43 protein-coding genes, 17 tRNA genes and 2 pseudogenes are annotated in these 46,841 nt (G+C 46.3%); 7 read left to right on the top strand and 55 right to left on the bottom strand.

What is annotated here, in order from left to right; translation table 11 throughout:
* Positions 1 to 88: 88 nt before the first annotated feature.
* From hisJ to FD47_RS05565, 25 genes and pseudogenes are all read right to left on the bottom strand, one after another.
* Positions 89 to 922 (bottom strand): histidinol-phosphatase HisJ, encoded by an 834-nt coding sequence (gene hisJ / locus FD47_RS05445; protein WP_054733788.1) that lies wholly within the window; start codon positions 920 to 922, stop codon positions 89 to 91.
* A 76-nt stretch (positions 923 to 998) separates the two neighbouring features.
* Positions 999 to 2,039 carry a branched-chain amino acid aminotransferase gene (locus FD47_RS05450; RefSeq protein WP_054733783.1) on the bottom strand — a complete coding sequence of 347 codons (1,041 nt, stop codon included), beginning with the start codon at positions 2,037 to 2,039 and terminating at the stop codon, positions 999 to 1,001.
* A gap of 197 nt (positions 2,040 to 2,236) precedes the next feature.
* Positions 2,237 to 3,265: a branched-chain amino acid aminotransferase gene (locus FD47_RS05455; protein ID WP_008210778.1), complete on the bottom strand. Its 1,029-nt coding sequence runs from the start codon at positions 3,263 to 3,265 to the stop codon at positions 2,237 to 2,239.
* A gap of 251 nt (positions 3,266 to 3,516) precedes the next feature.
* Positions 3,517 to 3,861: a DUF1831 domain-containing protein gene (locus FD47_RS05460; RefSeq protein WP_054733781.1), complete on the bottom strand. Its 345-nt coding sequence runs from the start codon at positions 3,859 to 3,861 to the stop codon at positions 3,517 to 3,519.
* Positions 3,861 to 5,024 (bottom strand): cysteine desulfurase family protein, encoded by a 1,164-nt coding sequence (locus FD47_RS05465; RefSeq protein ID WP_054733777.1) that lies wholly within the window; start codon positions 5,022 to 5,024, stop codon positions 3,861 to 3,863. The genes FD47_RS05460 and FD47_RS05465 overlap by 1 nt, the downstream gene beginning before the upstream one ends.
* Positions 5,025 to 5,030: 6 nt before the next feature.
* Positions 5,031 to 5,732, bottom strand: coding sequence for a 5'-methylthioadenosine/adenosylhomocysteine nucleosidase (locus FD47_RS05470; protein ID WP_054733774.1), 702 nt, complete (start codon positions 5,730 to 5,732; stop codon positions 5,031 to 5,033).
* Between the two features lie 11 nt (positions 5,733 to 5,743).
* Complete coding sequence (locus tag FD47_RS05475; protein WP_008210782.1) at positions 5,744 to 6,037, bottom strand: hypothetical protein; 294 nt, start codon at positions 6,035 to 6,037, stop codon at positions 5,744 to 5,746.
* A gap of 11 nt (positions 6,038 to 6,048) precedes the next feature.
* Positions 6,049 to 6,591: an NUDIX domain-containing protein gene (locus FD47_RS05480; protein ID WP_054733772.1), complete on the bottom strand. Its 543-nt coding sequence runs from the start codon at positions 6,589 to 6,591 to the stop codon at positions 6,049 to 6,051.
* 64 nt (positions 6,592 to 6,655) lie between these two features.
* Positions 6,656 to 6,862 (bottom strand): cold-shock protein, encoded by a 207-nt coding sequence (locus FD47_RS05485; RefSeq protein ID WP_008210785.1) that lies wholly within the window; start codon positions 6,860 to 6,862, stop codon positions 6,656 to 6,658.
* 125 nt (positions 6,863 to 6,987) lie between these two features.
* Entirely contained in the window at positions 6,988 to 9,795 is a 2,808-nt protein-coding gene (ileS, locus tag FD47_RS05490; RefSeq protein ID WP_056980172.1) for an isoleucine--tRNA ligase, read from the bottom strand.
* Between the two features lie 270 nt (positions 9,796 to 10,065).
* The gene (locus tag FD47_RS05495) at positions 10,066 to 10,743 is read right to left on the bottom strand and encodes a DivIVA domain-containing protein (RefSeq protein WP_056980174.1); all 678 of its coding nucleotides are present in this window, start codon (positions 10,741 to 10,743) and stop codon (positions 10,066 to 10,068) included.
* 15 nt (positions 10,744 to 10,758) lie between these two features.
* A complete protein-coding gene (locus tag FD47_RS05500) occupies positions 10,759 to 11,550 on the bottom strand; it encodes a YlmH family RNA-binding protein (protein ID WP_225352787.1) in 792 nt (263 codons plus the stop codon).
* A 31-nt stretch (positions 11,551 to 11,581) separates the two neighbouring features.
* Entirely contained in the window at positions 11,582 to 11,845 is a 264-nt protein-coding gene (locus tag FD47_RS05505; RefSeq protein ID WP_008210790.1) for a YggT family protein, read from the bottom strand.
* A 49-nt stretch (positions 11,846 to 11,894) separates the two neighbouring features.
* Complete coding sequence (locus FD47_RS05510; protein WP_008210791.1) at positions 11,895 to 12,245, bottom strand: cell division protein SepF; 351 nt, start codon at positions 12,243 to 12,245, stop codon at positions 11,895 to 11,897.
* A 54-nt stretch (positions 12,246 to 12,299) separates the two neighbouring features.
* A complete protein-coding gene (gene ftsZ / locus FD47_RS05515; protein ID WP_056980176.1) occupies positions 12,300 to 13,628 on the bottom strand; it encodes a cell division protein FtsZ in 1,329 nt (442 codons plus the stop codon).
* Between the two features lie 25 nt (positions 13,629 to 13,653).
* A complete protein-coding gene (gene ftsA, locus FD47_RS05520; protein WP_172634321.1) occupies positions 13,654 to 14,958 on the bottom strand; it encodes a cell division protein FtsA in 1,305 nt (434 codons plus the stop codon).
* An 88-nt stretch (positions 14,959 to 15,046) separates the two neighbouring features.
* Complete coding sequence (locus FD47_RS05525) at positions 15,047 to 15,892, bottom strand: cell division protein FtsQ/DivIB (protein WP_054733766.1); 846 nt, start codon at positions 15,890 to 15,892, stop codon at positions 15,047 to 15,049.
* 31 nt (positions 15,893 to 15,923) lie between these two features.
* Positions 15,924 to 17,039 carry an undecaprenyldiphospho-muramoylpentapeptide beta-N-acetylglucosaminyltransferase gene (murG, locus tag FD47_RS05530; RefSeq protein WP_054733763.1) on the bottom strand — a complete coding sequence of 372 codons (1,116 nt, stop codon included), beginning with the start codon at positions 17,037 to 17,039 and terminating at the stop codon, positions 15,924 to 15,926.
* Positions 17,036 to 18,439, bottom strand: a pseudogene (gene murD / locus FD47_RS05535) (UDP-N-acetylmuramoyl-L-alanine--D-glutamate ligase); the annotation flags it as partial. The gene murG and the pseudogene murD, both read right to left, overlap by 4 nt.
* Positions 18,440 to 18,572: 133 nt before the next feature.
* Entirely contained in the window at positions 18,573 to 19,532 is a 960-nt protein-coding gene (gene mraY, locus FD47_RS05540; RefSeq protein WP_056980178.1) for a phospho-N-acetylmuramoyl-pentapeptide-transferase, read from the bottom strand.
* 67 nt (positions 19,533 to 19,599) lie between these two features.
* Positions 19,600 to 21,759, bottom strand: a complete 2,160-nt coding sequence (locus tag FD47_RS05545; protein WP_054733755.1) for a penicillin-binding protein — start codon at positions 21,757 to 21,759, stop codon at positions 19,600 to 19,602.
* The gene (ftsL, locus tag FD47_RS05550) at positions 21,756 to 22,136 is read right to left on the bottom strand and encodes a cell division protein FtsL (RefSeq protein ID WP_054733753.1); all 381 of its coding nucleotides are present in this window, start codon (positions 22,134 to 22,136) and stop codon (positions 21,756 to 21,758) included. The genes FD47_RS05545 and ftsL overlap by 4 nt, the downstream gene beginning before the upstream one ends.
* Positions 22,137 to 22,157: 21 nt before the next feature.
* Positions 22,158 to 23,105, bottom strand: a complete 948-nt coding sequence (gene rsmH, locus FD47_RS05555; RefSeq protein WP_008210806.1) for a 16S rRNA (cytosine(1402)-N(4))-methyltransferase RsmH — start codon at positions 23,103 to 23,105, stop codon at positions 22,158 to 22,160.
* Between the two features lie 47 nt (positions 23,106 to 23,152).
* On the bottom strand, positions 23,153 to 23,578 hold the full coding sequence (mraZ, locus tag FD47_RS05560; RefSeq protein WP_008210808.1) for a division/cell wall cluster transcriptional repressor MraZ: 426 nt from the start codon (positions 23,576 to 23,578) through the stop codon (positions 23,153 to 23,155).
* Positions 23,579 to 23,946: 368 nt separating this feature from the next.
* Positions 23,947 to 24,330, bottom strand: coding sequence for a DUF3397 family protein (locus FD47_RS05565; RefSeq protein WP_054733750.1), 384 nt, complete (start codon positions 24,328 to 24,330; stop codon positions 23,947 to 23,949).
* Positions 24,331 to 24,376: 46 nt separating this feature from the next.
* Here FD47_RS05565 and FD47_RS15020 point away from each other — a divergent pair, with 46 nt between their 5' ends.
* Positions 24,377 to 24,547, top strand: a complete 171-nt coding sequence (locus FD47_RS15020) for a DUF4044 domain-containing protein (RefSeq protein WP_318531411.1) — start codon at positions 24,377 to 24,379, stop codon at positions 24,545 to 24,547.
* 69 nt (positions 24,548 to 24,616) lie between these two features.
* On the opposite strand, the gene FD47_RS05570 is transcribed toward FD47_RS15020, so the two are convergent.
* From FD47_RS05570 to yjbM, 6 genes are read right to left on the bottom strand one after another with little or no spacing between them, the layout of a single operon-like run.
* Positions 24,617 to 26,944 carry a DNA translocase FtsK gene (locus FD47_RS05570; RefSeq protein WP_054733748.1) on the bottom strand — a complete coding sequence of 776 codons (2,328 nt, stop codon included), beginning with the start codon at positions 26,942 to 26,944 and terminating at the stop codon, positions 24,617 to 24,619.
* A 32-nt stretch (positions 26,945 to 26,976) separates the two neighbouring features.
* Positions 26,977 to 27,489 carry a tRNA (cytidine(34)-2'-O)-methyltransferase gene (locus FD47_RS05575; protein WP_040537507.1) on the bottom strand — a complete coding sequence of 171 codons (513 nt, stop codon included), beginning with the start codon at positions 27,487 to 27,489 and terminating at the stop codon, positions 26,977 to 26,979.
* A 17-nt stretch (positions 27,490 to 27,506) separates the two neighbouring features.
* Entirely contained in the window at positions 27,507 to 28,355 is an 849-nt protein-coding gene (locus FD47_RS05580; RefSeq protein ID WP_056980186.1) for a methyltransferase domain-containing protein, read from the bottom strand.
* 13 nt (positions 28,356 to 28,368) lie between these two features.
* The gene (locus FD47_RS05585) at positions 28,369 to 29,262 is read right to left on the bottom strand and encodes an RluA family pseudouridine synthase (protein WP_054733746.1); all 894 of its coding nucleotides are present in this window, start codon (positions 29,260 to 29,262) and stop codon (positions 28,369 to 28,371) included.
* A complete protein-coding gene (locus tag FD47_RS05590) occupies positions 29,255 to 30,067 on the bottom strand; it encodes an NAD kinase (RefSeq protein WP_008210818.1) in 813 nt (270 codons plus the stop codon). Before FD47_RS05590 ends, FD47_RS05585 begins: the two co-directional genes overlap by 8 nt.
* Positions 30,045 to 30,698 (bottom strand): GTP diphosphokinase, encoded by a 654-nt coding sequence (yjbM, locus tag FD47_RS05595; protein ID WP_008210819.1) that lies wholly within the window; start codon positions 30,696 to 30,698, stop codon positions 30,045 to 30,047. The genes FD47_RS05590 and yjbM overlap by 23 nt, the downstream gene beginning before the upstream one ends.
* 278 nt (positions 30,699 to 30,976) lie before the next feature.
* On the opposite strand from yjbM, the gene FD47_RS05600 reads away from it, so the two are divergent.
* Positions 30,977 to 31,603 (top strand): DsbA family protein, encoded by a 627-nt coding sequence (locus FD47_RS05600; protein ID WP_054733743.1) that lies wholly within the window; start codon positions 30,977 to 30,979, stop codon positions 31,601 to 31,603.
* A gap of 70 nt (positions 31,604 to 31,673) precedes the next feature.
* Here the strand turns inward: FD47_RS05600 and pepF are convergent, their stop codons facing one another.
* Together pepF and FD47_RS05610 are read right to left on the bottom strand one after the other, a co-directional pair.
* Positions 31,674 to 33,479 (bottom strand): oligoendopeptidase F, encoded by a 1,806-nt coding sequence (gene pepF, locus FD47_RS05605; RefSeq protein WP_056980179.1) that lies wholly within the window; start codon positions 33,477 to 33,479, stop codon positions 31,674 to 31,676.
* 40 nt (positions 33,480 to 33,519) lie between these two features.
* Positions 33,520 to 34,665 carry a competence protein CoiA gene (locus FD47_RS05610; protein ID WP_054733740.1) on the bottom strand — a complete coding sequence of 382 codons (1,146 nt, stop codon included), beginning with the start codon at positions 34,663 to 34,665 and terminating at the stop codon, positions 33,520 to 33,522.
* Between the two features lie 171 nt (positions 34,666 to 34,836).
* On the opposite strand from FD47_RS05610, the gene FD47_RS05615 reads away from it, so the two are divergent.
* Positions 34,837 to 36,366, top strand: a complete 1,530-nt coding sequence (locus tag FD47_RS05615; RefSeq protein WP_056980182.1) for a gamma-glutamylcysteine synthetase — start codon at positions 34,837 to 34,839, stop codon at positions 36,364 to 36,366.
* Positions 36,367 to 36,429: 63 nt separating this feature from the next.
* Here the strand turns inward: FD47_RS05615 and FD47_RS05620 are convergent, their stop codons facing one another.
* Both FD47_RS05620 and FD47_RS05625 read right to left on the bottom strand, forming a co-directional pair.
* A complete protein-coding gene (locus FD47_RS05620; RefSeq protein ID WP_054733738.1) occupies positions 36,430 to 37,749 on the bottom strand; it encodes a sensor histidine kinase in 1,320 nt (439 codons plus the stop codon).
* Positions 37,746 to 38,438 (bottom strand): response regulator transcription factor, encoded by a 693-nt coding sequence (locus FD47_RS05625; protein WP_008212116.1) that lies wholly within the window; start codon positions 38,436 to 38,438, stop codon positions 37,746 to 37,748. Before FD47_RS05625 ends, FD47_RS05620 begins: the two co-directional genes overlap by 4 nt.
* Before the next feature lie 186 nt (positions 38,439 to 38,624).
* On the opposite strand from FD47_RS05625, the gene FD47_RS16165 reads away from it, so the two are divergent.
* The 3 genes and pseudogenes from FD47_RS16165 (at position 38,625) to FD47_RS05640 (ending at position 42,342) form a co-directional block, all read left to right on the top strand.
* Positions 38,625 to 39,011 (top strand): GtrA family protein, encoded by a 387-nt coding sequence (locus tag FD47_RS16165; protein ID WP_082402599.1) that lies wholly within the window; start codon positions 38,625 to 38,627, stop codon positions 39,009 to 39,011.
* A pseudogene (locus FD47_RS05635) lies at positions 38,998 to 41,316 on the top strand (glycosyltransferase family 39 protein). The gene FD47_RS16165 and the pseudogene FD47_RS05635 overlap by 14 nt, the downstream one beginning before the upstream one ends.
* Before the next feature lie 12 nt (positions 41,317 to 41,328).
* Positions 41,329 to 42,342: a glycosyltransferase family 2 protein gene (locus FD47_RS05640; protein ID WP_054733735.1), complete on the top strand. Its 1,014-nt coding sequence runs from the start codon at positions 41,329 to 41,331 to the stop codon at positions 42,340 to 42,342.
* 77 nt (positions 42,343 to 42,419) lie between these two features.
* Here FD47_RS05640 and FD47_RS05645 read toward each other — a convergent pair whose 3' ends face one another.
* The 3 genes from FD47_RS05645 to FD47_RS05655 form a co-directional block, all read right to left on the bottom strand.
* The gene (locus tag FD47_RS05645; protein WP_054733732.1) at positions 42,420 to 43,088 is read right to left on the bottom strand and encodes an adaptor protein MecA; all 669 of its coding nucleotides are present in this window, start codon (positions 43,086 to 43,088) and stop codon (positions 42,420 to 42,422) included.
* 116 nt (positions 43,089 to 43,204) lie between these two features.
* On the bottom strand, positions 43,205 to 43,603 hold the full coding sequence (spx, locus tag FD47_RS05650; RefSeq protein ID WP_008215157.1) for a transcriptional regulator Spx: 399 nt from the start codon (positions 43,601 to 43,603) through the stop codon (positions 43,205 to 43,207).
* Between the two features lie 118 nt (positions 43,604 to 43,721).
* Positions 43,722 to 44,462, bottom strand: coding sequence for an MBL fold metallo-hydrolase (locus FD47_RS05655; RefSeq protein WP_056980184.1), 741 nt, complete (start codon positions 44,460 to 44,462; stop codon positions 43,722 to 43,724).
* A 132-nt stretch (positions 44,463 to 44,594) separates the two neighbouring features.
* Here FD47_RS05655 and FD47_RS05660 point away from each other — a divergent pair, with 132 nt between their 5' ends.
* Positions 44,595 to 45,074, top strand: coding sequence for a monooxygenase (locus FD47_RS05660; RefSeq protein ID WP_138467401.1), 480 nt, complete (start codon positions 44,595 to 44,597; stop codon positions 45,072 to 45,074).
* Positions 45,075 to 45,272: 198 nt separating this feature from the next.
* Here FD47_RS05660 and FD47_RS05665 read toward each other — a convergent pair.
* From FD47_RS05665 to FD47_RS05745, 17 genes are all read right to left on the bottom strand, one after another.
* Positions 45,273 to 45,346 (bottom strand) — tRNA-Asp (locus FD47_RS05665).
* Positions 45,347 to 45,351: 5 nt separating this feature from the next.
* Positions 45,352 to 45,425: transfer RNA gene (locus FD47_RS05670), tRNA-Met, on the bottom strand.
* 27 nt (positions 45,426 to 45,452) lie between these two features.
* Positions 45,453 to 45,524, bottom strand: a tRNA-Glu gene (locus FD47_RS05675).
* 6 nt (positions 45,525 to 45,530) lie between these two features.
* Positions 45,531 to 45,618, bottom strand: a tRNA-Ser gene (locus tag FD47_RS05680).
* 4 nt (positions 45,619 to 45,622) lie between these two features.
* Positions 45,623 to 45,696 (bottom strand) — tRNA-Ile (locus FD47_RS05685).
* Between the two features lie 15 nt (positions 45,697 to 45,711).
* Positions 45,712 to 45,782 (bottom strand) — tRNA-Gly (locus FD47_RS05690).
* A gap of 15 nt (positions 45,783 to 45,797) precedes the next feature.
* Positions 45,798 to 45,870, bottom strand: a tRNA-Phe gene (locus FD47_RS05695).
* Between the two features lie 11 nt (positions 45,871 to 45,881).
* A tRNA-Asp gene (locus tag FD47_RS05700) sits at positions 45,882 to 45,955 on the bottom strand.
* 6 nt (positions 45,956 to 45,961) lie between these two features.
* Positions 45,962 to 46,035 (bottom strand) — tRNA-Met (locus FD47_RS05705).
* A 9-nt stretch (positions 46,036 to 46,044) separates the two neighbouring features.
* A tRNA-Ser gene (locus tag FD47_RS05710) sits at positions 46,045 to 46,132 on the bottom strand.
* 39 nt (positions 46,133 to 46,171) lie between these two features.
* A tRNA-Ile gene (locus FD47_RS05715) sits at positions 46,172 to 46,245 on the bottom strand.
* A 21-nt stretch (positions 46,246 to 46,266) separates the two neighbouring features.
* Positions 46,267 to 46,340: transfer RNA gene (locus tag FD47_RS05720), tRNA-Met, on the bottom strand.
* Positions 46,341 to 46,369: 29 nt separating this feature from the next.
* Positions 46,370 to 46,443 (bottom strand) — tRNA-Pro (locus FD47_RS05725).
* 10 nt (positions 46,444 to 46,453) lie between these two features.
* Positions 46,454 to 46,527 (bottom strand) — tRNA-Arg (locus FD47_RS05730).
* Positions 46,528 to 46,532: 5 nt separating this feature from the next.
* A tRNA-Leu gene (locus FD47_RS05735) sits at positions 46,533 to 46,618 on the bottom strand.
* 6 nt (positions 46,619 to 46,624) lie between these two features.
* Positions 46,625 to 46,696 (bottom strand) — tRNA-Gly (locus tag FD47_RS05740).
* Between the two features lie 4 nt (positions 46,697 to 46,700).
* A tRNA-Thr gene (locus tag FD47_RS05745) sits at positions 46,701 to 46,773 on the bottom strand.
* Between the last annotated feature and the right edge of the window lie 68 nt (positions 46,774 to 46,841).

The following is a 46,841-nucleotide window of genomic DNA, read 5'->3' on the forward strand; positions in this document are numbered from 1 at the left end:
GCAGGTGTTGCACTTCAATTTTAAATCGAGGTTTATAAGAAATCATACCACGGCTTGTAAAAATGTCAAGCCGTTTGGATCAAATGATTTAAAGAAACGGTGCCAGGGCGTGGTAGCCATGACCAATCTCGGCGATGCTATGGGCATCACTTCCATAAATCAGCGGAATCCCCAGCTTTTTGGCGGTAGTGGCAATCGGAAAGTTTGGATACGGTTCGTTACAGTCCTGCTTGTACAAGCCCGCCGCGTTAAAGTCCAACTGCTTATGAGAATCGGCAACGGCCTTCAGAATTTCTTGAATCAGCTGCTGATTTTGTTGGGAATAATCCGGATCAAGTGAAAAATGATCCTGAAATTTTCGAACCAGCGTCATGTGACCAATTCGTTGGGGCCCATACTGGCCCAGATCGGTTGTCACCGACTGTTTTACTGCCTTAAAATACTGGGCAAAGATTGTTTGGGAATCCCCGGCCGGTTCCAACAGCCCAGTCGCAAAGTCTTCCGGCGTATCATCGACGCACCAATACTTGCCGTTTCGCCCCTTCATAAAGTGCACGGACAAAATCCCGTCATCGGTTTTAGGACCATACTCGTCAAGAAATGCCCGCGTCCAATCCGCAAAATCGGGGATGAAGTCGACTTCAAAGCCAATATGAATGTGAATTTGCTGAGCATATTTGGCCTTCATCCGGTTTGCCTTGGCAAAGTATGCCTCCAGATCCCCCATCGCCATCGACGCCTCGGTTAACCCGGTTGGCTGACCGGCATACATCGTTTTAAACGCCGGGGGTAACGGAGCATGTTCGGTAATACTGTATTCCTGAAATCCCAGCTTAATGGCTTTCTGAATCATCAATTCCACATCGTCACCACTGCCATGGGGGCAAAACTCCGTATGTGAATGGCCTTCTCGTTTGCGCATCAATCCACCACTCCTTTCAAATTATTTATTATCCGACCACAATAAAAAGCCGGTGAGTTCCGACTTTTTTGTTCGGTTATTTAACTGGCACCTTTTGAATCCAGCCTTCCGGTGCTTCGACATCCCCAAATTGAATCCCGGTGAGTTCATCGTATAACTTTCGGGTAAGCGGGGCAACTTCGGTCTCACTGTAAAAGACGTGAAGGTCCCCTTTGTACTCAATGCCGCCAATTGGTGAAATGACGGCGGCCGTTCCCATGGCTCCTGCTTCTTCAAATCGATCCAGGTCATTGATGAAAATGTCACCTTCAATGGCCTTCAGTCCCAAGCGATGTTCCGCAATCCAAAGGGCGGAATACTTCGTGATACTTGGTAAAATCGATGGCGATTTGGGAGTCACAAACTCGTGATCCTTCGTGATACCGAAGAAGTTAGCGGACCCAGCCTCTTCAATTTTAGTATGGGTTGCCGGATCTAAATAGATCACGTCGGAGAATCCGGCTTTATGGGCCTCATCACCGGGAAGCAAGCTGCCGCCATAGTTACCGCCAACCTTACTTTGACCGGTACCGTGTGGCGCTGCACGATCATAGTAAGAGGTGGTGAAATTCGTTGGCTTAAGGCCACCCTTATAGTAGGCTCCAACCGGCTGGGCAAAGATTGTAAAAATGTATTCGGACGCTGGATGAACCCCAATGTTACCACCAATCCCAATCATTAAGGGGCGCAGGTATAACGTTGCGCCAGTGCCGTATGGCGGGACATAGTCCGCATTGGCGGCAACAACTTGTTTAACGGCCGCAATGAACTGGTCTTCTGGAAATGCGGGCATCAACAGCCGTTCACAGCTGTTATGCATTCGTTTGGCGTTCATGTCCGGACGGAACAGGTTGATACTGCCATCCTTGGTGCGGTAAGCCTTAAGCCCCTCAAAATCGGCTTGACCATAGTGAAGTGACGTGGACCCCTCTGAAATATGTAGTGTGCTGTCCTCACTCAGTTCGCCAGCATCCCACTGACCATTGGTATAGTGGGCAATAAAACGATACGGCAGGTCCATATAGTCGAACCCTAAGTTGTTAAAATCAATTTCTGAAGCTGGTTGTGCTTTAGCCATAAGTATCATCCTCCTGAAAAACTGTCAATTAATGAAAAAACGGTTGCTCGTGGTCTAACCAATTTCTCATAGTTTAATAGTTTCAAGAAGCGATGTCAATTAATCTTTTCGACCTGAAAGCGGCTAAATGGTGTACAAAGAAAGAATCGCCCCACTAAATAGGTGGAAGCGATTCTTTCAAACGTATTCATGAATCATTAAAGTTCAACCGGGACAACCCAGCCATACTTATCTTCAACGTCACCCTCTTGAATGCCGAATAACGTATCATAAAGTTTCTGTGTAACGGGACCCGGCTTGGTTTCACTGAAGAAGACGTGCTTGTTACCCTTATAGGTTAATGAACCAACGGGTGAAACAACGGCGGCGGTTCCCATGGCACCAGCCTCGGTAAATTGATCAAGATCGTTAATATCAATGTGGGTCTCAGTTGGATCTAATCCAAGATCCTTAGCGATGGTTAACATCGACTTCTTTGTGATGGAAGGTAAGATTGATTCTGACTTTGGGGTGTAAAATTTACCATCCTTACCAATCCCGAAGAAGTTAGCCCCGCTGAATTCATCAATGTACTTGTGCTCACGGGGATCCAAGTAAAGTTCACCAGCATAGCCGGCGTCATGCGCTTTCTTACCAGCTAAGAGGCTGGCAGCATAATTACCGGCAGTCTTTGCCTGACCGGTTCCAGCATGAGCAGCCCGGTCATATTCACTGACAACGTAAGGCATTGGCTTTAAGCCTTTAATGTAAGCCCCAACTGGGGTGGCGTAAATGTGGAAGGTGTATGTACTTGATGCCGTCACACCAACAACTGGTTCGGTTCCAACCATGAATGGCCGAATATACAGTGAACCGCCGGAACCATATGGGGGAACGAATTCTTGGTTAGCCTTGACAACCGCTTTAACGGCTTCGACAAATTTATCCTCAGGATAGGTCTGCATCACCAATCGTTCAGCAGAATTATTTAACCGCTTGGCATTCATGTCAGGCCGGAACAAATTGATGCCGCCGTCCTTACGCCGATAAGCCTTCATCCCTTCGAAAACTTCCTGACCATAATGTAATTCTTCGGCAGCTTCGGAGAATGTGAGCGTTGACTTAGTCGTCAACCCACCATTTTGCCACTTGCCATCCTTGAATTCTTCGTTGTAGGAATATGGTAAATCCCGATATGTAAATCCTAAATTAGACCAATCCAGGTCCTTAACGTCTTGTTTTGCCATTTTATAAGCAACCTCCTCATATTAAATATTAAGGTACATAGGTAAACGAGCCGTCTAAGTATGGTGACGCTTGATAAAACGAACAAATCCTTCTTGCTCGTTTATCATGATATCTTAATTAATATCTAATTTAGCCCTTTTAAAAACCGCTGTCAACAAGTAAATTACAATCGGCGCCCAGATGAGATTGCCCAAAACAAAAAGGCCGGCGCCACATCTAGTCGCGCCGACCCTCATTCTCTTAGTAAAAACTAATCCACTCGCTTTAAAACTTCGCGATTAATCAGGTTATTAATTAAAAATTGATACTGTTCAACACTTTCTTGGGTGTCGGGTGACTTGAAAATATCCATTTTCTTCAACCCGTTTCCGGTCGTCACCGACATTCGAAAGCCATCCAGGTCCTTTGAAACCATCATTTTGAATTTGTAACCAGCCCCATAGGGAGAATTGGGATCCAACGACCGCTCCAGAGAATAATTCCCGGCCTTGGTTTCTGTAAAGCCCAAGTCCTTTAAAGTGTACTTCTTAATCTCTGGATGAATCTGGTAACTATGCGGATCACCAAGAATCGTCGCCTTAGTTGAGAATGCCATTAGTGTTCCACCTCCCTATGCTTAAGTCGGGCAACCGTCTTAGTGATCGCCGCAACTAATTTATCCAAGTCGGCAGTAGTATTGTACCGACCAAAGCTAATTCGAATTGACTCGCTAATCCGCGGACTGTCAGCCCCATACATTGCTACCAGCACGTGGGAAGGCTCAATGCTGCCAGCCGTACATGCCGAACCGCCGGAAACGGCAATTCCTGCCAAATCCAAATTTGTCTGCATCACATAGGTCGAAATGCCCTTCAACCAGATGTTAAACACGTGATTGAGATTATCCGGGGATATTTGACCGTTGACCGCAAAATCGATCCCGTTTTCGGTTAACTTATCGGCAATGTAGTGCTTAAACTTCAGATACTTTTGCTGGCGGCGGGCCTTCTCTTCGGAAGTGATGGTTTCAACTGCCTTTGCAAAGCCCGCAATCGCCGGAACGTTCTCCGTTCCAGCCCGGCGTTTAGTTTCCTGATCGCCGCCCTTAATCAAACTAGGAAAATTAATTCCCGTTCGCCGATAGAGAAAACCGATCATTTTCGGACCGTTAATTTTATGGGCCGACGTTGACAGCATGTCAATATGATCACGCTGAACATCGATATCCAATAAACCGTAAGCCTGAACAGCATCCGTGTGGAACCAAGCCTGATGATCCTTCAAGATTTCACCAATTTCATGGATCGGCATCACGGAACCAACCTCATTGTTACCGGTCATGATCGATACCAAGATCGTTTGGTCGTCCAAAGCGGCTTTAAAGTCATCTAAGGAGATATTGCCGTTTTGGTCAACCGGGAGGTAAGTCACCTTAAAGCCAAGTTTCTCCAGGGCGTGCATCGGCTTTAAAATGGCTTCATGTTCAATGGCAGTGGTAATAATGTGTTTGCCGAGTGATTGACGGGCAAATGCCGTCTGCATAACCGCAGTATTGTCACTTTCCGAACCGCCGCTGGTGAAGACAATTTCTTCGGGATCAGCGTTAATGGACTTGGCGATTACGTCACGGGCACCTTCCATTACTTGCTTGGCCTGCCGTCCCAATCCATATAAGGTTGAGGCGTTGCCGTAAACGTTCTTATACTTGTCCATCAACTCGGCGTAAACCTCGTCTGAAACGCGGGTTGTCGCCGCGTTATCTAAATATATCTCTTCCAAGTAAGATCACTTCCTTGATGCGTTGTTCTTAAATAGGTCAATCAACATTTGGCCGGACTTTTTGCCCGCCGTAATAATAAACTGATCAAAACTAACTTCAGCGTTTTCATCGCCAACGTCCGACATCGCCCGGATGACCACGTAAGGGATGTGGTTCTGGTAAGCGACTTGACCAACCGCCGCGCCTTCCATTTCAGAGCAGAGCGCGTCTGGAAAATGTTGTTTAATTTCAGCAATCTTTGCCGAGTCGGCAATGAATTGATCGCCCGAGACAATCAGACCAAAGTGAACGGGAACCCCGCTGTCCTTGGCAGCAGTCGCAATGGCGTCTTCCAATTCAGTTGCCGCAGGAAAGCGGGCTGGAAATCCTGGTAATTGGCCAATTTGATAATTTGAGGCGGTCACGTCGACATCGTGATAGGCCGTCTCGGTTGAAATCACAAGATCGCCAACCGCCAATCCTTCACCAATTCCACCGGCGGATCCAGAATTAATCACCGCGTCCACGTGAAATTCATTAATCAGCGTTGCCGTTGTGATGCCAGCCTGAACCTTACCGATGCCTGATTGAACAAGCACGACTGACTGACCATGAATTTGACCACTGAAAAATGTCATCTGGCCAAAAACTCTGGTAGTTTCATCACTCAACGCCTGCTTTAAAATCGCTAATTCTTCGGCCATCGCACAAATTACGCCATAAGTCATATCATTTCTCCTTAATTGATGAAGAACAAAACTAAATAGGTGATCAACATGAGGCCAATCAAGACACCAATTGTCCAGTTTAATCGCCGATTTGTTCGCCGCCACCGTTCCGTTTTAAAATTATTGGGATCGACCATCGTTTCGTTATCGTCCGGTTGTTGATGCGTTCTGGCGTACTGCCGTTCAACCTCGACACGCCGTTTATCCCGTTGCTTAAAATCTAATTCTTGTTGCTGCTGCTGTTTGCGATACTGTTCCCTTGTAAGTGGTTTTGAATCTTGATGGTCATTGTGATCAGTTGCCAAGGGCTTCTCACCTACTTTTGCATTAATTGCCAGTGTTGAATGGCCATAATCGTCTTAGCATCCTTAATCTCGCCGCTGGCAATCATCGCCACCGCTTGCGGTAAAGTTTTTTCAATAATCTGAAGAAATTCGCCCTTATCACGGGGAAGTTCGCTAGTGACCGGCTCAAGATCAGTGGCCAGATACAATTTCATATACTCGTCTGAAAAGCCAACTGATGAATAAAATCCAAACAGTTCCTCAACGTGGGCCGGTTGATAGCGAATTTCCTCATTCAATTCGCGAATGACCGCATGCTCGAAGTTGGAATCCCGACTGTCCAACTTTCCGGCAGGTATCTCAATCGTTGTGGCCTTTGCCGGTGCCCGCCACTGTTTTTCTAAAATGATTTTATTATCCCGGGTGAGCGCCAAGACGCCAATTGCCCCGGAATGATGAACGATTTCTCGAAATGACGTTTGGCCATCCGGCAATCTGACGGTTTGCTTTTCAACATTAATAATGGCGCCATCATAAATCGTTTCTGATCCAATCACGTGTTCCTCAAAATCCACGGAATCACCCTTCTTTGCGTTAATATTATTTTACAAATAAACGCGATCAATTGCAATTAATCGCCTAGTCGTCAACAATCTGCCCCTTGGCAGCCTGGGGACCTTTTTGCCCCTCAACGACGACGAAAGAAACCTTGGCGCCTGGTTGAATGCGGCGATAATCTTCTTCATGAAACGCATTTTTAAAGAAGAATAACGTGTCACCCTCATCTTGGTCGATGAAGCCAAACCCGTTTTTAGCATTGTACGTTTTAATTGTTCCGTATAGCATTCTGTTTCCTCCTAATTAATCCAAACAAAAAGAGGCTGACCGGCCATGTGCCGGGGTCAACCTCTTTATTGTAACGGTTTATGAGCCATTTTGAAATGCTTTTAGTGAATGTTAACAGATTCTCATTACTTGGCGTCGAAACCGGCAGTCGCAGTTTCTGGAAATTCACTGCGGACAATTTCGGCACATGACTGACAAAATGTTGGGTAATCAGAATCGGCCCCAACGTCAGTTTTAACTAACCGGCATCGTTCACAGGTCTTCCCTTCAGCGGGTTGGACCAGCAAGGCGAGACCGTGACTGTCAAACTTGGTACTGCTATCCGGAGCATCGTTAAACGTCTTGAAGTCCAATTGTGATACCAACAGGACCGTCTTCAAATCAACGTTAAGTGAGTCCAGAAGATCCTTAACTTCAGAAGTGGCATAGGTGGTTAACGCTGCTTCAGAAGACTTCCCAATTTGTTTGGCATCCCGAGCCTCTTCCAAAACTTTAAGAACGTCGTCCCGGTAGGTCATAAATTTGGCCCACTTGCTCAGAATGGCAGCATCGTTGTCAAAATGCTTAGGTTCTGGAATGTCACTCAACTGAACGTAATCTTCGGGTTCCTTGAGAAATTCCCAAATTTCTTCGGCCGTATGCGGCAAAACAGGCGTCATCAGCTTGGTTAGCGTCGTCACGACATTATACATGACCGTCTGCATGGAACGGCGGGCATGGCCATCGGCACGGTCAATGTAGACAATGTCCTTAGCCATATCCAAATAGAATGCGGAAAGATCACTGGTAACAAATCCCAGCAACTTCTTGTAAAGGGTTAGGAAGTCATAGTTTTCGTAGGCATCCCGAGCCTCTTTGAGGAATTTGTTCAGAAGAACCGTCATATATTGATCCTGACTGTCCATTTCATCAAATGAAACTGAATTGGTTTGGGGATCAAAATCAGTTGTGTTTGCAAGTAGGAACCGCATTGTGTTGCGAATCTTCTTATAAGAATCAGAAATTTTGGCGAAGTTATCCATACTTACCCGCACATCCGCAGATGTATCAACTGAAGTGACCCAGAGGCGCACAATTTCAGCCCCCATCTTTTTAATCACTTCAATCGGGGCAATCGTATTCCCCAAAGACTTGCTCATCTTATGGCCATTACCATCCAGGGTAAATCCTTGAGAAAGAATTGACTTGTATGGTGCCTTATTCGAAACCGCCACGCTGGTAATCAAGCTGGAGTTAAACCAGCCACGATACTGGTCGGATCCTTCAAGATACATGTCCGCCGGGTAGGTGAGTTCTGGTCGATCAGCAAGGACGCCCTGGTGAGACGAACCGGAGTCAAACCAGACATCCATGATATCGTCTTCCTTGGTAAACTTGCCGTTTGGTGAATGCTCACTCTTGAATCCATCAGGCAACAAATCGTTTGCTTCACGCTCAAACCAGACATCCGAGCCGTACTTATCAAACAGATCAGCCACGTGGTTAATGGTTTCCTGAGTAATAATTGCCTCGCCATCTTCGCCATAGAAGATTGGAAGCGGCACGCCCCAAACCCGTTGACGAGAAATGACCCAGTCGCCCCGGTTCTTAATCATGTTTGCGAGCCGCACTTTTCCCCATCCAGGGTAAAATTTAACGTCCTCAATCGCGTTTAAGATGTCATCTTTAATCTTATCAACCGAAGCAAACCACTGGGGGGTTGCTCGGAAAATAATCGGCTTTTTGGTTCGCCAGTCAAATGGATAGCTATGCTTCAATGGCATGTAATGCAGGAGCAATCCAGCCGCTTTTAGCTTATCCAAAGCAATCTTGTTGGCGTCATCATAGAAGACCCCGGCAAAATCAGGACCGGCTTCCTTGGTTAAATAACCTTTATTATCAACGGGAGCGAAAATATCGAGCCCGTATTTCCGACCAACATTGTAGTCGTCTTCCCCATATCCAGGAGCCGTATGGACAAGTCCGGTTCCTTCTTCGAGATCAACGAAATCTCCAAGCATCGTCAGAAGTTTACGATTATGATCAAATGGATGCTCAGCCAGAACGCCTTCCATGTCAGCACCCTTAACGGTCTTGACAACCTTGACGTTCTTCCAGCCAACCAGTTCGCTGACCTTGCTGACGAGCTCACTGGCAACGACAAACTGACGGTCGTCGTCTTCCGGCTGGATAACCGCATAGTCAAACCCGGCATCCACAGTGATTCCTTCAGAAGCTGGAATCGTCCACGGCGTCGTTGTCCAGACAACCATGTAAGTATTTTGATCATCAAAGACGCCCTTGCCATCGATAACCTTTTCACCGTAAAAGGCAGTTGGTGATGTCACGTCATGATACTCAACTTCGGCCTCAGCTAAGGCTGATTCGGAAGACCATGACCAGTAAACGGGCTTCTTACCTTTGTAAATCAGGCCGCGCTTTGCGAACGCCCCAAATACCCGAACTTCAGCGGCTTCAAATTGATGCTGCAGCGTCAGATAAGGATGATCCCAATCGCCAGCGACACCCAGTCGTTTAAACTCGGTCATTTGTCGCTGAACCTGCTTCATCGCATATTCTTGACAAAGCTTGCGAAAATCATTGGTTGACATCTTCTTACGGTCGTAACCGGCCTGAGTCAGCTTTTGTTCGATTGGCAATCCATGCGTATCCCATCCGGGAACGTAGGGTGCCCGATAGCCGGTCATCGATTTGTATCGCACAATGATGTCCTTAGAAATCTTGTTCAACGCGTGGCCCATATGAATGTCCCCATTGGCATATGGTGGCCCATCGTGAAGCACAAAGGTCGGTTTGCCCTCGTTTAATTTTTGCCGTTGTTCGTAAACGCGATTCTCTTCCCAAGCCTTTTGCCGTTCGACTTCTTTAACCGGAAGATTGCCACGCATTTTAAACTTTGTTTTGCCTAAGTTTAATGTGTCCTTAACCCGCATTATTTGACTCCCTTTCTCCTGATAATTTAATAGAATAGTGATTACCCAACGATCAAAAGACTGCCATGAATTCATGAAAACAAAAAAAGACTTCGCCCAAGGGACGAAATCTTCGCGGTACCACCCAATTTTAGAATTTAAAATTCTATCTTCATTTTCATAATCGATATGTACTAGAGGTGATCTGTCAATTGATTGGTGACTGCTAACCTTCCACTAACATTAGCTCGCTGATGTTTCAACCAACTGACTTTCTGGTCTCTAATCGATTTAGTTATTATTTTTTTGATCATCGGGATAAATGACAACCGTTTGAAGATCGTCATTATTGGACGATCCATTATCGGCTGACTCATCACTACCCTGTTTGTTTCCTGATTCTACATCGGAATTTATTGCCTTGTCAAGATCCCCCACGACCTTTTCAATATCTTCATAGGTGGTTGTGGGCCCATCTTCAACCAAATGATCCCAGTCAGACCCTTTGATTACTTCAAGCTGACTTTCAAGCATGACTTGAAGCCGCTGACGAAATACCCGGGTATTCTTCTTAAGATCATCCGTTTCAATGGCTAACTTTTTAGCCCGTTTGGAAGCCGCTTCCAAGATTTGTGTCGACTTATCACTGGCAGTCTTCACAATATCATCAGCCTTTTTCTGGGCCTCACGATTTGTGATTTCGGCTTCCTTCTTCGAGTTATTCTTAACCTTGTCAGCAGCTTCCTGAGCAACTAAGATCGATTGGTTCAACGAATCCTTTAAGTCATTGAAGTAAGAAAGCTTATCCTTTGATTCACTCAATTGAGAGCGTAAATCTTTATTTTCTTCCAAAATAATTTGATAATCTTTGATGATTTGGTCAAGAAAGTCATTGACCTCATCGATATTGTACCCTCTTAACTTCGTCGAAAATTCTTTGTTATGAATGTCCTGTGGACTTAATACCATGATGAACCAATCCTCCTATTTGTTCCGATTGTAGACACGGACTACAAGTCGAATCTTTCCTTTTTTTGTAATGCCGTCAATTTCACGGATCACAATTCTGCCATATCCCCTCACCGACACGATATCGTGCATTGATACTTCAAGGTCCGGACGCTGGGTTTCACCCCAATTAATCCGAACTTCACCGCCGTCAATCAACTCCTTGGCATGGTGACGGGAGATGTGAAATCCCTCACTAACCAACGCATCAACCCGTAATGATGAAATTGTCGTTGAAACCTCTTCACTCTCATCAACTGGCGTCACCAACTGATCGCTTTGAATGACTTCAAGTTTGACCTTGATCTTGCCAACCTTATCAACCTGCGCCTTAATGTAATCAGCCATCTCACTTTGACAAAGGAACTGCCAAGAAAGCCCATCGGTGATAATATCACCAATCACGTCTCTTTCAATCCCAGCGCCCATAATTGATCCCAATACTTGCCCGTGTGACAAGGTCGCAAATTTGCTTGGGTAATCAATCACAAATGACGTAATACGAAAATCCTCGTTCTTTGGCGTGAAATACTCGGGATAGACAATTGCCCGTTTGAGCTCGGCTCCCTCATACCCGCCGAAGGTCGAAAATCGAATGCCGTCATGGCGATTAATGATCGATTCCAAAATGAATAATTGACGCGGATTCAAAAAACCCGTTAGAATCGGTCGATATTCATTTTCGACCTGACCACTTAAATTATCAATAGACTCCAAAAATGGCACTTCGTCTGGACGAAAATGCTGAGAAATTGTTGAATCTACCAAAATGTTTACCCCACTTTAGACGTTCTGCTCATTAAAACCCATATAACAGCAACTGCCCTAAATATGAGATACCGCCCTGGACAAGTCCCAGTACAATCAATGCCACGACGGGAGCGAAACTAATCATCCCGACAGAGGCAAAGTTGAACAGGCTTTCGAACGGTTCAACAATCCGACCCAAAAAGCGGCCAAAGGCAGTCCCGTATGCGTTTGGGAACCAACTCATCAACGCGTAAATCACAATTGCGAGCATGTAGATACTAATGAGCTTGTTTAACAGCCAAACTATAAACACGATTACAGATGCCAAATAAAAACTCCTATCTGTGATTATTAAATCGAAACTACTTAGAAACTTTAAAATTCTTAGGTGAACAAATAAATATATTTTTATCGAGCCTGTTAATTGTACCATGAATCGCGAATAAAACACCGTTTAAGAAATCAACCATTCGTTCAGCCGATTTAATATCAAGCTTATCGAGCTTAATAATCACAGCACTGTCCTCAAGCAATTTCTGAGCAATGGTATCAACATCCGTATAGTTAATCGGTTCGAAGACGACAATATTATTATCACTGACTAAGTCTTTTCGCGTCAAAGGCACAATATTATCCAATGGTTTTCCATCCTCATTCGTTGGTTTGTCTGATTCCATTCCAAAAAAGTTGGCAAAATTGAACTTTTGAGACATATTTGCTTCCTTTCGAATTTCACCATTCTCGGGCAGATCCGCTAAAGTGAGTCATTACTTCTTGTTCCGCCGCCGATGCTTAAAGAATGGTGGAATATCATTCTGTGAGTCATCACTGCTGGACTTGCCAGCGTCATCATCCGCACTAACATCTGGTTGGAACGGATCAAAGTCTTTTTTTTCGACGTCGCTGAATTCATCATTTTGAGGGACTGCGGGCCGCGCTGACGATGCCGGCTTGCGAATATCCCAGTTTCCCAACGGATCGCCATTTTCGCCATTATTGGTTGCCGTCGTCCGTTGCTGATTATTATCTGAACGTTGATTACCGCGATCGACTGACCGGGGGTGCGCACTAGTAGTTGGGCGAGCTGAAGGTCTTGCGGTTCGGGTCCGCCGACTCGCCAATCGTCCCTGTTCTTCAGCTTTTTTGTCAATCCCGGTTGCGATAACCGTGACCCGAACTTCATCGCCAAGCGAATCGTCAATTGATGTTCCGAAAATGATGTTCACATCACTGGTTGCGGCTTGGGCAACGATGTCTGACGCAGCTTGGGCTTCAAACAAGGACAGGTCTGGGCCACCGGTAATGTTTAACAATACTTGTTCAGCACCGTCAATGGATACCTCGAGCAATGGTGACGAAATTGCCTTTTCTGTGGCTTTCTTCGTGCGATCTTCGCCGTTGGCAACCCCGACACCCATCAATGCGGAGCCTTGATCCTGCATGGTCGTCTTCACGTCGGCAAAGTCCAAGTTCACGTATCCAGGACTGGTAATCAAATCCGAAATTCCTTGAACCCCTTGACGAAGCACGTTATCAGCTTCCTTGAAGGCGTCCATCATCGGGGTCTTCTTGTCAATCATGTCTAACAAGCGGTTATTAGCGATGACAATCAATGTGTCAACGTTGTCCTTTAACTGGTTAACCCCTTCATCGGCGTATTTGCTGCGCTTAGGGCCTTCAAACGTAAATGGTCGGGTGACAACCCCAACAGTCAACGCTCCCTGGTCCTTGGCGATTTTAGCCACAATTGGCGCAGCCCCGTTACCGGTACCGCCACCCATTCCGGCGGTAACAAAAACCATGTCAGCGCCTTCAAGGGCCTCTGACAATTCCTGTTCGCTTTCTTCGGCGGCCTTAGCGCCAATTTCAGGGTTCGACCCAGCCCCTAAGCCGCGAGTTAATTTCGGGCCAAGCTGAATCTTAGTTTCTGCTTTTGAAGTTGAAAGTGCTTGGACATCGGTGTTGGCTACGATAAACTCAACACCCTTTACATCTGAACTAATCATCGTGTTGACAGCGTTACTACCACCGCCGCCGACGCCGATAACCTTAATCACTGCACCGTGGTTTTCGGTGGAATCAAGTGAATATTCCATAATTGTATTTACCTCCGTTTAAGTGCTAATCAAAGAAATCGCTAAAGAAGCTCTTAATTCCTTCGCCGCGTTTTTTCTTTTGAGTTTTTGGTTTTTGCTTTTCAGATTTACTCGACACAGGGACTTGATTATTTTGAGCATTTGTTAGCTTGGAGATCTTGGTTGATGTGGCACCAACAGCCGAGCGAACAATCATATCGACATCCGATAAATCGGAGAAGTAAGATACCAGTGACAGCCCAGCTGTAAACGATGGGTGTCGCAACCCCATTTGATCAGGAATATAGACACTGACGTTAACATTGAACTGATCAGCAGCTAATTCGGCAATTCCTGGAAGTGCGGCAACCCCACCGGTTAAAACAATTCCGCCCGGTAATTCCAAGGCGCGAATTTGGTCAAGGTGGTTCTTAATCCGGTCAAATATTTGACTCAACCGGGCCTCAATGATTTCCGCAAGATAACGTTCATCAATGTATTTAGGCTCCGCTTGACCAACGATATCGACTGGAAATTCGTTATCAGCAGATGCTTGAAGTGAATCAGCATAGCCATAATCCCGTTTGATTTTTTCAGCATTTTCCATTGATGTATTTAACACAATCGAAATGTCCTTGGTGATGTACTCGCCGCCCTCTGGATCAGTCGTCGCATACTTTAATTCGTGATCGTGAATGACCGATGCAGTTGTTTGGCCACCACCCAAATCGATAATAATTGTTCCAAAGTCTTGATGACCGTCATCTAACATTTCGTGACCCTCAGCAAGCGGTGTCAACACGGTTGAAATAATGGTTAACCCGGCCTTCTCAACGGCCTTCTTTAAATTATGCATAATGCTCTTGGAACCTGTGATGAGTTTGCCACGCATTTCTAGGCGAACACCCACCATCCCCCTTGGATCTTTGATATCGTCAAAGCCATCAACGATAAACTCTTCCGGCTGGATATCAATGACTTCACGCTCTTGAGGTAAACTCGTGCCCAAAGCGGATGCCGCAACATTTTGGACATCCTCATCAGTTATTTCTCGGGACTGATCATCCAAGGTAATTAAACCATTACAGTCTTCGATTCTTAACATGTTTGCCGGGACACTGACAACAACGTCTTTAATTTCAATACTTGCTTTTTCTTGAGCTTGATTTACTGCACTTTTAATGGCTTCGGCAGCCTGATCAATATCGACGATCACACCGCGACTCAAACCGTTTGAAGGCGCATTCCCCACACCAATAACATTTAGTTGCCCTTTAACTTTTTCTGCAACAATGACCTTTATTGAGGTAGTTCCTATATCAAGTCCCACATATAAACCCGAATTATCCATATATGTAAGGAACCTCCACATCTAGAATATTTTCTAAACATAACATAAGTTTAACACAATGATAACGCCGGAAAAAGATTAATTGACGCTAATAACTAGTCTTACTTTTAACCGTCGATTTTGATGGACTTTTAGTAATTGGATATGAATAAGCCCCGACTTCCAAATTAATCACACTTTTGGTTTTGAGCTTTGCGTTGATACTTGGATAGTAATCCATCTTGTCACCAAAACTGCTAATTGACGCATACACGCGATTGCCGTCATTCATCTGAATGAATACCCGATCTTGATTACTTTTAACCGGCGAGTAGCTAATAGTATTAATGGCTGCCCGAACTGGCGGATCAATCCGGCGGTACTGCCGAATCGTTCGCCGAAGCTTAGCCGGATTTTGAAACTTTCGCAAAATCGGAAACCCATCTCGTGGATTCAGCACCTTGTTTTTAATAATCACACCACTTTTAAGAATTGGCTGGTATCCCCGATCACGGTACAAATACCCAATTGTCGGATACTCCTCAACCTGAATGTGAACGGTATTGAAGCTGGGCAACGTCATCTTAACGGATGCCATTCGCTGGCTTCGTTTTTTCAACGAGGCGGCAAGCGATTTTCGCTTCCCCCACACCGACAGCAATGGGGTCCCCTTCTTAACCGGCGAGAAATGTTTAATCTCCTTAACACTGACAATCTCGTTGCCACTGATCGTCACCTTTTGAACTTTACTGATCGGAGAGACAAAGAAGATCATCACGCCAATGATAACGACCAACCCCACCAACAACGGCCACATTCGCTGTAAATTCTGAATCTGAAAGTCCGCTAACAAATGACGCTTAGGTTGCGAGGGCTCAGCCTCTTGCTTATGAGTCTGTTGTGCGGCCCGCTGCCACGGTGTGAGATGCCCCTTTTGATCACCTTTTTTGCCCAAAAGTCATTACCTCCCCAGTCAGTAATTGATCCTATTTCGAATTTCGGTTGGCCGATTTATGAATTAACGAGCGGGCAATATCCAAAATTTGATCAGCTGAATTGGTAACGCCAAGATCTTTTGAATTTTCAGACATTTTCTCACGTTCTGCCGGATCGTGCATTAATTGATCAACAGCCTTTAACAAACTTTTAGCATTTAAGGCCGGTTCTTTGATCATCAATGCCGCGCCGCGAGTAACCAAACTCATCGTATTCTTAGTCTGATGATCAGCCGTCACGTATGGACTTGGAATCAACACGGATGGAATTCCCAACGCGGTAATTTCAGCAATGCTGGTTGCGCCTGAACGGCCCACAATTAAGGAAACCTTTGGCAACACCTGCGGCATATTATCAATATATGGCAAAATCTTGATGTTATCGTTAACGTTTGTTTTTTCCAGCTGAGCCATAACGCCGGCGTAGCGCTTCTGGCCGGTCACGAAGACCACCTGGTATTGACGGCGGTTAAATTCACTAATCGCCGCAATAACGGCGTTGTTAATTGCCGGCGCCCCTTGACTGCCGCCAAAAATCAAAACAGTTGGCTGATCATCCTTAAGCCCAATTGATGACCATTGAAAATCACTGTGCATATGAGCAACCTGCTGAGCCCGCGGATTACCGGCAAAAATGACTTTTTCAGCCGGAAACTGGTCCTTGGCCTCATGAAAACCAATCGCAATTTTATCAACATAGTGACTCAAAAACTTGTTTGTGAGCCCGACCGCGCTATTTTGTTCATGAATAATCGTTGGAATGTGGGCCTTCGCCGCGGCATAGACCACCGCTCCGGAAACGTATCCCCCGGTCCCGATAACAACGTCGGGTTTAAATTGCTTCACAATCTTTTTGGATTCGTGAACACTCTTGAAGAAGAGTGCCAGCGTCTTAAAGTTTTCCAGGGACAACGATCGGCGAAAGCCCTGGATTCGAAGGGCGGTAAACTTAATGCCCTGTTTGGGGACGATGGTACTTTCCAACCCCCGGTGAGAGCCAACGTATAACACTTCGGAATTGGGCTCCTGTTTCATTAAATCCTCAATAATTGCCAGCGCTGGGTAAATGTGGCCGCCTGTGCCGCCGCCAGAAATAATCAGCCTCATTCGTGCGCCTCCTGTTTATGCGTCAACTTCTCAACATCCTTAATAAATTCATCACCGCGTTCTTCAAACGTCTTAAATTGATCCCAGCTGGCGTTTGCCGGTGATAACAAGATGACGTCGCCTTCAGCGCTGTCGTGATAAGCGACCGGAACGGCTTCGTCAATGTTCTTAACCTTGGTGATCTGCTCAACGCCGGCCTTTTGCAGCGAATCCTCTAAAAGATCGGCGGTTTCGCCAAACAAAACGGCGGCTTTCACGTGATCTTTAAACTGGGGAATCAGTTTGTCGAAAGTATAGCCGCGATCTAATCCACCGGCAAGCAGGACCACTGGTTGGTCAAAGCCTTCCAGCGCGGTTTGAGTTGCTTCAATATCGGTGGCCTTTGAGTCGTTGTAGAACCGCCGATCGTCACTTTCCAATACAAACTGCAGCCGGTGGCGGACTCCCGTGAAGGTTTCCAAGACATTGGTAATTGCCAGATTGGATTTTCCCAAAATCTTGGCAGCAGCAATCGCAGCCAGAGCATTTTCAACGTTCTGCTGCCCCGGCACCTTGATATCATTGGCGTTCATAATAAATTCGTCGTTATAGTAAAGCTTACCGTTCTTTTCATAGGCGCCGCGATTAATATCGGCGGTTCTGGCAAATGGCACCACGGTTGCTAATGACCGTTTGCTGAGCTGGCGCCACTCATCCGCATCAAAGTTAACCACAAAAAAGTCGTCAGCCGTTTGATTCATGGTAATCCGCATCTTGGCGTTGACGTAGTTCTCGCGCGTTTTATGGTAGTCCAAATGATTTGAAAAAATGTTGGTTAAAACCGCGACGTGGGGGTGAAGCTTCTTAATGCCCAACAGCATGAAACTCGAAAGCTCCATGACAATTGTGTCATCAGCCGTGGCTTTCATCGCCGTTTCAGTCGCTGAAATACCAATGTTTCCGGCGGCGTAAGCATGCCCCTTTTGGCGTTCCTGATTTAAAATTTTGGTAATCATGGTGACGGTCGTTGTTTTCCCGTTACTGCCTGTAACCCCCACAATTTGGGCATCCGTAATCTGAGCAGCCAATTCTACTTCTGTGATAATCGGCAAGTGATCATTGACGGCGCGGGCGACCACCGCATTATCGTAGGGAATTCCTGGATTTTTGACCATTAAATCAAATCCCTGATCCAAAATATCTGCGGTCTGTTTACCCGTAACCGTATGGATGCCGCGATCTTCCAGTTCAGCAACTTCTGGCAGCTGATCGCTGGGTTTAGAATCATTCAAAGTCACGGAAGCTCCCAGTGTCTGGAGCAATTCCGCGGCATGGGTGCCGCTTTTTCCAGCACCGAGAACCAGCACCCGCTTGCCTTTATAATCGTCAATCATTTTCATAATGGATAATATCCCCTTTTGCTTCCTTGAGACGGTTTTAAAATCAACCTACCATTCCAGACCGTCCAGATTTTCATTGTCCTTAATTTGCACTTGAACGTGACTATGTAGCCAAACAGGCCGGTGGTAGAAGCCATCGCCCTACCCCAGCCTTTTAAATAATCGTCATCAAACTGACGAGGGCCCCAACAAGCCCAATACTCCAAAATACCGTGTCAATCTTCCATTCCGACCAACCCGACATTTCAAAATGGTGGTGAATTGGGGTCATTTTAAAGACCCGTTTACCAGTCGTCTTAAACGAAGCCACCTGAATCATGACGCTCAGTGTTTCGCCGACATAGATGATCCCAATGATGAGCAATGAAAACTCGTGTTGGACCAAAATCGACACACAGGCAAGGGCGCCGCCAAGGGCCAACGACCCCATATCGCCCATAAAGATCTTAGCAGGCTTATGGTTGAAAATAAAGAATGCCAGTAAGCCGCCAACGACGGTAAAGCAGAACAGGGCGACGTCTGCTTGATGCTGAACAGCCGCAATAATGCCATATGCGGCAAACGAAATTGCTGCCAACCCAGCAACTAGACCATCCAAGCCATCCGTTAGATTGACCGCATTTGAAAATCCAACCAGCCAAAAAACGATGAACAAGATGTACCAATAACCGATGTGCCAATCTGTTGAAAATGGCATCTTGATCGCCATCGGTAACCCTTCATGAATGTAAACCGCCGAAAACACAACGGCAGCGACAATCTGCCCCAAAAACTTCTGCCATGCCTTGAGGCCTTCATTCTGGCGGCGAAACAGCTTAATGCTGTCATCCCACATCCCTAACAGTCCATAGGCAACCAAAACGAAGAGCAGGATCAACAGGGTGGCGGTAACGCCACCGCTAACCCCCGCTACCCCAAGATCAGCAATCACAATGGCAATAATAAACAGGATACCACCCATTGTGGGGGTCCCGGATTTTTTTTCGTGCCATGAAGGCCCCTCTTCGCGAATCATTTGGCCTTCATGCTTACTTCTGAAATACTTAATCAGGCTGGGCATCAGTAATGCTGTTATCGCAAACGCCACAACCGTTCCAACTAACCAGTTTACCATTATCTTTACTAACCATCCTTAACCATCTTAATTTAAACGATTCCTGAACTTAACGAAATCGTTGGAACTATTCAAAATTAACTTTGAGAACTTGGCCCTTCTTAATAGCCGTTGATGCACTGACGCTCTGGGTATCAGCGTATCCCGAACCAGTTGATTGCAGCTTCATTCCCGTCAGCGAACAAAATGCCTGGACATCTTTTTTCGACCAGCCAATTATTCGTGGCATCTTCCAACCATCACTGGTCAGAATGAAAACCCGGGAGTGCTCGGCAACCTTTTGGCCGGCCGTCACGGACTGCTTAAGCACCGTACTGCCGCTACCAATTGTCACAACATCTAAATCCTTTTCGTTTAGCGCCCGTTTTGCTTCGGTCGTTGTTTGGTACGCAACCGATGGCATTGAAACATGCACGGTGGCCTGCTTTGTATTGGAGTTCTGCAATGCCCTGACAATCACCGGTTTAAAGATTTCAGCCATCAGCTGAGTGGCAGTCTTCGTGCCGGTCAACTTCGGTTGCTTCATGGTGATATACATCACATAACGTGGATTATTGGCGGGTACCATCCCGGCAACGGAATATAGATAGCTGTCGTCGCCTGATGCATACCCCCCATAACCGTTACTAACTTGAGCCGTCCCGGTCTTAGCGGCAACCCGGTAACCTTTGATCTTATAATCCCCACCAATTCCATAGGACTTATAGACAACGTCCTGCATATGCTGACGGACTTTTTTTGCGGTTGCCGCACTGATTGGGTGACCGACCTGAGTTGGCTGATACTTCTTAACCGTTTTCCCAGTGTTGGGATCGGTAATCTTGGAAATGAAGTAGGGCTTCATCATCTTGCCATTGTTGGAAACCGCCGTCAATCCCTGCATCATCTGAATTGGGGTGATTTCAATCCCCTGACCAAAGGCGGTGTCAGCTTGCTCAATCGGATATTTAAACTGCAGCTGGCCAGTCAATTCATTCGGTAATCCCGAATGTGTCGACTTCAAAAAGCCAAATCGCTTAATGTATTTATGCCAGGTTTTAGGACCCATTTGCTGTTCAAGATGGGCCATCGCAACGTTACTGGAAAGTGCAAACCCCTTGTTATAGGTAATGTATCCCCACCCGGCGGTATCCCAATCAGGCACAATCTTGCCATCAATAGAATAACGACCAGACTCGTACGTATCAGTGCCGTGATAGTTACCTGAATCAATTGACGCTGACAACGTGAAAATTTTCATGGTGGAACCGGGTTCGAACATATCTGAGGTTAAGTTATTTGTCCAAGCCTTGCCAATTCCGCTTAAAGTCGAAGCGTTAAAACTCGGTCGCTGGGACTGGGCCACAATTTTGCCGGTCTTGGCATCCATCAAGATTGCGTTCATTGAAGCTGGGTGGACTTGGGACTGAACGGATGACATTTCACTCTCGAGTAAGGTTTGAATCCGCGAGTCGATGGTTGTGTAGATATTATCGCCGTTCTTGACCTTTCGCTCACGTTGCTTTTTGTCGGGAATCTTGTACCCATAGACGTCATAATCCGCATTTCGAAACCCGTTTCGTCCCGCTAATTCTTTATTAAAGGCCTTTTCGATCCCCATTTGACCGACCAGGTTGGCCAATCCGGTTTTCTTATTATTTTGAGAGGTGGCCACCCCAATCAGATTTGAAGAAAACATGCCGTTGGGGTATAGACGGGCCTGCTGCTGAATAAAGTTAATTCCTGGTAGGTGCTGTTTTTCAATTTTCTCCTTAGTAATTAGAGAAATATTCACGCCGGCACTGCCAAATTCAACCTGAAAAGGACTCCCGTGCTTCGGAGACAGCGTGTTTAAAGCCTTCTTTTCGGTGATTGGCAGATACTTCGCTAAGACGCGGGCCGTTCTTGCCTTATCCTTGACGTACATCGGTTTGTCATCCAGCCCCCGCTGGTTTTTGTCCAAAACCGCGTAAATCGAATATGTACTGGTATCCTCGGCAATCGGATTGCCGTGGGCGTCATAAATCGTTCCCCGTTTGGCTTTGAGGGTCCGCGTCTGGTTGTATAACTTTTCGGCCCGCTCATTGAGATTAACGTGTTTGACATTCTTGCCCACCGCAATCACCATTAGCCGCAACGATAAGACAAAAAAGACAACGAAAAAAATCAAAAGCAGTGAAATTCCAACGAGCTTTCGATTCTGTCGTGCCTTTAAGTTATTATCAGAACGATTGGATGGTTCTTTCATTTAGTAACATTCCTTATATTTCCATTGGAAAGTGACATTCCATTTTCCTTGGCAATCTTTTGCAGCCGACTGCTGCTTTGCAGTTCCCCGACCTGCTGCTGCAGGTTTGTATTGTTGCTGTTCACCCTCGTAATTTGGCTATCCAAATGCTGTAATTGGTGTTGAGAGTCAGACAACGCTATCTTGGAAGATACAACTAATAACATTAGCACAGTTAGCACTGCACTTCCACACACAATCAGTAATTTTTCAAAAGAGTTTAATTTCAGATGCGGCTTGGCAACCGTCCCCGGATTTATGGCGCGCTCAGGTGCCGAAACGTTAATCTGCGGTTCCTCTTGAGAAGTCAGGTTTCTCGCTAAATTATTTTGTGCCATCCTTATGTATGCTTCTTTCCTCTAGATTTTAATTCGTTGAATAATTCGTAGTTTGGCGCTGTGAGCTCGATGATTCTCCGTCAATTCATCGGTATTTGGCGTGATTGGCTTTCGCGTGACTAACTTGAATTTCGGTTTCATCCCTTCAGGAATTACCGGCAGATTTGGTGGCAGTTCGGGCAGTGATGCCCGCTCTTTAAACATTGTCTTGACCAGCCGATCTTCAAGCGATTGAAAGGTGATGACACTGATTCGGCCACCGACATCTAACAAATCAAGGGCCTGCTCCAATGAATCTTCCAAGGCCGTCAGTTCATCGTTAACCGCGATGCGAACTGCTTGGAAGACCTTCTTAGCCGGATGACCGCCGTGCCTTCTGGCGGCCGCGGGAATTCCCTCCTTGATGACTTCAACTAGATCAGTTGTCGTATCAATGGGGTGCTGCTCGCGGGTCTTTTCAATCCGCCGCGCAATTGGTTTGGCAAACTTTTCTTCCCCGTAGCGATAAAAGATCCGGACAAGCTGCTCGTAGGGCCACTTATTAATGACCTGCCAGGCATCAAGCGGGTTGCTCTGATCCATTCGCATATCCAAGCGGGCTTCCATTCGGTAGGAAAAGCCACGGTCGGCTTCGTCAAATTGAGGAGACGAAACGCCGAGGTCATAAACAACCCCATCTAGTTTGTTAACGCCCTGGTCATTCAATGCGGCCTTCAGGTGACGGAAGTTATCATGAATCAGCGTTAATTTCCCAGCACTGATCGGTGCCTTTAAGTGCTGCTGATTATAGTCAATTGCTTCTTCATCCTGATCGAAGGAATACAAATGCCCCTTATTCAATTGTTTCAAAATCTCTGCGGTGTGTCCCCCACCACCCAGCGTTGCATCAACATATGTACCGTCAGGATTAACGTCTAAACCATTCACCGCCTCATGCAGTAAAACGGTTACATGCCCAAAGCCAGACATCAAATCACCACTTTTCAGTTAGTATTAAAATAATTATAACTCAATAATTATAAATCGATGATGTTTTCTGCGATTTCATCAAAATGTTCTGCGGCATCGCTGGTAAAGGCGGTCCAAGCGGACTCACTCCAAACTTCAATTCGGTTGGAGACCCCCACCACGACGCACTTTTTTTCAATTGAAGCGTAGTTTCTCAAAATAGCAGGGATGTTAATTCGCCCCTGTTTATCAAATTCACACTCAACGGCAGCGGAGAAGAAAAACCGGGTGAAGGCCCGAACGTCCTTTTTATTGACCGAAAGAGAATCGATCTTGTCTTCGACTTTTTTCCACTCACTCATCGGGTAGCCGAATAAGCAGCCATCCATGCCTCGTGTAATAACGAACTTACTTCCAAGATCCTGACGAAACTTAGCGGGAATAATGATTCGACCCTTGGTATCAATATTATGTTGATATTCACCCAAAAGCATACCGTCATCCCCCTAATTTCAGCTTACGAGACTAGTTTACCACAATTCACCACTACCAACCACAACGCCCCGATTTTTGTAAAAATAATGTCATAAGCGCCCAAATGGGATCACTCGATGGTTCACAAGCCCCGCCATTAAAGCATTTAATCCCTGGTGGGGAAGTCGTGGGGCTTATCTGGTCTCCCAAAATGACGAAAAAGTGGTGACCACAGACTGGCAAACCTTTTCGATTTAAGCCTTTGAAACGGCTAGCTCTGAAATTTTGCCTTTTTTCCAAAAAAATCCCTTAAAAAATCGCCCCCGTTAGCACTGACAATGATCAGTTTTCTAACGGAGGCTGTTTTTAAAGGATTTCATTTAATGTTTTAAAATGATTCGACAACCATATATATCGCGACGACCAGCCAACTAATGGCCAAGAGCAAATCACTCAACCGCCAAAACAACACCAGGTAGCGCCGATAGGTCATCTTCGGATCCGTAAAAATTTGCCACACCAGCGCAATCAGTCCGGCAGTCAGCCAAATAATGGCAACTTGTGGAATTAATGAGCCGCCGACCTGCTGATGACTCAACCAGTAGATAAAGGTCAGTAAAAACGGTGGCCAAACATCAACTGGCACCACATGAAGCCGTTTAAAAAAGCGGAAATGTTGACGGATTAAAATAATAATCCCGGCGGCAATTAATAGAATCACCAGTTGCAGCAAAACCGTTGCTATCATGGTCACCCACGATGGAATGGGCATCGTTTTCACCTCCAATTTTTGACAAAACGTGTTGCAATGCATGATAATGAAAGTTAGACTAACAATTGAATATAATCAGAAAGTGGTGCAAATATTGGCGCGTAAAAAGAGATCAACATTTCAAAAAATTACTTTAGTCTTTGTATGGATTATGATTATTGCCACCGTCGGTTCGTTACTAGCATCCGCCGTCATCACGATCATGGAACAACAGTAATCACCCAGTTCATCATGAGGCTAGCGGCCGGCAATCATGCCGGTCTTTTTTTCTGCCCTCAGTTTGGAACTATGATGGTTTTTTGAACACTTCCCGGGGCTTACTGCCATTTTGTGGTCCAATATAACCGCGATTTTGTAAATCGTCAATCAACCGGGCAGCCCGGTTGTAGCCAATTCGAAAGTGTCGTTGAAGCAGTGACGTGCTGGCCTTTTGTTCATTAACCACGAATTCGAGGGCGTCATCAAATAAATCATCCTCAGAATCCTCTTCGTCTTCCTGCTTAATTTCGTCGTCACTGACCATCATGGATTCATCGTAGTCAGCAGACTGCTGATCCGTAATAAATTTAACCACGCGGGAAACGTCCTTATCAGAGATGAAGGCGCCCTGCACCCGAATCGGCGTGTTGGAATCAATTGGTAGAAAAAGCATATCCCCACGACCCAACAGCTTTTCGGCCCCATTGGTGTCAATAATCGTTCGGGAATCAATGCCACTGGAAACCGCAAACGCAATTCGCGATGGGACGTTGGCCTTAATTAAACCCGTAATGACATCCACGGACGGTCGTTGGGTTGCTAAGATCATGTGAATCCCAGCAGCTCGTCCCATCTGGGCCAGCCGAATAATTGCGGCTTCAACGTCGTTGGACACGGTCATCATTAAATCTGCCAATTCATCGACAATCACGACGATGTAGGGCATCGGCTGAATCTTAACGTCCTTTTCCTGATTGTTCTTAGCGGCAAACGCGTTAAACGTACTAATCTTCCGTTGGCCGTACTTCGCAAAGAGTTCATAGCGGTTCTCCATCTCGGAGACGACCTTTTGAAGGGCTCTGGACGCCTTCTTAGGCTCCGAAACCACCGGGCTCAAAAGGTGGGGAATGCCATTATAAACCCCTAGTTCAACTTTCTTAGGATCAATGAGCATCAGCTTTACCTGACTAGGCTTGGCATTCAGTAAAATACTGGTAATAATCCCATTGATCGCCACGGACTTCCCACTACCAGTCGATCCGGCAATTAATAAATGCGGCATCTTTGTCAGATCAGCGGTGATGACATTCCCATTCACGTCTTTACCAAGCGGGACTTGAAGAAGATGGCCGGTATGGTCCGGTTGGTGCTCAACCACGTCGCGAAACGAAACCGTGGCAATTTTCCGGTTAGGCACCTCAATACCAACTAGCGATTTCCCTGGGATTGGCGCCTCAATTCGAATATCCTTAGCGGCCAAGGCGAGGGCAATATCGTCAGTTAAATTAACAATTCGACTCACCTTCACGCCAATATCAGGGTGAATTTCATACTTTGTCACTGAGGGGCCCAGGCTGACATGCTTGATTTCAGCTTTTACCCCGAAACTATCCAGGGTCTGCTGAAGAACCTTGGCATTGTGGTCAATTGATTTTAATTCACCCGACTGATCATCTTGCGTCACCTGGGTTAACAAATCAACGCCTGGCAGCTGATATGAATCATCCTCTTGAACATTTACCAAATCAACGGTGGATTCCTGCTCATTCTTGGCTGCATGACTGTCAGAACGGACCTTCGTGTCCAACGAGCCCGTTGACTGATCAGACCCTTTATCCGGTTCATCACCGGATTTCACGGGCATGCCGGAAATCGTAATGGCCGATGTCGAGAACTTGGGATCTGAGTGAGTTTCTGGTTGCGATGCCCCCGGATGCTTCTGATCCCGATCATCATCTGAAACGGGGCCCTTCGTCTGCCGAGAAACCTTTCGTTTTTGCCAAGCTGCAGCCATTTTTGCCCAGCCGGTTTTAACAACCACCAGGCTGTCACGAACGGCTGTGAATAACTTACTAAATGAAACGTTGAACAGAACAAATCCACCGGCAATCATGAGCAAACCGCTCACCAATCCGGTGCCGATCTTGCCAACCAGCATATGTAAAACATCAAAACAGATGGTTGCCAAAATGCCGCCGCCAATATTGGCATTCACGTTGGCAGAAGCAATATCATCCGTCAATTTTCCCCAATTGACGGCTACAAAGTCAACCGGTTGGGCGGTTTGCAGATACTCAACCAAAGTTATCAAGATCAAAATGCCGGCAATCACAAGCCCCGTTCCCACCAAATACCTTGGTTTAATTTTAGGCAGCTTGGAAAAACCAGTTAGCCAGAATCCGGCGACAATCAGCACCATTAACGCCACTGGATAGCCAATCCCAACAAGAATTCGGATGACATTGATGATGAAAACCCCAACAATTCCAGCGTGAAAAAGGCCAAGCAACGCCAGAATGGCCGTTACGAAGCCCAAAATGTTAACGGCATACTTCGAAAAGAAGGTCGTCTGCTTCTGGGTCTTTGCAGGTCGCCGTCGTTTAGTTGTCCGTTTGCGAGTCCTTTTTGCCGCCATTTTAATACTCCTTGTTCGTTAATCAGTCGCCATCACTTTAACTTATCATGCGGATACTGATGCGTGCGTTCCAAATGATTGAAACTTTGCTGGCGCAAAACTTCATATATCACAATCGCGCAACTGTTTGATAAGTTCAAAGCCCGAATGTGGTCATCATCCTGAGGAATTCGAATGGCCTTCTCAGGATTTTGACGCATAAATGGCTCGGGCAAGCCGGTCGTCTCCTTACCAAACAATAAATAATAGTCCTCATCCGGCTTAGAGTAGTCCGGATCAGTATAGTCCTGATTGGCAAATTTTGAGACCAAAAAAAGGTTCTTCGGATTCGGAACGGTCTTTAAAAACGCCGGCAGATTATCATGATAGTGAATTTCAACTTTATTCCAATAATCGAGGCCGGCCCGCTTCAAATGCTTGTTATCCAAATCAAACCCCAATGGCTTAATCAGGTCAAGAACCGTATCGGTTCCGGCACAGGTTCTTGCAATGTTACCGGTATTTGCCGGCATTAATGGTTCAAATAACACGATGTGATTCGTCATCATAGTCCTCCATCAAATTAAAAATGATTCGTTAAAATGGAAACGTCAACCGTAATGTCAGTCAGTTCGCTTAGTTGCTGGTCAACGTCTTCTCGCTGATCGCGGCCCCAGTGAAGCGGGGTCATGATCATCATGTCTCGCTGCATCCCTTCCGGAATATGAAACTGATAGGTTAAGGTTTCAATGCGCGCATCGGGATAGTGGGTTTTAAAAAGATCAAACACCTTTTCATTTGAATACTGACTATTTTCACCAGTGCCACCATATAACAATTGGCGTAATTCATGCAAATAACCACTATTCGGGATAATTTTTATCAATTTACCCCCGGGTGCCACCACCCGGTTGAACTCCTGATACGCTGATGGTGAAAATAAATCAATGATTGTTGAAAATTGGTGATCGTTAAACGGCAGGTGGGCCAAATCGGCCACGCAGAAAAATGCCTCAACATCCTGCTGGGTTGCCAAATTAATCCCGTCCTTTGAAATGTCAAACCCAACCGCAACATCCTTTTTAGCCCGCATCTTGAGTAACTTCGTCAACGGGGTCGCCTCACCGCAGCCAACGTCCATAATGGTTTCGGGTGAACTGCTCATCTCAGCAGCAATTGCTTTGACAATCGGGTCAAACAACCCGGCCCCGAGCATTCGCTGCCGGGATGCCAGCATCTGCCGATCATATTCATTGTTGGCGTTCTTGGTCAAAAAATAGAGGGTCCCCTTCTTGGACAAGTCAAATCCATGCCGATTGGGACACCGGAGACTATATCCGACCACCTCGGAAAATGGCTGGCCACAGACCGGGCACCGAAACAAACCAATGTGGGTGGTCACGAATGCTTTGGCGAGATCAATCTTTTTCACGATTTTGTCAACCTCATCTTTCATAGCGTGCCAGGTAATTCTTCATATCATCAGGTAGCGGCGCGTGGCAATCAATATACCGCCCACTAAATGGGTTGAAGAACCGAACTTCTGCACAGTGCAGCGCCTGTCTTGGAAATGACTGATCACTTGGATTATACAGCCAATCACCAACGAGCGGATGGCCGATCGCACTCATATGGACGCGAATTTGGTGGGTTCGGCCGGTATGAATTCGCAGTCGAATCAGGGTGTGGCCCACCAAGCGTTTAACCGGCCAAGCTTCGGTCACTGACATTTTTCCTGGCCAAATCACTTGGCGTTTCACTAACGATCCCGGAACCCGACCAATCGGCAGGTAAATTTCAAAATGAGCGGACGAAAACGTACCGGCCACAATGGCAAGGTACGTTTTCTGAATTTGCCGATCTTTTAGCTGCTTGTCCAAAACGGAGTGGGCAAAATGGTGCTTACCAAAAATCACTAACCCACTGGTGTCCTTATCCAACCGGGTTGCAATGTGAATCTTGCGATTAGCATACCCCATGCGTTCGTAGTAGCCCTTAACCCGATTAACCAAGGAATCGTTGGCCTTATTGTGCGCGGGAACCGACGCCACGCCGGCCGGCTTATTGACAATCAAAAAATGCTCATCTTCAAACACAATTTGAATCGGCAAATCAGACGCTGGTAGATGATCATTTTCAGGTTCCGGCGGTAACACCACCTTCACGATGTCCTGAGAAACCAGCACGCGGTTAACCCGGGACGGTTCACCATTTACCAGGGTTTGGCCGCCGTGATACTTAATTTTTTTAAGGAGGGTCCTTGAAATCCCGTATCCCATAATAAAAGTTCGGACCTTAATGGGGACGGTTCCGTGATACTGCCATGTAAACTCAGTCATCCAGGTCAGCCTCACCGATGAACGAGTTGCTGACTCGCCGCCAGAACTGCTTGTGACGGTATTGGGCAAACGAAATTCGCTTCTGAGAAATGCGGTACTCAACCGACGCCATTTTTCGGGTTGTGATCACCTGATGATCACAGGTCAAGATGGTCCGGTTGGTTGATTTGGGAACAATCTTAATCCACTCGTCAGGGGCCACAATGAGCGGCGAGCCCAACGTCCGAAAGACCCGGTTGTTGATCGACGAAATTTCGGCAATCTGAATGGCATTCAAGCGCGGATTGATAATGGCCCCACCGACCGACTTGTTATAAGCAGTTGACCCACTGGGAGTCGATACACAGAGGCCGTCGCCCCGAAAGCCTTCAAAGAGAAAGTCCTTGATATAGACATCAGCGACCATTGACCCACTAATCTGCTTGAGCGTGGATTCATTAAGCGCCAACCCAATGTCCGGGGAATCGCCGCCAACGTAGTTCACCTTAATATCCAGCAACGGATAGGTGACGCTTTGACCGTTGTCGTTTCGAAGACTGGCCACCAAATCATTGACTTCATAGTCGCGCCAATCCGTGTAGAAGCCTAAGTGACCGGTATGGATTCCGATAAACCGCACCTTATCACTGATGTCTTGATAGTGATGAAACGCCGACAGTAATGTGCCATCACCCCCAACTGAAATCACAATCTCGGGGTTTAACCCATCAATGTTAAGATCCTGAGACTTTTCAATTTGTTTTCGTAGTGAGGTCGCCACAATGTTGGACGTCTCCCCTAAATTACTGTAAATTGCTATTCTCATCAGAGGACTTCCTTAACTTATTGTCTGGGGCTGCTTCGTTAGTTTCCTGCAATTCATCGCGGATTTCTGACATCTCTTCATCTAACTTAAAAGCTGCTTCAGCGGAACTTTCGAGCCGCCCCTTTAAATCATCAGGGAACTCGCCCTGATATTTATAATTCAATGAATGTTCAACCGTTGCCCAGAAATTCATGGCCAATGTGCGAACCTGAATTTCTGCCAAAATTACCTTCTCCCCGTCCAGCATCTGAACGGGATACTCAAAGATAATGTGGTAGGAACGATAACCACTGGGCTTCTTATTGTGAACATAGTCACGCTCTTCGAGGATGTTAATATCAGTCCGCTTTCTTAACAAGTCCACAACCTGATAGATATCTTCGACAAACTGACACATAATCCGCAGTCCGGCAATATCTTCCATGTCCTCTTCCAAGCGGTCCTCGGAAATATGACGGCGAACCATCTTTTCCTTAATACTATCAACCGGCTTTACTCGCCCGGTCACAAATTCAATGGGGCTTCGACCATCAATTTTTAAAAACTGAGCTCGAATTCCCCGTAATTTTACCTTTAATTCATCAACAGCTTGTTTGTAGGGAATTAAAAAGTTGTCCCAATCTTCAATCAAGCTATCACTTCCAATCTGTTTACGAATGTGGTAACCTAAAATTTCATTGCCGTGTCACTCACGACATGGGGAAAACCACACGCTTACTCTGATAAATTGCCATCATTGGCAAATTTTACAATCAGACTTTATTTTAACATACTAACAAGCGTTCCCCCAAAATCAAAACGAACATTTTTGAGCAAATATATTGTTTTTAGCTCAAAATTTGGTATTCTTAGATAAGTAAATAATTGGTATATCACTTTTACTTGTCGATTACAAATTGGAGGGGCAATATGGTTCTCGAAATTTATTTATTCATAGATCCGTTGAATCGACATTGTTACGACGCTGAAAAAACGATTGATAACATTTCTAAAAAGCTGAGCAACAAAGTCTCAGTTCGGTTTATCTCGATGTTAAACATTAAAATCTTAAATCAAATGGCTGCCCGCGCCAACGGCAACTTTGACCACACCCTGCCTTACAACATTGTGTTAGATTCAAAAGCCGCTTCGTTTCAGGGCAAGAAACTTGGCCGCCGTTTTCTGATGGATCTCCAGCATGAAATGCTCGTAAACCACCAGACGTATAATGATCAGTTGGTTTATAAGTTGGCAGAAAATAATGGTTTGGATTGTGAAATGTTCAAGGAAGATCGTCGCTCGGAACTCGCAGAAAACATGTTCCGGTGTGATCAGCGAATGGTCCACGAAATGTCAGTCAGTGATCCGGCAACCGCGGTCCTATTCAATTCAGCAGTCGATAACAATGGCGTTTTAATTAAAGATTTTGATTATAATTCACTATTTAGCTTCTGCGCCCGGAGCCTCAAGTCCGTGACGCACTTTGAAGAATTGGTGAGGCAACACCAGAATCGCCAGGGGGCAACGATTCTATATCCCCAATCGAATTTCTTTTAAACTCATAAAATTCAAAAATGCGTGATGACTTCAATGATAAAGTCGTCACGCATTTTTTGATCGATCCCAATTAAAATAGCTTTTCAAATTCGTCAAGGCGCGCTTCAAAAATTTGAAATGCATGTTCAAGATAAGCCGGCTTGGTCATATCAACGCCAGCCTTTTTCATCACATTAATCGGCGTCTCTGAACTTCCCGCCTTCAGGTAATTCAAATATTTTTCAACACTCTTCTGACCGCCATTGACAATATTGTCGGCTAAAGTGGAGGCCGCCGCAAACCCGGTTGCGTATTGGTAAACGTAGAAGTTGTAATAGAAATGCGGAATTCGCGACCACTCCAAGCCAATTTGGGGATCTGAGATCACGCGATCACCGTAATACTTTTGATTCAGTTGACGGTAATAATCGTCCATGAAGTTGGCGGTCAATGGCTGGCCCTTGGCCTCCTGGTCATGGATGTACTGTTCAAATTCCGCAAACTGGGTTTGGCGGAAGACGGTACCCTTGAAGCCGTCAAGGTAGTAATTCAAGATGTGCCGTTTCATTTCAGAATTGTCCTTGAACTTCTCCAAGAGATAATCCGTCAAGATATTTTCATTGGTTGTCGACGCAATTTCGGCAACGAAGATTGAATAATCCCCGTACTGGTAAGGCTGATTATGGGTCGCATAGTAGCTGTGCATACTGTGACCGGTTTCGTGGACTAATGTGTACAGGTTATCCAGATTGTCCTTCCAGTTTAATAAAATAAACGGGTTCGTATCGTACGTTCCAGACGAATACCCGCCGCTACGCTTGTAACGGTTCTCGACGACATCAATCCAGCGATGATCAAACTCATCTTTGACGTGGCTAATGTAGTCCGATCCCATCACAGCGAGAGCCTCAAGGGCGATCTGCTTGGATTGGTCAAACCGGTACTTTGGCGACCGCTTGCCGACTAGAGAGGTATACATATCATACATATGAAGTTCGTCGACGCCTAAGATCTTCTTGCGCAGCGCCACGTAGCGATGCAGCAGATCCAAGTGGTCATTTACCTCGGCGATCAAATTGTCGTAGACCTGAACCGGAATTTCGGTTGCCGAAAGGGCCGATTCCAACGCATTGTCATAGTGGCGCAACTTGGCCTTGAAATTATGATTCTTCACGTTGGTGGTCAAAGTTGCCGCTAACGTGTGCTGGAATTGTTTGTAAACACTATAGAGCTTTTCAAACGCTTCTTTGCGAACGGTCCGGTTGGCCGACTCCAGCAAAATCCCGTAACCCCCTTGGGACAATTGAACCTGGTTACCAGAATCATCGGTAACCGTCGGAAACGATAGGTCGGTGTTGTCCAGAATGCCAAAGGTCTTTTCACCAGACGAAAAAATATCGTCGGCGCCGGCAAGAACGGATTCAACGTCGTTACTCAGGATGTGAGCCCGCTTTTCAAATGTCTGGTCAAACAGTCGTTTGTATGCTTTTAATTTCGGTTGATCCTGGTAAAACGCCGTCATCTGATCATCACTAATTGTGAGCAATTCTGGGTCAAACCATGCTGTTGCCGCCCCAAATTGCGCAGCAAGCGACTCAACTCTGGAAAACATTGCCTGATAACGGTCCTCACTGGTATCCTGATCGTTTTTGAGCTGAGCGTACACGTAGACCTTCTCAAGCCGTCTGGCCGCCGTCAGCATCTTCTCAGTGGCGTTTCTGAGGGCATCGCCACTCGTGGCTAACGTCCCCGCCAGTTGCTTCAGTGATGAGAGATCTTCAGAAACGCGCTTAAAATCGGCCTCAAAATCATCATCAGTTGCATATACGGTTGTCAAATCCCAAGTCAATTCGGTTGGGACATCCTTTCGCAACGGTAACTCTTGTGCTTTTGCCATCTGGTAACCATCCCTTACATAATTAATTACTATTAGCGTATCACAAGAGTTGGCGGTTTGTGAGAATAAACCGCCGTTTCTGATCATAATCATCGAACCATTCCGGCCGGTTAATAATCGCAATCCCGCCGATGGTATAGCGCAAATACCCAGCCGATCGGCAATCACGAATGAACTGGCGAAACCGGTCAGCCATCAGCTGCCGCCCAACCCTAACCTGCGCGAATTCGATTAAGAATTGCTCACAGCCGGCCTCAAATATCGCTTCCAATTCCGAAGTGCTAAAATCTTGCTGGCCACGCTCAAAAAGCTGCAGCACCAACCACACCTTCCATCCAAGGACCCCCTGCTTTACGATGGGCAAGCCACCGCCGGCTTGGCCATGACAAATCATCGGGCACCCAACAAACTGCCGGCCAGCCGCGTAGCAGGCGTTCACGCTTGAAAGGTACGTCTTTGCCCGCCGCAGGTTACTTTCCTGGATGGTCCGCAGCTGGTGAAGAATCCGCTGGCGGGCTTGAAAATGGCCGCCAATTTGCTGGGAATAGTGAGTTTGGCTGGTTCTCATAAAGGCCATTAGCGCCCGCAAATTTGAAAATTTTTGAACCTCAGCAACCATCTTACCAGCGACTTCCTGAATGAAGTAGTGAAGACCGAATAACCGCGTTTTGGACGAATAACTGACAAAGTAAAAGCCCAGTCGATCGTTAAACCGGGCAAATTTGGCAATCTGTTCCCGACGATAACGACCGGTGGCATGCCGATCACCCACAATCCAGATGACATCGGCCGCTACCTGTTGGTAGCCAGCCGTGCGCCGCTTAATTTCAGTAAATGAAATTGGGCTGCACTGGTACTCGAACACCAGCTGCCAGTCCGGAACATATACATCTGCCCGCTGTTTAATGGCATCAAAATCCCGCTCGATGACCGCCATATGGCCGATCTCAGAAATGTCGGCTTGAAAGCGCAGTTTCCCGGCTTGGTGGGCGGCACTCTCGCTTTCACTATAGGGGCAATCTGATAGGCCCCGATGACTAAAGTGGGCAATTCGGTACTGACCGCGTTTAAGAATAACGGACTGCCGACACTGAGGACAGATAAAATTTGCCCGGGACTTTTTGCTGGTATCCTTGGAAACTTTCTGAGCTTCAATTAACCGGCCATTAAGCTGCGCAACTAACATGGGAATCTCCTTTACCAATCGCCATTTAAAAAGATATACGCAAATTTTCATTAATTAACTGCAAAATTGTTTACTTTCGGCAAAGATTCACCAAAATAGGAGTTAGATGCTATTAATCAGTCCAAATTTGGTTATAATTATTTGTAAATCTATCCATCCAGGAGACTACCAATGCTTGAAAACCTATTAGCATACATCAAACAAGAAGACGTTGCAGAACAGCTCTATCACAGCTTAATTGGTATTGAGATCGAAGAACATCGGGTTGACGCTGATGGCAAACTCAGTCGTCATCCCTATCCAGCTAACCTGGGATCACGCAAGTATCATCCCTACCTTCAATCAGATTTTTCAGAGACAATGAACGAACTCATTACTGATCCAAATCCCAATATTGGTGGGGTTTTGGATCAGCTTGACACCATCCAGACCGTTCTTTACCGCTCTATGAAGGCCGATGACTATATTTGGCCCCTTAGCATGCCGCCCGCAATATCGGCAGATGACCGTAATTTCATTGCCGAACACTTTGAACGGCCGCCCTTTCAAAAATACCGGGATTATCTGACGAATAAGTATGGCGTGCCGTTAAAAATTGTCACCGGCCTGCACGTTAATTTCAGTATTCCAGAACCCGTGATCAACCGTCTATATACCCATTATGAACAACAATTTGATTCATTGGTTGCCTTTAAAAACGCCCTGTATTTCCAAATTACCCAGAACGTGATTCTGTACCGCTGGCTGTTCACCTACCTCTTTGGCGCCAGCCCAATCGCAGAGGATGGTTTCTTCGAAAATGGTGATGTCCCTGAAGCACTGGCTGCTCCGGTCCGCAGTATCCGCAACAGCATTTACGGCTACGTTAATCAACCCAATGATCAGGTAAACGTCACCCTTTATTCAAGTTTGGGGAACTACATCAGTCGGATTTCCGAGGCTGTTAGTACCCACCGGCTTTACTCACCAGCGGAGTTTTACGGGCCGGTGCGCTTGCGGGGCCAGCAGGACTTGGAAGCTTATCGTCGCCGGGGCGTTTCCTATCTTGAATTCCGGGTGATGGATAACACCCCGTTTACCCCCAACGGAATTAGTCGTCACGCCCTGTACTTCATCAAATTCTTCTTAATGTATCTGCTGGTCAAGCCGGTGGATGAAACCCACATTCATGAGTCCCTCAAGCAGGCCTTCGATGATAATAACCAGGTTGCTCTTGAGGCGCCGGATCAGCCGACGTTCAAACAGGATGGAGGAATCCAAATCTTTGACGAGCTGATCGCCATGGCTAAGCAGCTGCACGCTCACTCCGAACAGCTTCAAGCACTGGACGACTTTAGTGAGGTAATTACCCATCCTGAGCTAACCGCCTCGGCAATGCTGTTGCCAAAGATCAAAAATGGCAGCCTGGCTGATTTTGGCATGACGACCGCTCGAAAATGGAAGAAAGCCCGTCTGAATTCCGACCAGCTGTTACCCACGATGGCCAATCTCCCTGAAAATGCCCAACAATTAATCTTTCACGCCATTCAGCTGGGAATTCGGTATTTTGAAATCCGGGACGAAAATGGCGCCGAACTGCTAATGTTCACGTACGACAACGTCACTCAGGTGGTTTATGCCAATAAGGTGGGTAACGACCCGCTGGCCTACTTGTATGACCTATTTCCAGAGATTAAGGACGCCGCAGCTAAAGCATGGTAATAATTGAAAAAACGAGTTTCATCATTCATCAACCAATGAATAGTGAAACTCGTTTTTTAATGCTTATTTAATGGGCAAGACCACCGTAAACGTGGTCCCCTTTGGATGGTTATCCTTAACGGTAATCGTACCATGGTGTTCCTTAACGACCCACTGGGCAATCGCTAAACCGAGACCGTTACCCCCAGTTTTCGCGTTTCTGGACTTGTCTGAGCGGTAAAACCGTTCAAAAACATGCTTTTTGTCAACGTCGGCAATTCCCTGCCCAGTGTCGCGAACCTCCAGTTTAAGTCGGCTTTCATGAACAACCTCGGCCGCAAACGTCACCGTACCGCCAGTGGGCGTGTATTTGATGGCGTTGTCCAGCAAAATGATAATGAGCTGGCGAATCAAATCCGGGTCGAGTTTGCCCTCCCCGCTCACCTTAATCTGATCATCCAACGATTTTGACTGACTGGCAGCAATATCACGATACGGTTTGATCAGTTGTTCCAGCCATTTTTGCAGATTGACGCTTTGACGGTTAATCTGAATGATATCCGCGTCTGAACGGGCCAGGGTCAACAAACGGTTCGTCAAAGTTTGTAAATGCCGCACTTCATCCAGAGACGTGGAGATGGGTTCCACCTGATCAATCACCTGTGATTTAGGTTTCGTCAACATGTATTCCATCTGATTTTGAATCACCGTCAACGGCGTCCGCAATTCATGGGCGGCGTTGGCGCTAAATTGCTTCTGCCGATTCCATGACGCCAAAATTGGCCGCATGCTGGATCGGGAGAGAAAATAAGCAATCCCAATCGCTAAAATCCAGAATACCAGTAACGTCGTTAACAGTGACTTTCGAAACCCGTGGATCGCCAACAGATCCGAGTCAATATTTTCCAAGATCAAAACGTACCGGCCGGCATACATCGGATTGGAATTTGATTTAGGGACCTTAATTAGCAACGTCCGAAAATAGTGGACGGACGCGTCGGAAGATGTCAGGGTCATCTCGCCAACCTTATTAACCTGCGACACGTCCAGTCGCGTACCCGCAAACACGTCATATAAGCGATTCCCCAACATCGTGTTATTCACAATTCGGCCCTTACTGTTGAACACTAAAATGTTGGTTCGAAAGGGCGTATTCTGCCCGGGAATCTGATTAGGAACCTGGCCATTGACTGCTGGCCGCCCAGACCGAAAAGTTGCCGGCTTCCGGTTGGTCAGCACGCCGTTTTTTTGCCACTCCAATCCCCGATCAATATTTTGATAGATCGATCGCTGGAACAAAAAGTTAACGACCAGCCCCAAAACCGCAAACAACAGCGCAAACCCAATTAATTCCTTGGCAAACAGCGAAAGTTGCTGCTTTCGCTGCGGATCCCCCTTTATCACGCAAGTTCCTCCGTTTCGAACATGTACCCAACGTTTCGCAGCGTCCGAATTGGTTTAAGATCGGTCGCTGTTTTAATCTTCTTTCTCAAGTTACTCATATAAACCTCAACCACCGAAATGGCGGTTTCGGATTCAAATCCCCACAGGCGGTCAAAAATCTGTTCCTTAGTAATAATCGTATCCGGATTTTGCAGAAAGTAAACTAGCAAATCAAACTCTTTACCATTAAGCTCCAGCGGCTTTTCAGAAACGATCACGGTGCGATTACTAAGATCAACGGTAAATGGGCCAACCACCATTTGGTTATCATTGCCCATGTGCCCGCTGCGCTTCAGCAGCGCTTTAACACGCATGAGCAGTTCTTCGCGATGAAACGGCTTGGTTAAGTAATCGTCGGCGCCAAGCTCAAAGCCGTGAACCTTATCATCCAGCGTATCCTTAGCTGTCAAAATTAAAACCGGCATTGACAAATGCGACTCGTTTCGCCAATGCTTCAAAATGTCATAGCCATTAACTTGAGGCAACATTAAATCAAGAACTACCAGATCGTAAATTCCTTCTTCTCCCAGCATTTGACCTTCAAAGCCATCGTGAGAGACCGTCGTTTGGGCAATCTCTCCCAGAAATAGTTGGAGGCTTTTAGCTAGAGACTCATCATCTTCAATGATTAAAATATGCAGTTCTTTCATTCATTTTCTCCTTTTGTTAAACAACTTCACCTTCTCATAAATTAAATGTTTTTCCGATGTTCGTCAACCATTGCCCCGGAATTTTACACAATTGTCATTTTTAAGCTTAGTTTATGCTGGTTCGGTTAAACTCATTGACATCATAAATAAAAGGAGGAATGACCAATTACGGAAATCAAGCAATTATTGAAGTTTGGGCTGATTGGCGCCGGCAATACCGGGTTAACCTATGTCATTTATCTGATTCTGCTGCATGCGACCAGCCCCACGATTGCAATGGCGATTGGCTATGGGGCAACGTCGCTACTCAGTCTCTCGTTAAATAACCACTGGGTATTCAAGGCTCACGCCAACTTTAAATCCGTGGTTGTCAAATATTACACAACCTACGCGTCAACGTGGTTGTTAAGTACCGTCATCACCGACGTGCTGAGCACCTATACCGGGATTAACGCCCACTTTATCCCGATATTCAGCTTAGCCGTAACGGTGCCGACCAATTTCTTACTATCAAAATTCTGGGTTTTCAAGCACTCAGACCCCAAGGAGGCACAACATTTTGGCAACCAATAATCATTATTTGAGAGGCATTCAAAATCGATCCAAGAGGAAATTTCATGTCGATTGGATTTTATCAATCATTCTCTTACTCGCGCTGTTTCTATACGGGTGGCAAATCTGGAAAGCCGGCTCGGCAAATGCCTTTTATACAGCCGCCATCAAAAGTATGACGGAAAGTTTTAAGAACTTTTGGTACGGCAGCTTTGATCCCGCCGGTTACATCACGGTTGATAAACCACCGGTCGCCCTTTGGTTCATGGCAATCAGCGCAAAAATATTCGGTCTTCACGGCTGGAGCATCGTCCTGCCCTCCGTATTATTCGGGGTTGGGTCCGTCTATTTAATCTATCAACTGGTAACGCCATTTTTCGGCAAAAACGCTGGCCGCCTGAGCGCGCTGGCCATGACGATTACCCCAATCGTGGTGGCCGATTCAAGAACCAATAATATGGACGCGACGTTGGTATTCTTCTTACTACTCGCGGTCTGGTTGCTTGTTCGATCAATCTCTAAACACAATGTCTGGCTGCTAATCGTCAGTTTTTCACTAATTGGAATTGCATTTAACGTCAAAATGCTTCAAGCGTTCATGATTCTTCCAGCAATGTATTTATTCTACTGGCTGGCAGCCAACGAGTCTTGGAAGTCAAAAATCACAAAGCTGGTTTTTGCGACCGTTGGATTGGCCGTATTCACCCTGGCCTATCCGGTATCGGTCGATTTGACACCCGCCAGTCAACGGCCCTACGTTGGCGGATCGGAAACCAATTCAGAACTCGAATTGGCCTTTGGCTATAACGGGACTGAACGGCTGTTAGGCCAGACTACCGGAACCGGCGGCACATTTGGCGGCGGGATGAACGCTAAAAGCCAGAAGAAATCAACCGGTGGCCCGGGTGGCGGTAAAATGCCAACTGCCATGAAGCAGAATGGTAAGACCCCAACCGGCAAAACCAGTAAAAATGGCGGCCAAAAGATGCCAACGGGTGGTCCAGGCGGTCAAGCCGGTTAAAAAGGCGGTCCCGGAAAAATGGGCGCTGGCGGTGGCGGCGGGGCCTTTAACATCGGAACAATCGGGCCATTGCGCCTGTTCCAATCAGCTCTGGGGCCCCAAATCAGTTGGCTGCTGCCATTCGCCATTATCGGTCTGATTGGCGGTTTGGTTTATTACCGTGATCGGCGGAAGCGTTGGCTGCATTTATCAACCGAACAAAAGCACCTCGTTCTCTGGGCCAGCTGGCTGGTTCCAGTAGCGGGATTCTTCTCGGTTGCCAGCTTCTTTCATCCCTACTACACAATTATGCTGGCACCGCCAATTGCAGCCCTGTTTGGGATCGGGATGGTCGCCCTTTCCCGGATGCTTCGAGACAATTCCCGTACAAATTGGCGTTTCTACCTGCTTCCGCTGGCAATCCTGACAACGGCAGGGCTTCAAGCCTGGTACGTGAGTTCCGATTATCCTTGGTTGACCTGGGTGATTTTAATTGTCGCGGTTATCGCAACGATTCTGCTCATGATCTTTCCGCGAAACACGGCCGGCCAGACGCTACTCGGTTTGGCAACCGTCAGCATTTTAGCGGCTCCGGCATGGTGGTCACTCACGCCAACTTTAGCAGCCGAATCCGCCATGATTCCAACCGCCGGTCCCTCCCTGCTTGAAAGCAACGGCGCTGGCGGCGGTGGAATGGGCATGGGCAACTCCTCTGTGAATAAGAAACTGCTCAGTTATCTGGAAAAGCATCAGGGCAACGCCAAATATCTCTTCGCCACCAGCGACTCCACCACTGCGGCACCATACATCATCAAGACCGGTAAGGCAGTGATGGCAATGGGCGGCTTTAACGGAACCGATCCGGCCATCAGTCTGAGTCAATTTAAAAAGTTGGTTAAAACTGGCCAGTTGAAGTACTTCTACTACTCTGGCAGGTCCGGCAACACCAAGATTATCAATTGGATCAAGAAACATGCCACAAAGGTTAAAACCAGTTTGTACCAAGATTCAACTCAATCCCAAGCCGGCATGTTCGGCCAGCCCGGCGCCGCAAGTACTGGCAAGAAATCGGCCAAGGCAGGGACACCAACGACGGGATCAAAGGGCCAGCGACCAACTGGTAAACGGTCTGTCCCAACCGGTAAACCATCGGCAAAGAAGGGAACGGCTCCAGGCAGCCGGCCAACAACTACTAAAAAAGCGGCTTCCACGAAGGCAAATTCAGCAAAGGCAACCAAAAAACAGCCAACCGCTCAGCCATCAATGGGTGGCGGCATGGGTGGCCAATCGTCTGTCCTGTATGATTTATCGACAATTTACAAATAAGGAGGTCTTCAAATGGCAAACAACCCCAGCTTAATTTCAATCGTCTTACCGGTCTTTAACGAAGAGGAAGGCATTCAAAAAACCGTTGCAACCCTTGAATCGTTTATTGACCATCAACCGCAGACGTTTGAATTGATTTTTGTTGACGATGGTTCCCATGATAAAACCGTCGAGATTCTCACAAATGCTCAGCAGAACTTTCACAACATCCGGATTGTTAAATTCTCAAGAAACTTCGGTCACCAATTGGCAATCTCGGCTGGCATTCGCTATACCAGTGGTGATGCCGTGGTCGTAATGGACGCTGACCTCCAAGATCCGCCTTCGGTTATCGTTGATATGATCGCTAAATGGCAGCAGGGTTACGACGTCGTTTACGGCAAACGGGTTTCCCGGGACGGCGAGACCATTTTCAAAAAGCTCACCGCCTCACTGTTTTATCGCACCCTCAAAAAGATTACTAGCGTCGATATTCCCTTGGACACCGGTGATTTCCGCTTAATGGATCGTGCCGTCGTTGGTGAACTTCGCAAGATGAACGAAACGGATCCATACGTTCGGGGGATGGTCAGTTGGGTGGGGTTCAAACAAACCGCCGTTGAATACGAGCGTCAGGAACGCTTCGCTGGGACATCAAAGTATCCCTTGTCCAAAATGATTCGCCTTGCGATGGATGGGGTCACCTCATTTTCAACTTTGCCGCTCCAGCTTGCAACTTGGTTTGGCTCGCTTTCAATCATTTTCAGTCTAGGATATCTAATCACCACCCTTTTCACTGGATTTGGGACCGGTGAATTTACGGTATTTGCGTTATTCCTGATGTTCGGGTTAGTTCTACTGTCGCTGGGCATCATGGGCGCCTATCTTTTCAGAACCTTTGATGCCTCTCGAAAGCGGCCGCTGTACATCGTCGAAAAGACAAGTGGGTTTCAATCCGGTGAGCGCGATATTCGCCGGGTCCGCCAAACGAAGGCTGTTAAAGCCAGGTACTATGCCAGGCAACCCAACCACCAAGTCATCCAATAAATCATGAGTCAAAATTAAAGAAGCTGCTAACCACGATTGCAATCGTGATTAGCAGCTTCTTTAGTCGAATCAGCAACTCATTTAAAATAGTAACGACTCAACTCGAGCGCGCTATTCTCCATGATGTGCTGGCCATATTCATTTAAAACGTCTTCTGTAACGGTGGTTTTCTTACCGTATTCGTTAGCAATCGCAACTTCATCAGTCACAACCATATCAACTGGATCGTTACTAAACAATTCCAGTTTCAGGTAATACTTGTCGTTGAACAGGTAGAGATCTGACGTGCCGTTCTCTAACCGTAAAGCTTTAGCTAACGCGGCAAAATCGTTTAAATCATCAAATTCAAGAATGACTGTGCGTTTTTGATGGCCAAATTCATCATTGGTTTTTTTATCGTTTTCCGGCTTGTTACTGGTGCCGTGTTCACTAATATATTTAGAAACCTGGTCATGCTTCTCATGGTCATCACCGGAACCAAGCAGCGGTTCATCATCGTCAGACATATTAACATCTTTACTAATAAATAGTTCAAGACCATTCTGATTTGGAAGAACTTGAAAAGTGACGGCGTCATTATTTTGAAACTGATGATCCTTGTCAACTTCCTCGAGAATGCTGTAGAAGAAACTTTCAATCTGTTTATGATTCCCCAGCAAGTCTAAAACCGTGATACCGCGCTTATCCAGATCATCATTACCGATCAAAACTCGAATTGTATTCTCGTTGATCCGTTCCATTTCCATAGTTAGCCACCCCTTTCAATCTTTGAGGGTAATTATTATAACATTGTAACACAAATAATGTCCATGTAAATAATACGGCTAAAAATGGTGGGTGACAAGCAATTCATTCTTTTTGCTCATTGCGCGCTTTGAATCATCCGCTCGAGGTCACTCTTTCGAATATCGCGTGGCAGAAAGCGGCGAATCTCATCATCATTAAACCCGATTTGGAGACGTCGTTGGTCAACCATAATTGGGCGCCGAATCATTTCTGGATGAGCTTCAAGCAGTTCCAATAGCTCACCAATCTTCATTGAATTGATCTTGTCTTGGAATTGCTTGTAAGCAAATGATCTTGTGGAAACCAAACTTTCCGTCCCATCTTCAGACAACATCAAAATTTGCTTAAGTTCCGCTTTGGTAAGCGGGTGGGCAAAAATGTTTCGTTCCTCAAAATCAACGTGATTATCGATCAACCATTTCTTGGCTTTTCTGCAAGATGTGCAACTTGGGGTTGTTAAGAATTGGACTGTCATAATAACTCATCTCCTATAACTTTTTTCGTTATACTGAGTATATAGCAAAAAGTTATCAAAGTCATAAGATTCACAAAATAGTCCAGAAAAGGTTAAACTTTCATCACAATTAAAGAATTTATACCTGAATTGTTAAGTATTTTCGGGCCAGTTGAATTGAAACCCCGTCCCCAGCGGATTCCTGGGCTTCCAGCAACAGTTGGTGTTGATCACCATCGGCCGGTAGATGGGTTAATAACAACTTTTTAACCCCAGCATCTTTGGCCACCCTACCTGATTCCGTCGATGTCATATGCCATTTAGTTCCGGTTTTACCAGCATAAAAGTTCGTATCAGTCATTAACAGATCGGCATCGTGAGCAAACGGCGCGATTTCAGGAAAATAATTCGTATCGGCCGTAAAGACCAGCACTTTTTCGCTTGTTTTTTCTGTAATTCGCAGCCCAAACGCCGGTACCGGATGATGCATTTTCAAAAACGTGATTGAAAATGGGCCGACATCCAATGATGCATTTGGATCGTAAGCAATCCCTTTTGTGGAGTTGGGCCAGTCAAGCCCCTTAAAATTCTGCGAATCGAGTTGATGCCCATAAATTGGTAACACGGCTTCATCGTAACGCTTTGAGTGGAGCTGCCAATAATATTGAAGCACGCCGACGTCGGCGGTATGGTCATGATGATAGTGTGTCAGAATTAGACCATTCAACTTCAAGGGATCAAGGACATCCTCCAAACTAAGAAGCGCCCCACTGCCACAATCAATTAATAAATGAAAGCCGCTAGATTCAAGCAAATAACTACTGGTCCCAATGCCATTTGCCGGATACCCGCCAAGATATCCGAGGACTGTGAGTTTCAATGTCATTCCTCCTTGTTGTTTTGATTTCAGTATAGGTGTCCCTCATTGAAAAGTAAATGTTTGGCTAAGCATCTGAAAAAAAGTATAATTAATTTGAATACAGGAGGTGGGATCGTGAAAAAACAACTATCGATGACTTTTGGTGATGACCGAATTCTCTCAGAGATTAAGGAAAAGTATCCCGATCGAGAACTGGGTGTTTATAAAGCGCTAAACCAGACTGGAAAGCTAATGATGCTCGACTACTCTGGCGAAAAATCAATTTTTCACGCACCGGTCCTTTATGATGTTTTAGGTCACGGAGGTACTGATAAGTGGGACAGTTTCATCAGTTTTTCAGCAATGGATCTTAATTTTGACCAACAGAAAGTCTTTGATGCCCGGATTAATCGATTGATCAGTAACGGTTTACCCGAAGGCATGCATTCACTGTACTCGCTTAATTATCATAAGGATATTAGCCAACGAATTATCTTGGCAACTTGGGATAGCTACCGTGACTTTGAAGTTTGGAAAAACGGTTCTCATGAATTCATCCCAAAGGAGTATCGTAATTCGCCAAGTTTCTTCTCACATGAAGCGTACTATACGCCGGTTGAGAAAAAGGTTTAGGAAATAATTTTACTTCGCGTTAAATATGAACCATGGAACCCAGCTAGAAATGTTGTGGTCAGCTAAACCGTCTATTACGCGGATGGTTGATTTGCTTCCGGATAGCTGGGTTCTTTTTCGGCATTTTTCAAAACAAAAGAGAAACGGTTGAAAAATCACCGTTTCTCTTCTAATTCTTTAATTTAGTCGTTCATGTGACGGTCCGTACGAGACTCGAACTCGTGATCTCCTGCGTGACAGGCAGGCGTCCTAACCAACTAGACCAACGAACCAATAATTGCGGGAGCTGGGTTTGAACCAACGACCTTCGGGTTATGAGCCCGACGAGCTACCAGACTGCTCCATCCCGCGATAATATAATATTATAATGCTTGTGAATGACCCGTACGGGATTTGAACCCATGTTACCGCCGTGAAAGGGCGGTGTCTTAACCACTTGACCAACGGGTCATTGAACGGAGAAGGAGAGATTCGAACTCTCGCGCCGCTTACGCGACCTACACCCTTAGCAGGGGCGCCTCTTCAGCCACTTGAGTACTTCTCCAATATGGGCCTAAATGGACTCGAACCATCGACCTCACGCTTATCAGGCGTGCGCTCTAACCAGCTGAGCTATAGGCCCATTATAACATGAAAAAGCGGGTGACGAGAATCGGACTCGCGACAACAGCTTGGAAGGCTGTGGTTTTACCACTAAACTACACCCGCATTATTCTAATAAAGTGGCGCGGGACAGAATCGAACTGCCGACACATGGAGCTTCAATCCATTGCTCTACCGACTGAGCTACCGAGCCAAAGAAGCAAGCGGTCCGTACGAGACTCGAACCCGTGATCTCCTGCGTGACAGGCAGGCGTCCTAACCAACTAGACCAACGAACCAACAAATTGCGGGAGCTGGGTTTGAACCAACGACCTTCGGGTTATGAGCCCGACGAGCTACCAGACTGCTCCATCCCGCGATAATATAAAGGAGGATGAGAGATTCGAACTCTCGCGTGGTTTGACCCACCTAGCGGTTTTCAAGACCGCCCCCTTCAGCCACTTGGGTAATCCTCCATAAGTAACATGATAAAGTAAAACAGATGTTGAGTCCAATGGACCTTGTAGGACTCGAACCTACGACCGGACGGTTATGAGCCGTCTGCTCTAACCAACTGAGCTAAAGGTCCAAAAAGGTCCAAGACCTATAATCGCGGCAGGGGGGATCGAACCCTCGACCTCCCGGGTATGAACCGGACGCTCTAGCCAGCTGAGCTACACCGCGATGAAATAAATTGATATAAAATCTACCAATCGGGAAGACAGGATTCGAACCTGCGACCCCCTGGTCCCAAACCAGGTGCTCTACCAAGCTGAGCTACTTCCCGTTAAAACTAATGCACCCAGTAGGAGTCGAACCTACAACCTTCTGATTCGTAGTCAGACACTCTATCCAGTTGCGCTATGGGTGCATATATGCCGAGGACCGGGATCGAACCGGTACGGTCATCACTGACCGCAGGATTTTAAGTCCTGTGCGTCTGCCAATTCCGCCACCCCGGCATAACAAGCGGAAGACGGGATTCGAACCCGCGACCCCCACCATGGCAAGGTGATGTTCTACCACTGAACTACTTCCGCAAAATGCCGACTAGAAGATTCGAACTTCCGACCCCCTGTTTACAAGACAGGTGCTCTGCCAGCTGAGCTAAGTCGGCATACAATATAATGTTATGCGCAATCATATTCAATTGTAATGAGCCGTGGCAGTCTCGAACTGCCGACC

Source organism: Lentilactobacillus parafarraginis DSM 18390 = JCM 14109 (assembly GCF_001435895.1).
In the GTDB taxonomy this organism is placed as follows: Bacteria; Bacillota; Bacilli; order Lactobacillales; family Lactobacillaceae; genus Lentilactobacillus; species Lentilactobacillus parafarraginis.

Coding starts and splice junctions, on each gene's coding strand:
- murG (WP_054733763.1), bottom strand. CDS start 17,039: ATGAGGCTGATTATTTCTGGCGGCGGCACAGGCGGCCACATTTACCCA.
- FD47_RS05600 (WP_054733743.1), top strand. CDS start 30,977: ATGGTTCTCGAAATTTATTTATTCATAGATCCGTTGAATCGACATTGT.
- FD47_RS05645 (WP_054733732.1), bottom strand. CDS start 43,088: ATGGAAATGGAACGGATCAACGAGAATACAATTCGAGTTTTGATCGGT.
- ftsZ (WP_056980176.1), bottom strand. CDS start 13,628: ATGGAATATTCACTTGATTCCACCGAAAACCACGGTGCAGTGATTAAG.
- FD47_RS05450 (WP_054733783.1), bottom strand. CDS start 2,039: ATGGCTAAAGCACAACCAGCTTCAGAAATTGATTTTAACAACTTAGGG.
- hisJ (WP_054733788.1), bottom strand. CDS start 922: ATGCGCAAACGAGAAGGCCATTCACATACGGAGTTTTGCCCCCATGGC.
- FD47_RS05455 (WP_008210778.1), bottom strand. CDS start 3,265: ATGGCAAAACAAGACGTTAAGGACCTGGATTGGTCTAATTTAGGATTT.
- FD47_RS05660 (WP_138467401.1), top strand. CDS start 44,595: ATGACTTTTGGTGATGACCGAATTCTCTCAGAGATTAAGGAAAAGTAT.
- FD47_RS05510 (WP_008210791.1), bottom strand. CDS start 12,245: ATGTCTCAAAAGTTCAATTTTGCCAACTTTTTTGGAATGGAATCAGAC.
- FD47_RS05625 (WP_008212116.1), bottom strand. CDS start 38,438: ATGAAAGAACTGCATATTTTAATCATTGAAGATGATGAGTCTCTAGCT.
- rsmH (WP_008210806.1), bottom strand. CDS start 23,105: ATGTCTGGCTTTGGGCATGTAACCGTTTTACTGCATGAGGCGGTGAAT.
- FD47_RS05485 (WP_008210785.1), bottom strand. CDS start 6,862: ATGCTATACGGAACAATTAAAACGTACAATGCTAAAAACGGGTTTGGC.
- FD47_RS05615 (WP_056980182.1), top strand. CDS start 34,837: ATGCTTGAAAACCTATTAGCATACATCAAACAAGAAGACGTTGCAGAA.
- FD47_RS05590 (WP_008210818.1), bottom strand. CDS start 30,067: ATGAGAATAGCAATTTACAGTAATTTAGGGGAGACGTCCAACATTGTG.
- FD47_RS05640 (WP_054733735.1), top strand. CDS start 41,329: ATGGCAAACAACCCCAGCTTAATTTCAATCGTCTTACCGGTCTTTAAC.
- FD47_RS05470 (WP_054733774.1), bottom strand. CDS start 5,732: ATGACTTATGGCGTAATTTGTGCGATGGCCGAAGAATTAGCGATTTTA.
- FD47_RS05570 (WP_054733748.1), bottom strand. CDS start 26,944: ATGGCGGCAAAAAGGACTCGCAAACGGACAACTAAACGACGGCGACCT.
- FD47_RS15020 (WP_318531411.1), top strand. CDS start 24,377: ATGAAAGTTAGACTAACAATTGAATATAATCAGAAAGTGGTGCAAATA.
- spx (WP_008215157.1), bottom strand. CDS start 43,603: ATGACAGTCCAATTCTTAACAACCCCAAGTTGCACATCTTGCAGAAAA.
- mraY (WP_056980178.1), bottom strand. CDS start 19,532: ATGGTAAACTGGTTAGTTGGAACGGTTGTGGCGTTTGCGATAACAGCA.
- ftsL (WP_054733753.1), bottom strand. CDS start 22,136: ATGGCACAAAATAATTTAGCGAGAAACCTGACTTCTCAAGAGGAACCG.
- FD47_RS05610 (WP_054733740.1), bottom strand. CDS start 34,665: ATGTTAGTTGCGCAGCTTAATGGCCGGTTAATTGAAGCTCAGAAAGTT.
- FD47_RS05460 (WP_054733781.1), bottom strand. CDS start 3,861: ATGGCATTCTCAACTAAGGCGACGATTCTTGGTGATCCGCATAGTTAC.
- FD47_RS05495 (WP_056980174.1), bottom strand. CDS start 10,743: ATGGTATTAAGTCCACAGGACATTCATAACAAAGAATTTTCGACGAAG.
- ftsA (WP_172634321.1), bottom strand. CDS start 14,958: ATGGATAATTCGGGTTTATATGTGGGACTTGATATAGGAACTACCTCA.
- mraZ (WP_008210808.1), bottom strand. CDS start 23,578: ATGCTTTTGGGTGAATATCAACATAATATTGATACCAAGGGTCGAATC.
- ileS (WP_056980172.1), bottom strand. CDS start 9,795: ATGCGGGTTAAGGACACATTAAACTTAGGCAAAACAAAGTTTAAAATG.
- FD47_RS05585 (WP_054733746.1), bottom strand. CDS start 29,262: ATGACTGAGTTTACATGGCAGTATCACGGAACCGTCCCCATTAAGGTC.
- pepF (WP_056980179.1), bottom strand. CDS start 33,479: ATGGCAAAAGCACAAGAGTTACCGTTGCGAAAGGATGTCCCAACCGAA.
- FD47_RS05545 (WP_054733755.1), bottom strand. CDS start 21,759: ATGAAAGAACCATCCAATCGTTCTGATAATAACTTAAAGGCACGACAG.
- FD47_RS05565 (WP_054733750.1), bottom strand. CDS start 24,330: ATGCCCATTCCATCGTGGGTGACCATGATAGCAACGGTTTTGCTGCAA.
- FD47_RS05575 (WP_040537507.1), bottom strand. CDS start 27,489: ATGACGAATCACATCGTGTTATTTGAACCATTAATGCCGGCAAATACC.